Raw genomic sequence first — 54,618 nt, 5'->3', positions numbered from 1 at the left:
GGATACCATCAAGGCGGCGTTCGGGGTCGGCCTGCTGGCCATCGGCATCTGGCTGCTCGAACGGGTGATCCCGGGCGAGGTCGCGATGTTCCTGTGGGCGATCCTGCTGATCGTGACCGCCGTCTACATGGGCGCACTAAGGACCCTGCCGGACAATGCCTCCGGCTGGTACAGCCTGTGGAAGGGCCTGGGTGTGGTGATCCTGATCTACGGCGTGCTGCTGATGCTCGGCGCGGCGACCGGCGGCAAGGACATCTTCCGCCCGCTGGCCACGTTCAACCAGCCCGCGGTGACGGCCACGGGCGAGCAGTCCGGGCCGACCGAGATGGAGTTCACCTACATCGACAGCCTGGAGGACGTGGAGCGCGAAGTCGCACGGGCCCGCGAAAACGGTCAGCCCGTGTTCCTCGACTTCTACGCCGACTGGTGCGTGGACTGCGTGCGTCTGGACCGCACCACCTTCCAGGACCCGCGCGTGCTCCGAGCGATGGGCGACGTGCACCTCCTGAAGGCCGACGTGACCGACAACACCTCCGAGCACCGCGACCTGATGCGTCACTTCAACCTGTTCGGGCCGCCGGCCATGATCTTCTATGACACCGACGGCAACGAGCTGCGCAACTACCGCAATGTCGGCTATCTGAATGCCGACCGCTTCCTGGCACACGTGGAAAGCGCCATCGGGGTGACGCCATGAAAAACCGCATGCACACACTCGCAGGGGTGGTGGTCGCCACGGCCAGCGCCCTGATCCTGACCGCCTGTGGTGACCCGGAACCCGAGATGGACGCCGGGGCAACCTCTGCCACCGAGGTTGCCGCCGAGGAGACCCAGGGCAATCAGCGCATCGACTTCACCCTGCCCGACCTCTCCGGCGAAGAACGCCAGTTCAGTGAGTGGGACGGCGACCTGATCGTGCTGAACTTCTGGGCCACCTGGTGCCCGCCCTGCAAGAAGGAGATGCCGCTGTTCCAGGACACCTTTGATGCCAACCGCGAGGATGGCTTTACCATCGTCGCGGTCGCCGTGGACGAGCAAACAGCCACGCAGCATTTCGTCGACGACTTCGGCATCGAATTCCCGGTACTGATCGGCCAGGACGACGCGGTCGCGATCGGCCGGGAATACGGCAACCGCATCGGCGCCCTGCCCTACACCGTACTGATCGACCGCGAAGGCACCATCCTCGACACCCATCGTGGCGAGGTGGAGCCCGCTGACCTGGATGGATGGCTGGAGGCGCACCTGTAGCAACCCCGGACGCCGGAGCGACGCCCGGCGCCCTGGCGCCACAAGGCTGGTAAGCTTGGCCGCCATGACCGAGCGCGAACGCCTGTGGGAACTCGCCCGCCTGATCCGGCTGGATCGCCCGGTGGGCATCTACCTGCTGCTGTGGCCCACCTTCTGGGCCCTGTGGGTGGCGGCCGAGGGCTGGCCGCCGGCCTACCTGATCTTCATCTTTGCCGCCGGCGTGGTGCTGATGCGCTCGGCGGGCTGCGCGATCAACGACTACGCCGACCGCGACTTCGATGGACACGTGGCGCGCACCCGCGACCGGCCGCTGGCGCTCGGCACCATCACCCCGCGCGAGGCGCTGGGAACCTTCGTGGCCCTCAGCGTGGTCGCCTTCGTCCTGGTGCTGTTCACCAATGTACTGACCATCCTGTATTCCCTGGTGGCGGTGGCACTGGCCGGCACCTACCCGTTCTCCAAGCGTTTCCACCACTTCCCGCAGGTCCATCTCGGCGCCGCCTTTGCCTGGGCCGTGCCGATGGCGTTCACCGCCGTCACCGGCGAGCACCCGCCCGAAGTGGCCTGGCTGTTGTTCGTAACCGTGCTGGCGTGGACGGTGGTGTATGACACCTTCTATGGCATGGTGGATCGCGAAGACGACCTGAAGATCGGGGTGAAATCCACGGCCATCGCCTTCGGCGAACTGGACCGCCTGATTACCGGCGGGCTGCAGGTGCTGGTGTGGCTGGGGCTTTATCTTGTTGGCCAGCACGCCGAGTTCGGTGGCTACTACACCGCCGGGCTCGTGGTGGTCGCGATGCTGATGTTCTACCAGCAGTTCCTGATCTTCGAACGCGAACCCGCCGACTGTCTGCGCGCCTTCAAAAACAACCACTACCTGGGCGCCGTCATCCTTCTGGCGATGATTGCCGACCACCACCTGGGGGCCTGAATCCCGAGCGCGCACACCCTCAGGCGCGCGCGAGGACCAGTCCCTCCACCCGTGCGGCACCCTCGCGGCGCAGCACTTCGGCCAGTGCGGCCAGCGTCGCGCCCGTGGTCGCCACGTCATCCACCACCAGCACATGCTGCCCGGCGAGGCTCGAACCGTCCCAGGCAAACGCACCGTGGACATTGCGCCGCCGCGCCTTGCGACCCAGCGCCTGCTGCGACCCGGTCGCGCGGATGCGCCGCAGTCCGCGGGTATCCAGCGGGACATCCAGCACCCCCGCCACACGCCGCGCCAGGTAGTCCGACTGATTGAAACCCCGCTCGCGCAGCCGCCTGCCATGCAGCGGCACGGGGAGCACCCGATCGGGCAGATCGCCGTTCTCGCCCACCAGACGGCCCGCCACCTGCTCCGCCAGGGCCGCGAGGATGCGTTCGGCCCGTGCATTGGCGCCGTGCTTGTAGGCCAGGATCAGCTGATCCAGCGGCCAGGCATAGGCCCAGCCGGCATGCAGTGCATCCAGGACCGGCGCTCGGCGGATGCAAGCCGGGCACACGCCGGCGACCGGCAGGGGCAACGCACAGGTGGGGCAGGGGTGCTCGAGCGGCGCAAGATCCGCCCGGCAATCCGCGCAGATCGCCGGACCGGGGGCCAGGCACAGTCCGCACTGACCGGGGTACAGGGCCTCCCCCAGCCAGTCGACACAGGCCGCAGCCCGGGCCCTCAAGCGCGCGGCCGGAGACCGCCTGGAAACGGGTCGCAATGAAGGGTCCGGGGCCATAATGGTATGCTCTGCTTTTTGCATGCAGGGTAGACCATGGCCACCAAGACCGTCTCCGGACGCAGCTCGCGGCGCGCCGCGTCGATGTTCGATATCGGCAACCTGATCAGCGTGTCGATTGCCGGCATCCCGCTGTTCCTGGTGAGCAGCGAGGGCGTCGGGGTCGGTTTCATCATCGCCGCGATCATGGGCATCGTGCCGCTGGTACTGTGGTTTGGCGGCTCGATGCTGGTCTACGCCCTGAACAAGCACCACCCCGATCCCCGCGTCGGCCACTTCACGCAGTGGGCCGCCTATCGCTACTACGCCCTGATGGGCCTGCTGATCGGGGTCGCCACCTTCTTTCCGCCGGATCTGAACTACTACCGCGCCTACTGGGCGATCGCCGCCGCCATCCTGTTGCCGTGGACGATCTACGCCCTGTTCAATATCTATCGCGAGCCCTGGACGGACGTCGAGATCCCCGCCGAAGCCGACAAGGAACATCATCTATGAGCACGCCCCGCCACGACTGGAACACCGACGAGGTCGAGGCCCTGCTCGACCTGCCGCTGAATGACCTGATCTTCCGCGCGCAGACCGTCCACCGCGAGCACTTCGACCCGAACGCGGTCCAGGTGAGCACGCTGCTGTCGATCAAGACCGGGGCCTGCCCCGAGGACTGCGCCTACTGCCCGCAAAGCGCGCACCACGAGGTCGAGATCGAGCGCGAACGCCTGCTGCCGCTGGACGAGGTGCTGGAGGCGGCCCGCAACGCTCGCGCCCAGGGCGCGACCCGCTTCTGCATGGGCGCGGCCTGGCGCAACCCCACCGACAAGAACCTGGAGCGCGTGATCGAGATGGTCCGCGCAGTCAAGGACGAAGGCCTCGAGACCTGCATGACCCTCGGCATGCTGAAGGCCGAGCAGGCCAAACGCTTGTCCGAGGCGGGACTGGACTACTACAACCACAACCTCGACACCTCGCCGGAGTTCTACGGTCACATCATCAGCACGCGCACCTACGACGATCGCCTCGAAACCCTGGAGCACGTACGCGAGGCGGGCATGAACGTCTGTTGCGGCGGCATCCTCGGCATGGGCGAGTCGCGCCGCGATCGCGCCCGGCTGCTGCAGCAGATGGCCAACCTGCCAAAACACCCGGAGTCGGTGCCGATCAACCAGCTGATCCAGGTCGAGGGCACGCCACTGCACGGCATCGAGCACCTCGACCCGCTGGAGTTCGTGCGTACCATCGCGGCCACCCGCATCCTGATGCCGGCCTCCTACGTGCGCCTGTCCGCCGGGCGCACCGAGATGTCCGACGAGATGCAGGCCCTGTGCTTCCTCGCCGGTGCCAACTCGCTGTTCTACGGCGACACCCTGCTGACCACGCCAAACCCCGGCGAGAACCACGACCTCGCGCTGTTCGAGCGCCTGGGCCTGCGCCCGGAGACCGGCCCGGAATCCCCCGCGCAATCGGACCAGCCGGCGTCCGCGTCGGCCTGAGCCAGACCGGCGGTGAGCGGCGGCTTCCCCGACCATTTCTCGGCGGTGGCTAACGCTTACGCCCGCCACCGCCCGGACTACCCGGCCGAGCTGTTTGACTGGCTGGCGGCGCACACCCCGCACCACGAGCGCGCCTGGGACTGTGCCAGCGGCAACGGCCAGGCCGCGCGGGGCCTGGCGCCCCACTTCTCGCACGTCTTCGCCACGGACGCCGCCCCATCGCTGCTGGCCACACTGCCGGATCACTCCTGGATCGACCGCGTCGCCTGTGCCGCCGAGGCCTGTGCTCTGGCCGATGGCTCGGTCGACCTCGCCTGTGTCGCCCAGGCCGCGCACTGGTTCCGCCACACCGAGTTCCACGACGAGGTCGCCCGCGTCCTGCGCCCGGACGGACTCCTGGCGATCTGGGGCTACGGCGTGCTGCGGGCCGAGGACCCGGCATTGGACCACCTGCTGATCGACTTTCACGATGCCACCTTGGCCCCCTGGTGGCCGGAAGAGCGCCAGCACATCCGCAACCACTACCGCGACCTGCCGTTTCCCTGGCCCGAGATCGAGGCGCCCGAGTTTCGCATCACGCGCGAATGGGACCGCGCCACCCTGCTGGGCTATCTCGGTACCTGGTCCGCGATCCGCCGCGCCCGCGCCGCCGGCCAGGACCCGCTGGCCGCGCTGGCACCGGCCCTGCAAGCCCTGTGGTCCAACCCGAGCATGCCGGCACGGGTGCACTGGCCGATCTTCCTGCGTGCGGGCCTGCGCCCATGAGCGACTCACTCGATCACTACCTGGAGCAACGCCTGAGCACTGTGCGCGACGCCGGGCTATGGCGCCGCACCCGCATCCTCGACGGCCCACAGCGGCCCGAACAGGTTATCGACGGCCACCGCGTGATTGCCTTCTGCTCGAACGACTACCTGGGCCTGGCCGGTGACCCGGCGGTCGCCGCCGCCGCTCACGCGGCGCTCGACCAGTACGGTGTCGGCGCTGGTGCTGCCCACCTGATCAATGGCCACACCCGCGCCCACGACGAACTGGAACAGGCCCTGGCCCGCTTCACCGGGCGCGCTCGGGCACTCGTCTTCTCCACCGGCTACATGGCCAACCTGGCCCTGGTCCAGGCCCTGGTCGGGCGCCACGACACCGTCTTCGAGGACCGCCTGAACCACGCCTCGCTGATCGATGCCGTGCGCCTGTCGGGCGCGCGCAGCCAGCGCTACCGCCACGCCGAGCCCGAACACCTGCGCGAGCGCCTGGAGAAGGCGCCCGCGACCGGCCAGCGCCTGATCATCACCGACGGCGTGTTCTCCATGGACGGCGATATCGCCCCGCTTCCGGAACTCGCCGCCCTGGCGCGCGAATACAATGCCTGGCTGATGGTGGACGACGCCCACGGCCTGTCAGTGCTGGGCGACACCGGCGGCGGCAGCTGCCAGTACTTCGGTCTCGGCAGCGACGACGTACCGATCCTGATGGGCACCCTGGGCAAGGGCTTCGGCACCGCCGGGGCCTTCGTGGCCGGCTCCGAACGGCTGATCGAGACCCTGATCCAGACCGCGCGCCCCTACATCTACACCACCGCGATGCCGGCCGCCCTGGCCGCCGCCACCCTGGCCTCGGTGCATATCGCCGCGTTCGCCCACGACCGCCGTGCGCACCTTCAAAACCTGTTGCGACGCTTGGGCGACGGGCTGGATCGCCTCGGCCTGCCACACCCACCGCCCCTCACACCCATCCAGCCTATCACCCTGGGCACCGCCACTCGCGCGAGCGCCGTCGCCGAGCGACTGTTCGAGGCCGGCTTCCTGGTCCCCGCGATCCGCCCCCCGACAGTCCCGGAAGGCGAGGCCCGCCTGCGCATCACCCTGTCCGCCGCCCACACCCAAACGCAGGTCGACGCACTGCTGCAGGCGCTGGAACGCGCCCTCGATCAGACCTAGACGTGACTCTGCGCAAACCCCACAACCGCGACCTCGACAACGGCAGCTGCAGCTTCGAGATGACCATCGACGGCCAGAGCCACACCGGCACTGCCTGCCCAGACGAACCCGGCCACAGGGACATCCGCGGGTAGACCCAGTTGCGGACTATCCACCAACCGTCATTGCGAGGAGCAAAGCGACGAAGCAATCGCCATCCGGATGCCCCCGGGCAGAATATTGGCAGATTGCTTCGTCGCCTTCGGCTCCTCGCAATGACGACTTGGTCGTCTCACCGCGTTGCAACGCAGACGTGCGACTGGGTCAGCCTCCCCCTACAGCTCGCCGCGTTCGGCGAGGGAGACGGCCTCGTCGGCGATGATCACGTGATCGAGGACGCGGATGTCGACCAGCCCCAGGGCGTCGGTCAGGCGGCGGGTGATGGCGACATCCGAACGCGACGGCTCGGCCACGCCCGAGGGGTGGTTATGGGCCAGGATCACAGCCGCCGCGTTGTGGTGCAGCGCGCGCCGCACAACCTCGCGCGGGTGCACGGAGGCACCGTCGATGGTGCCGCGAAAGAGCTCCTCAAAGGCGATCACGCGGTGGCGGTTATCGAGGAACAGCACGCCGAAGACCTCGAAGGGATAGTCGCGCAGACGCGCCGCCAGGAACTGCCGGGTGGTCGCGGGCGAGGTCAGTGCATCGCCGCGCTCCAGATCGGCCGCCAGGTGGCGGCGCCCCATCTCCAGCACGGCCTGGAGCTGGGCGTACTTGGCATCCCCCAGCCCCGGGGCGGCGCAAAACCCCGCCTGATCCGCCTGTAATAAAGGCCGCAGCCCGCCGAAGCGGCTGAGCAGGTCCCGCGCGACATCCACCGCGCTCTTGCCGGCCACGCCGGTGCGCAGAAAGATTGCCAGCAACTCCGCATCCGAAAGCGCGGCCGCGCCGCGTTCGATCAGCCTCTCCCGCGGGCGCTCGGCCGCGGGCCAGTCGGTAATCGCCATCACCACCTCCCTGTGGTTGCGTTACATGCGTTCGCTTTTTTCGGTTTGGGCCCTGGACTAGTCCTCGAAGCGGGAGATGTCGCGCACCGCGCCGTAGGCGGCGGAGGTCGTCATCAGGGCGTAGGCGCGCAAGGCCTGGGTGACGGCCCGCTCCCGCGACTCGGGCTTCCAGGCCTTCGCGCCACGGGCCTCCATGGCCTCGCGCCGTGCGGCCAGCGTGGCGTCGTCGACGTCGATGCGGATCTCGCGACCGGGGATGTCGATCACGATGGTGTCGCCTTCCTCGATCAGGCCGATCGCACCACCCTGCGCCGCCTCCGGCGAGACGTGACCGATCGACAGCCCGGAGGTGCCGCCGGAGAAGCGCCCGTCGGTGACCAGCGCACATTCCTTGCCCAGGCCCTTGGACTTGAGATACGACGTCGGGTAGAGCATTTCCTGCATGCCCGGGCCGCCCTTGGGGCCCTCGTAGCGGATGATCACCACGTCGCCCGCCTGGATCTGGTCACCAAGAATGGCCTCCACCGTCGCGTCCTGGCTCTCGAACACACGAGCCGGACCCGAGAATGTCAGGATGCTGTCGTCCACCCCGGCAGTCTTCACGATGCAGCCATCCGGGGCCATGTTGCCGTAGAGCACGGCCAGGCCACCGTCCTTCGAGTAGGCATGCTCGATGTCGCGGATGCAGCCGTTCTCGCGGTCGATGTCCAGGCTGTCCCAGGTCTTGTCCTGGCTGAACGCGACCTGGGTAGGCACACCGCCCGGGGCGGCCTGGTAAAGCGTCTCGGCCTCGGCGGCGTGGCGCATCACGTCCCACTGTTCCAGGGCCTGGCCCATGGTGTCGGCATGCACGGTGGGAATGTCACGGTGGAGCAGCCCGCCGCGGTCCAGCTCCGCGAGGATGCCGACCACGCCACCGGCGCGGTGGACATCTTCCATGTGGTAGAGCTGGGTGGCCGGGGCGACCTTGCACAGATTCGGCACCTTGCGCGACAGGCGGTCAATGTCGGCCATGGTGAAGTCGACCTCGCCCTCGCGCGCGGCCGCCAGCAGGTGCAGCACCGTGTTGGTGGAGCCGCCCATCGCGATATCCAGGCTCATCGCGTTCTCGAACGCCTCGAAGGTGGCGATGGAACGCGGCAAAGCAGATTCATCGTCCTGCTCGTAGTAACGCTTGGCCAGTTCGACCACGCGCCGGCCGGCCTGCTCGAACAGGCTCTTGCGCCCGGCGTGGGTGGCCAGCAGCGAGCCGTTGCCCGGCAGCGACAGCCCCAGCGCCTCGGTCAGGCAGTTCATCGAATTGGCGGTGAACATGCCGGAGCAGGACCCGCAGGTCGGGCAGGCGGAGCGCTCGATGGCCTCCACTTCTTCATCACTGGCACTGGAGTCGGCGGCCTTGACCATCGCGTCCACCAGGTCCAGGTGGATCACCTTGTCGCTGCCCGGGGCCTGCACCTTGCCGGCCTCCATCGGACCGCCGGAGACGAACACCACCGGGATGTTCAGGCGCATCGCGGCCATCAGCATGCCAGGGGTGATCTTGTCGCAGTTGGAGATGCAGACCAGGGCATCGGCGCAGTGCGCGTTGACCATGTACTCGACCGAGTCGGCGATGATCTCGCGCGAGGGCAGCGAATAAAGCATCCCGCCGTGGCCCATCGCGATCCCGTCGTCCACCGCGATGGTGTTGAACTCCTTGGCCACGCCGCCGGCCTTTTCCACCTCGCCGGCCACCAGCTGGCCCAGGTCCTTCAGATGCACGTGCCCGGGCACGAACTGGGTGAAGGAGTTGGCAATGGCGATGATCGGCTTGCCGAAGTCGCCATCCTTCATGCCGGTGGCGCGCCACAGGGCGCGGGCACCCGCCATGTTGCGGCCGTGGGTAGTGGTGCGGGAACGATAGGCGGGCATGTATATTCTCGTGAACGATTACGGTGAACGCAGATCGTACATAATGAGTCGTTCAAACCCCAGTACCCCGGAGCACCTGCAATGAAAATCGAAGTCGAGAACATCAAGTGTGGCGGCTGCGCCAGCTCCATCCGCAAGGGCCTGCTGCAGGTCGAGGGCGTCACCGACGCCGAGGTGGACGTGGAAGGCGGTGCGGTTGATATCGAGGCGCCCGACAGCGCCCGCGAGGCGGTCGCCGCCAAGCTCGCCAGCATGGGCTACCCCGAGGTCGGCTCGGTCTCCGGCCTGCGCTCCGCCAGCGCCAAGGCCAAGTCGTTTGCCAGCTGCGCCGTGGGGCGCATGAGCGGCGAATAGGCTTGATCAATACGTCGCGGGGGCGCGCGCAGCCCGGCCTTGTCGGGCTGGTGCTGCTGTTCGTCCTGGGCACGGGGCTGGCGCAGGCCGAAAGCGGGCTGCCGACCGCCGAACTGCAACTCGGCGAACACGCCCTGACGATCGAGATCGCCGCGACCGACCGTAGCCGCCGGATCGGACTGATGCACCGCGACCACCTGCCCGCCGACCACGGCATGCTGTTCATCTGGCCACGACCGGCGCACTACGGCATGTGGATGCAAAACACCCGCATCCCGCTGGACGTGGCCTTCATCGATGCCGACTTCACCATTACCAACATCGCCAGCATGACGCCCCACTCCACCCGGATACACGAAGCGAAACGGCCGGTGCGCTACGCCCTGGAGGTCAATGCCGGGTGGTTCAAGGAGCACGGCATCGCGCCCGGCGCCTCCGTCCCGGACCTCGAACGCCTCGTGGGCGAGACCGACTAGGGAAACACTGATCAATGTTTCCCTAACACCCCTTCCCGCAGGATCGGGCCAGCAGGCCTGACTGATCCCACGTGTACATTGATCCGTGATTCCCTAGACTGTCTGCTCAAGGACATCACCAGGAAACGGACACGCCCGTGACCGCCACATCCAACCCAGCCGTCCGCAATCACGCGCCCTCACGCCGAGCCCCGCAGCCCGGGGAGCTCGCCTGGTTCCGTGATGCGGTGCCGTACATCGCCGCCCACCGCGGGCGCACCATGGTGATCGCGCTCGCAGGCGAGGCCGCTCAGGCGCCGGAGTTTCCGGCACTGATGCGCGATATCGCCAAGCTCAATGCCCTGGGTATCCGGGTCGTTCTGGTCTACGGGGCGCGCCCGCAAATCGAGGCCCGGATGAGCGAGCGCGGACTGACCCCGGCCTACGCCAACGGGTTGCGCGTAACGGATGGCGCAGCGCTGGAAGCCGTGCTGGATGCGGTCGGTCGGCTGCGCCTGCAGATCGAGGGCCTGCTCTCGCGCAGCCTCGGCCAGCCGGGTACCGGCAACGCACGCCTGCGCGTGGCCAGTGGCAACTTCGTCACCGCACGGCCACTGGGCGTACGCGACGGCGTGGACTTCCACTACACCGGCGAGGTGCGCGGGGTGGACACCACCGCACTCGCGGCCCTGCTGGACCGCGAGCAGGTGGCCCTGGTCTCCCCGCTCGGCTACTCCCCCACCGGCGAGGTGTTCAACCTCTCCGGCGAGGATGTCGCCACCCAGGTCGCGATCGCGCTGAATGCCGACAAGCTGATCTTTCTCACCGAGGCCGGGGTGTTGCGCGATCCCGAACACGGCGTGCTGGACCAGCTCACCGTGCCGGCCGCCCAGAAGCTGCTGGAGACCGCCACCGACCTGCCGCAGGAACTGGCCAACCATCTGAAGAGCGCGCTCGACGCCTGTCGCCAGCGCGAGATCCGGGTGCACCTGATCGACCGTCGGGACGACGGTGGGCTCCTGACCGAGCTGTTCACCCGTCTGGGAATCGGCACACTGGTCTCGCGCGAGCCACTGGAACGGCTGCGCCCGGCCACACTCGACGATGTCGGCGGCATCCATGCACTACTGGAACCACTGGAGGCCGAGGGCATCCTGGTGCATCGCGCGCGGGAGCACCTGGAGCTGGAGATCGACCGCTTCCAGGTGCTGGAGGCCGACGGCCTGATCATCGGGACCGCCGCGCTCTACCCGTTCGAGGCGGATGCCGCGGAGATCGCCTGCCTGGCCCTGCACGCGGATTACCGCGGGAGCGGCCGCGGCGACCGTTTGCTGCAGGCGATGGAACACCTGGCGCAGGAACAGGGAATCCGGCGGGTATTCGTGCTCACCACACGCACCGCCCAGTGGTTCCAGGAACGCGGTTACACGCCAGGCAAGGTGGACGATCTGCCCGTCAGCCGGCAGACCCGCTACAACCAGGCGCGCAACTCGCGGGTGTTTACCCGCGCGCTGGCCGGCGAGTAACCCGGACCAGACAGGCCCTATTCATAGCGGGCCTCGTCGCGCTCATGGGCCTCCTGGGCCACCACGCTCAGCGTGGCAACCGGGCGCGCCTCAAGCCGAGCGATGCCGATCGGTTCACCGGTCTCCTCGCAATAGCCGTATTCGCCCTGCTCGATGCGCGCCAGCGCCGCGTCAATCTTGTTCAGGAGCTTGCGGTACCGATCCCGGGTTCGCAGCTCCAGGCCGGCATCGGTCTCGTGGCTGGCGCGGTCATTCGGGTCCGGCTCCTGCCAGCTCTCGCTGCGCAGGTGCTCCAGGGTCTGTTCCGATTCCTCGATCAGCTCGGCACGCCAGGCCTCGAGCTTGGCGCGAAAGTAGTCCAGTTGACGCGGATTCATGTAGGGTTCGTCCTCGGACGGACGGTACCCGGAATCCGGGCTGGTCTTGGCTTCTTGGCTCATCTTGGACCCCTCGCCAGGCCCCCTCTCGCCCCATGCGGGAAGGCCCCGGCGCATTGCACGGTACACCCGATCGAGTATAGGGCAATAACCCTGCCGGGCGGCAAACACGAAAGCGCGCCCGAACGCACACAACCGGCACCATACGGAAGACGACACCGGCCGCATGCAGCACATCCTTCAGATCAGCGACACCCACCTCGGCCGGGAGCCGGGCCCCATTCGACCGGGTTATCCCGACAGCGACCGCCAGCTCGCCCGCGTGCTCGAGGCCCTGCGCCGGAACGAGGCCCGGCCGGACCTGCTATGGCTCACGGGCGACCTGGCCGAAGATCCGGATCCGGCGGCCTACACTCGACTCCTCGCAATGCTCGACGAACACGTGAAAGGCTGGCCGCTCGCCGGCCTGGCGGGCAACCACGATGACTGGACCCTGCTGCACCGCGCCTTCACGGGCGCCGGACATGCCCTGGACGGCCACCGGCTGCTCGGCGACTGGCTGCTGGTCGGGATCAATTCGGCGGTTGCGGGGCAGGCGTCCGGGCGCATCGAGCCGGCCGAGTTGTCGCGCCTGGATCAAGTACTGACCGCACACCCTGATCACTGGGGCATGGTCGCCGTTCACCACCCGGTCGTGCCCGTCGGAAGCGCATGGATGGACCGGATCGGCCTGACCAATCCCGACGACCTGTTCGCGATCCTGGATCACCACCCGCGCGTACGCGCCTGTCTGTTCGGCCACATCCATCAGGATTTCCGCGCCGAGCGCCAGGGCGTCGAACTGCTGGGCTGCCCCTCCACCTGCGTCCAGTTCGCCCCCGGCTCCGAACAGTTCGCGCTGGATACCGAACATGCCGGCTACCGCGTACTGGCACTGCATGCCGATGGCCGCATCGACACCCGCGTCGAGCGTCTATCCGGCGAATTTCCCGAGGCCCGTGCATGATCCCGGACGATCGCCGCAGCGAGCAGCTCCAGGCCTGGCTGAAGGACCAGCCGGGCAAGTTTACCGACCTGGCACTCCTGCGTGCAGATGCCAGTTTTCGGCGCTATTTTCGCCTGTGCCGCGACGACCAACCGATGGTGCTGATGGATGCGCCACCCGAGCGCGAGGCCACCGAGCCGTTCGTGGAGATTGCGCGACTGCTGGAATCGCTGGGGCTACGCCCGCCGCGCATCCTTGCGCACGATCCAGCCACCGGCTTCGTGCTGCTCGAGGACCTCGGCGACCGAACCTTCACCCGGGCCCTCGCCGAGGGGGCCGCGGAAGGCCCGTTGTACGACCGCGCCATCGACACCCTGATCCAGCTGCATCGCGCCTGGCCAGCGCAGGCCGCGAAGGCCCCGGACGTCCCCGCCTACGACACCCCGCGCCTGCTGGACGAGGCCGCGCTGTTTGCCGACTGGTACTGGCCGGAACAACACGGCACCCCGATGAGCGCCTCCCTGCGCAACGGATTTCTCGCAGCCTGGCGGGAGGCGCTGGAAGGCCTGCCCGTCCTGCCCGGGACACTGGTGCTACGCGACTTCCACGTGGACAACCTGATGCTGCCACCCGGCGAGGATGGCGATTGTGCCGTCCTGGATTTCCAGGATGCCGTGATCGGCAGCCCCGCCTACGATGTCGTCTCGCTGCTGGAAGACGCCCGGCGCGAGGTGTCACCCGCCACCGTGGAGCGGGCATTGAAGCGTTATGCCGCGGGAACGGCCTGGGACCCCGAGATCTTCATGCAGCACTACCGCGTCCTCGGCGTCCAGCGCAGCACCAAGATCCTCGGGATCTTCGTACGCCTGGCACGCCGGGATGCCAAACCGCGCTACCTGGAACACCTGCCGCGCCTGCATCGACTCCTTGCGCAGGGGCTGTCACAGCCGGCGCTGGCACCGGTGGCCGATTGGTTCCGCACCCACATGCCCGAACGGATGCGGGAGGATTAAGCCGTGCACGCAATGATCCTGGCCGCCGGGCGCGGCGAACGCATGCGCCCGCTGACCGACCACTGCCCCAAGCCGCTGCTGCCGGTCGGTGGCCGGCCGCTGATCGGCTACACGCTGGATCGTCTGGCGACCGCCGGGTACCGCGAGGTAGTCATCAACCTCGCGCATCTGGGCGAACAGATCCGCGCCACCCTGGGTGAACGCCAGTCAGGCCTCGCCATTCGCTACTCACCGGAGCCCGAGGGTGCCCTGGAGACCGCGGGCGGGATCCGCCAGGCCCTTCCCCTTCTGGGGGAGGAGCCGTTTCTAGTGGTCAATGGCGATGTCTGGTGCGACCACCCGCTGACACCCCCGACGACAATGAACACGGCCACCGACCGACCGCTCGCGCACCTCGTACTGGTCGCCAACCCCGACCATCACACGCAGGGCGATTTCGCCCTGGACGGGGAGCGGGTGGCCCTGGCGGGGAACGAGTTGCTGACCTTCAGCGGCATCGGCTGGTACGACCCGGCGCTGTTCCGTGATCTGCCACCGGGGCGCCAGGCCCTCGGACCCTTGCTGCGTCAAGCCATCGAGGCCGGCCGGGTCACCGGCGAACACTACACCGGCGCCTGGCGCGACATCGGCACACCGGAGCGCCTGGCGGCGCTGGACACCGAGCTTGGGGGGCGCTGATCACCCAACGCAGGGGGGGGGATGCGGCCGGTCCGGTCAGGGCTTGATGTAGGTGTAACCGGAGCGTTGCAGGCGGGTCAGTTCCACGATGCCACTGGGAACCACGTCCCTGTCCGATACCTCATGCAGATCGCTGCGTTCGAGCCCGCGCGATTCCAGCGAGTTGCCACACACCAAAAAGCGCACATCCTGCAGCTTAAGGGTATTCACGGTACTGCGCAGGTCCGGATCGGTACGGGCGTGCTGCAGCAGACTGATGCCGCTGCCATGAGTCAACACCTTGATCTTGAGCGAAACATCATCGGGGCTACCGTCGATATGATTCTGCAGGTTGCGCAGGGCGTTCAGGTGAAGCTCCAGGTCATCGGTGTTGATGTGATAGACCACCCGCAGCGGCTCTTCGGCCGCCGGCGCCTTGGCGACGGCGCCCATCAATACAGCAGTCGCGCCGCCTGCCGCCAGCATCAACAAGAGCGCCCCGGCCAGGAACCAGCCGGGGCGCAGCACTTGTGGGTCGACTTGCATCGAGACTCCGGCCGTGCCGAATCAGACCTTGATGTAGATCCAGCCTTCCGCCTGACGGCGGGCCGCCTCGGCGACGCCGGAATCGATCAGTTCAGCCTGTGGCAGGATATCCACCTTCTGGCCTTCCTCGCGCGCCAGGCGGTTGAGGGTCTGGGCACAGGCGGTAAAGCGCAGCGTGGGGTACGCCTCCGCCATGCTCGCGACGCGTTCCGGATAGGGTGCGCTGTCGGTTCGCAGCATGCCCATCGCGTTGTTGTGCACCACCACCTGCACGTTCAGGTCGCGCCCGACCGTGGCCGCCTCGCGATACATGCTCTCGATGTCGTCCAGCAACTCGGCCATCGCACGGGTATCCGCCTCGTTGATGTGCAGCAGAATCTGATCGGTTTCGGTTGCCGAAAACACCTGCTGCGGGGCCGCGGCCCCGCCGGGCGCGTTATCGCTGGCAGCCATTTGCGCCAGGGCCCCGGACTCCTGGCCGGCCGCAGCAGCATGGTCGCCCCCGAAGAAACCGGCATCGCGAGTGATCTCGTATCCACCCAGCGAACCCACGACCAGCGCGAGCACGCCGGCCGCCACCGACGGGAACCAGGCCGAACGTCCACCACGCGATAACCGGCAACGGCCACCGGTGGTGCCGGCCGCGCGTCCGGCCGGGACGTCTTCGTAGGCCATGTTCACCAGCTCCTTGAGCTGGTGCATGTCGCAGACTTCGCGACTCAGATGCTCACTGGAGGCGATCGTCTTCAACGTAAACAGACGATCCTCCGGCGAGAACTCGCCGTCCACGAAGGCATTGAGAATCTCCTCGCTGGGTCGATTCTTTGCACTCAGTCGTTCATTCGACATGCCGATTCCTCACTACCTTGAGATAGGGTGTATCGGCCGCTGTCCCCGTGTCGGCCTGCTGCTCCAGCAGCACCTTCTTCAACTGCGCCCGAGCCCGGCTCAGGCGACTCATCACGGTGCCGATCGGTACGTCCAGCACCTCCGAGACCTCGGAGTAGGCAAAACCCTCCAGGTCCACCAGCGCGACCACCTGCCGGTGATCGGTACTCAGTTCGGCCATGGCCCGGTGAACATCCGCGACCATGCGATTGCGCTCGGTCTGCTGCTCCGGGCAGTCCTCGCAGGACAGCTCCATGCTGTCCACATCCACCGTGTCCTTCTGCCGCCGGCCCCAGTCGCGGTAACAGTTGGTCATGATGCGGAACACCCAGGCCTTCAGGGCGTTCTCGTCCTGCAACGACTTCAGCCGGGTCAGGGCCTTCATCATTGCCTCCTGCACCAGGTCATCCGCCAGCGCGGCATCGTGACACCACGCGAATGCCATGCGGTACATCTGTGGCCGCAGGTCGCACACCTTCTGACGCAGCCTGCGCTGCGCGAACCAGGTCGCCATGTTGTCGATTCCTCCATCCGCAGGCCGTACATGCGGCCTTGCTTGTTCTTGTACCCTGTAGGACGCTACGGGGCGCGAGGCTATTCCGGCCCCTCCACCGCAGACGCCGCACATCCCGGGCTTCGTCGATCAGGATACCCAATGCCATTCGATCCGCAACAACTGGAGCGCGCTTTCGCCTTTGACCCCGATACCGTGCGGGATCTGCGCGAACGCTGGGCGCGCCTGATCACCGATGCCGTCTGGGGCGAGCTCAAGACCGGCACCATCGGCGCCGTCCCGCGCCTGCGCAAGCGCCTGCTGGAACTGGGCGAGAACCTGCGCTCCATGCTGTCGGACCGCGCCTGGATCCCGCACGAGCGCGAACGCGTCAAGGGTGCGATGGCCGCCAGCCTCAACCTGCGTGACAGCCTGCAGCAGACCGACCGCGCTGCCAAGCTGCTCAATGGCGGGGCGGACTTCGAAGCCTTCGAGGCCGACTATCTCGCCTTCCGCAAGAGCCTGCTGACCTTCATCGAGCAACACGAACAGATCTGGGGCGATCTTCTGGAGAGCCTCTATGACGACGCACCGGACGACGACCGGGACGAGGACTAGGCCTTGGGCCGCGAGATCCGCGAGGAGCACTTCGGCGCGGCAGACTTTGACCGCTTCCACCAGGCCCTCGCGGACGAGACGGCCCAGCTGCTGGACTGGCTGCGCACGCAACCGCCCGAGGACCCCGCCCCACCCCCGCGGCTGGGCTTCGAGATCGAAGCCTGGCTATGCGACACCCAGGGGCGACCGCTACCGGTCAATGACGCCTTCCTCGCCGCGATGGACAGCCCGCTGGCCACCCTTGAACTGGCGCAGTTCAATGTCGAACTGAACAGCGGCGTCTTCCGCGCCGGTCCCGGCTGCTTCAGCGCAATCCTCGACGAATTGAACGAGACCCTGCGCCGCGCGCGCCGGGCGGCCCGCCACGCCGGGGCGGAACTGCTGATGGCCGGCAGCCTGCCCACCCTGGAACCGGACGACCTCGGGATCCACCACATGTCGCAGCAGGCCCGCTACCGGGCCCTGAACAGCGCGATCCTGGAACAACGCGCCCAGCGCCCGCTGCAGGTGGATATCGTCGGTCACGAGCACCTGCAGCACCGCCACGCGGACGTGATGCTGGAGGCCGCGGCGACCTCCTTCCAGGTGCATATCGAGACCCGCCCCGAGGTCGCCCACCGCGCCTACAACGCCTCTCTGGTCGCCGCGGCACCGGTGCTGGCCGCCGCCGGCAATACGCCCTACATCTTCGGCCACGACCTGTGGGCCGAGAGCCGCATCCCGTTGTTCGAGCAGTCGGTGGAGGTCGGCGGGTTCGCCAACTCGGCGCGTGGCCCGATCCGCCGCGTGACCTTCGGCACCGGCTATCTGCACGCATCCATCGGCGAGTTGTTCACCGAAAACCTCGAGCACTTCCCGGTGTTGTTGCCGGTAGCCCTCGACGAGCCGGCCGATCAACTGGCCCACCTCGCCTTCCACAACGGCACGATCTGGCGCTGGAACCGGCCGATCGTCGGCTGCGACGCGGATGGCCGACGCAGCCTGCGCCTGGAGTTTCGCTGCCTCCCGGCCGGCCCGTCGCTGATCGACATGCTGGCCAACACCGCCTTCACCCTGGGCCTGATCGAGTACCTGGTGGCCGAATCGCCCAACGGAACGCTGGAGACCCCGTTTTCTGAGGCCCGCGACAACTTCTACAATGCCGCCCGCTACGGGCTGGATGCTCGCCTGCGCTGGGGCCATCGCGACCCCGTCCCGGCGCCACGCCTGATCACGCGGGAGCTGCTCCCCCGGGCGGCCGAGGGTCTGGAGCGCCTGGGCATCGACCGCAGCGAACGCGACAACCTGCTTGGCATCATCGCTGCGCGCGTCGCCAGCCGCCAGACCGGCACGCACTGGCAACGCGACTGGGTCGCGCGCCACGGCCGCGACTGGCCGGGCCTGGTCCACGCCTACCGCGGCTGGCAGAACACCGGCGCGCCGGTTCACACCTGGGGACTTTGAGGAAACCCGTGACTCTCTCGATCAACGAATACTTCGAACTACCCGACGGCTTCCTCGAGGCCACGCCCGCCACCCTGCACCAGTACGTGCCCGGGCCGGCGCTGATCCACCTGGAAGGCCAGCGCGAGCCTGCGGTGGCCGTGGTCCTTCTGCTGCACGGAAACGAGCCGGTGGGCCTGCACGCGGTGCAGCAACTCCTGCGCCACTACACCGGGCGCCCGCTGCCGCGCGCGCTGACCCTGGTCGTGGGCAACCCGCAGGCCGCAGCGCTCAACCAGCGCCACCTGGACGACCAGCCGGACTTCAACCGCATCTGGCCGGGGACCGAGCAGGGCGGCTCTCGCGAGGCCGACGTCTTCGCCGAACTCTGCCGGCGCCTGGAAGGACGCGGCCTGTTCGCCGCAATCGACCTGCACAACAACACCGGGCGCAATCCCCATTACGCCTGCATCAACCGTCTGGAGGCGCCGTTTCTCAATCTGGCCGCGCTGTTCGGACGCACGGTGGTCTACTTCACCCGGCCGCGCGGGGTCGCCTCCATGGCACTGGCGCGTATCGCACCGGCCGTCACAGTGGAATGCGGCCACCCCGAGGACGCGGCCGGCGTGGACCACGCGCGCGAGATGATCGATGCAGTGCTGCACCTGGACCACTTCGCCCAGGAGCCGCCGCGGACGGGCGCCATCGAGATCTTCCACACCGTGGCCCAGGTACGGGTGCGCCCCGGACTACAGGTCGGACTGGACGCGCAGCACGACGTCCGCCTGGAACCCGACCTGGACGGCCTGAATTTCCAGCTACTGCCCGCCGGCTCGCGCCTGGTGAATGTGCACGCGGACGCCCAGGACCCGCTGATCGCGATCGCCGAGGACGGTTCGGAGGTGACCGGGGAATATCTGGAGCGGGCCGGTCAGGAGATCCGCCTGAAGCGCCAGGCGATGCCGTCCATGCTCACGCTGGACACCCGCGTGATCGCCCAGGACTGCCTGTGCTACCTGATGGAGCCGCTGACGCTCTGATCCCGCCGCTGTTCGCGACGGATTCGAATCCGGCTCAGGCGTCGCGTTCGACGCGCTCGAGGACCTGGGCGACGTGATCGCCCTTGCGGTAATTCGGGAGGTCGCGCTGCATGTCCGCCAGCGCCTTGTCACGCTCCAGCGCACTGTCATACCAGCGATAGGATTCCCAGTCCGCCCCCAGCAGGTGCGGCATGGAAAGGGTGCTGCCTTCCGGCAGGCGAATGCGGATTCCGTAACGTTTCATGGCGTTCATCCGAGGTTGGTCCCAGTGAGCCGGGCCGGCCGGCGCGCAGTCTAGCCGAGCCCCGAACAGGCGGCAATAAAGCCCTCCGGCGCGCCTATTGGCCCCGGCCGACCACAAAATCGAAATAGTGATCCGGAAAGGGCTCGTCCGCCAGGGTGAAATGCCACCACTCCTGCTCGTAGGGCTCGAAGCCCGCCTCTACCATCAGCCGCTGCAGAAGCATGCGGTTGGCCCGCTGCTGTGCGGAAACACCGTCATCCCCGGGCCAGGAGCGCGGACTGAACCGGTCAAATCCGGTGCCCATCTCCAGCGCCTCGCCGGAATCGCGATCAATCAAGGTCAGATCGACCGTCGAGCCACGCGAGTGACTCGACCGGGCCGCGATATAGCCATGCTCGAACAACTCGTCCTTGGCAACTTCCGGGTAATACCGTGCCTGCATGCGGGTATCGCCGAGGTCCTCAGCCCAGCGCACGAAGTGCGCGACGGCCCGCGCGGGCCGATAGCAGTCGAATACCTTGAGACCAAGCCCGAACGCCGCGAGACGTTCCTGCACCCGGGCGAGGGCATGGGCGGCCGGGGACGTCAGGATGCAAACGGGGGACTCGTAACCATCGATCCGTTCGCCCACGAAGTTGTCGTCGCCAAAGTACCGGATCTCCTCGACCAGGTCCGTTACCACGTCACCCGCCGCAACAAACCCTGCCGGGCGCCCATCATCCGCGACCGTGGCCCCACTTGCCGCCATTGCGACCAGCAGCCCAAGCCCCGCCAGAATCGTCCGCTTGCTGCGCATACCGCCCCCTTGCCCACGCCTTCGTCACTGCCAGGATACGCAAAGCCAAAACCGGTAGCAGCGCCCAACACCAAAAAGGGCTGCCGGAAGGCAGCCCTTTTGGAGAATTCGGTGGTGGCTACGCCCTGATTCGAACAGGGGACCCCATCATTATGAGTGCGCACCCTCAGATCGTTTTTCAGCGCGCCGAATGGGTCTAAAACGGCTCTATGAAGCCACTCCGAAGGCCATGGAGACCGGCCGATTCGAAACCAATTGGTGTCGATTCTGGTCCCTGGAGGCACAGAAAACTGTACCGGCCTGGCCCAGAATCTGTGCCAGTCTGGCGCTGAACCACCCTCAGATCATCCGCCGCGGCATCCACGAGGACCTTCCTGACCAGCGTTTCGGGCGCCGTTTCGCGCCCGCGAAACAACCTCGGCTGCCGGGACCGTCCGACGACTTATTGTCGATTCTGGTGCATGAGCACTGAGAGTCAAGCGGCGCTCGAGTCGGTGTTCGATGGCTCGGTTTGCTCGACGCCATCGATGAACTGAACCCCGCGCTCGAGCTTGTCGAGCCACTCGTAACCCCGAAGTCGGCGCCAGCGCTTCTGGGCGCTCTGGCCGAGCTTGAACGTCAGGCTCAGGATGGTGTTGCGGGTAAAGCAACTGCGGGTTTTGGCGGTGCGCAGGCGCACGGAGGCGCACGTCGATTCGATCGGGTGGGTCGTCCGGATCGATTGCCAGTGCGCGGCCGGGAAGTCGTAGAACGCCAGCAAGGCCTCGCGGTCCTTGCGCAGCGTCTCGACGGCGGACAGCTCAGGGTCGGCTAGAGACAGCTATCGGCAGGCGCGGCCGAAACCCGCGACCCACCTTAGGAATCGCAGTGTCCGGAAGCTGAACGACTACGGGCGTTCACGGCTGTGGCCCGGACATCAAACCCGGCCCACCCTGCTCGCTACCAAACCCACGGTCCGACAGACTACGAGATGCCGCAGAGATGTTCGAGAGCCGCGCGCTGCGCGGCATGCTTGGCTGCGTTCTCGTTCGCAAGCTTTTTCAGGTTGAAGAGTTTCCAGCGGACGGCTGGAAGGGTTTGTGCCTGCGGCAGGCCGATCGCTCTGAAATCAGGTTCGCCGTCATGCAGGCTCAGTAGGAATTGCGCTGTGTTGCCGCGCAGGCGACCGCAGATATCGGCGATAAGCCGGACTCTGGTCGCTTCGAGCTCGTCGAGGGTGATCGGGCTGGTCGTCATGCCGACGAATTCCCTGGCATAGGGTTCGTTCAGATCGCTCAGTCCAGGCGCGAGCAGTTCATGCACCGGACGCGGCGAGCTGGCGACATAGACCAGGAAGGTACGGAACAGCGCGTCGGTCAGCCCTTCGTGTTCGTAGAGCAGCTTGATATCGAACAGGTCGCGGGGGTGTTGGCGATCGACCGCCGCATGGAGTTTGCCGCCGAACAAATCCTCAAATGACACGACCTGGACAGCGGCATAGCCGAATTCATCTTCGACCGTTGGGGATACTGCGCGGCGTTCAGGATCGTGCACGACGCCGCGCGTGACGGGTGAGATTTCGATTTTGACTTCGGCGCCGTCGAGCCGTACTCGGATACGGGTGGCGCCGCCACCGCCGCCTTCGATACGTTGCGCCCGGAGACGCGGAATGCCGGCGTTGGCCGCGTCCATGATCCTGCCGAGCGTCGCGTTGATCTCCCTCAGACTTTCCGCTCGGTCTCTGACCGGCAGGTAGGTCAGGTCAATATCTACCGACAGGCGCGGCATGTCGCGGTAGAACAGGTTGATGGCAGTGCCGCCCTTGAGCGCGAACACGGGTTCCGCCGCGATGAAGGGCAGCAGGCGCACCAAAAGCGCTACCTGTGCACTATAGGCGTCACGGGCCATCGGCATCTTCCGTTGGGGTATCGACGAATTCCGGCGGGACCACGATGCGGTAGCGCGGATGGATCTTGCCGCCCGTTATCAGGGCGCGGTCACCCGTACCGAGGTTGAAGTCGTCGGGGTTAATGCGCTCGCGCCAGGCATGTTTGTGGCGGTCGGCGAAGACGAAGAATAGACGTCTGAGCTTGATCTTGCGGCAGCTCTGCAGCAGCGCCGTAAGCTGGCGAGGCCGCATCGTCGCCAGCCCCTCGAACATCATGTCAAGATTATGGAAACTCTCTTGCGTGGGCAGCTCGTCAAGTGCTTCGAGGATCGCGCGCTCCGGCGAGGATATTCGGAGCGCCCAGCCCCAGGGCAGAGTTGGGGCATTGCCGTTTTTGTATTCCGTCAGACCAAGCGACGGGTCATCGAACAGGGACAGGGGGCGGCTTATGAGTGGTGCGTCGAGGGTGAGGCGCGAAAGCCAGGTTGGTGTGTCACTGCCGTAGAGCCACACGGGCGGATGCGCACCCAGCGGGAGATAGTGCCGGTAGCCCTGGAGGTCAAGGGCGGACATGCCGCCGACATGGACGTGATAACCCATGATTTTTTGGAGAGATAGGACGCAACTCTTCCAGTCCGGAGGGACTGACTGCGGCGAGGGGCGACGGAAAACACCGCGCTCCAACCGCTCCAGCCAGCCGCTATCTACATATTTCCGGGTGAGGAACCGGCTGACGCCGTGGTTCTCCAGCCAGCGCGCATCCACCATAAAGCCGGCGGGAACAGCTTCTAATACACTCTTTAGCTTGTCCGATCTTTGCGCACCCATAGTGCACATTATAGCGAAATCTCGAAGACTGCAGCAAGACTACTTCGGGATTTCAAAATTCAGGGTGCTATAAGTGCACTAATTAGGATAATTCGAAAGCGCTATGTCACGCGTTTTGTCTCTGACAAGGTTTCGTAGGTTCGCGCAGCATTCGGCGAAATCGGGTCCTGCTGCGGATTCCGGCCCATCGTGACCGCCCATTCCGATTGATCGTGACCGCGGATTCCGGGGAAGTGGACACCGCCCCCCTTCGACGCGAAAGTGTCGTCCGCATCTAACGACAATTACTCTGGCCGGCCAAAATAGTTGACGTCAGATACGTCCACGAACACGAAGGGTGCGACCTGTGTCAGCGGGCGCGCCGTTTCAAGGTAGGCCGAGTTCATGGCTTGAGGACCAGCGGATCATCGCCGGCCCCGGATACCCAAGGCCGATCACTGCCGGTTGGGAGCTCGGCCGGATCCAGCTTGGCCGCCCAAGGGAGCGAGAACTCTCGTCCCAACTGCAGAGCCAGGCGGACAGTCTTGATGCTCTTCGTCTCGCGCAGGAGCTCGCGAAGGACATCGGCACGCAGACGATAGGCCCCCTCGACGATCTCGCGAGCCTCCTGCAGCGGTTGCCGAACACCGACTTCACTGAGGAGCTCGAGGAGGGCCCGCTCCGGCGCGGCGACATCGGGTGCCCTCGCCCGACGCTCGAAGGGGCCGACATGCAGCATGGCATCAGGTGTTTCATTGAATAGGCGTTTCCGGTGATATACCGCCGTAAACCGCTCGGAAAACCAGTCCGGCAGCCGCCCAGCAGCCCAGCCATACAACCACAGCGTGGGTTGGTGCAGGACGTAGTGCCGCATGCCGTACCACTCCAGGGCGGATTTGCCACCCACGTGGAGGCCCGGAAGCTTTCGCTGCAACAAGACGAGACTGGCTTCCAACTCCAGGTCCTCACCCGGGCGGCAATAGACGCCCCGCGCGAGGCGTTCCAGCCACCCCGACCGGACGTAATAGACCGCCAAGTCGGCCGAAATGCCCAGCTCATTGAGGTCGGTCGTGGTCAGCGGCGTTCCCGGAGGCACTCTGGTATAGAGCGCCTTTAGATGGGATCGGGTTGTCGTAGTCACACTACGACTAAACCACATAAAGCCATCCGGTATCAACCAATAAAACGCCCGTAATCGTAGCGTGGCTACGATAAATAATCATTTCTCAAACGAGCGCAATGCTGAACACGAACCATCCAGAAGAAGCCTGAACGGCCAGAACAAGCACACCGCCTACCGATCCGCAGTGCAGCCGCGCACCACTGAGGCGCCCTTACCACCCGATTCAGCGAACGTTTGGAATGAACCGAAAGCTTCAGGGGGACATCGAGGGGGATGTGTCGCTTTAACTCAGCTCACGGATGGGGGCGGCTGGTTCATGATCACATTCTGAAAACCGTAGAGGTTACTCGCAGCCACGCAAAGAGGGGGCGCGTTTATCCGAAAGACTTCCGCTTCCGTCGCACGTCAGGGAGTCGCATCCGGCAACGCATAACTTGTGCTGCGACCACCACCAGGATTCTTTTTCAGCGCGCCGCGGTCGAGGAGGTCCGCGATGTCGCGTTGGGCGGTGTCCTGCGAGCACTTCGCCATGCGGGCCCAGCGCGAGGACGTCATTCCGCCCTCGAAACCATCCAGAAGGCGATTGAGTACCTTGATCTGACGCGCGTTAAGCGGCTCCGTCGCGAACCGCTCCCAGAACTGCGCCTTGTACAGCACGGTTTGGAGGGAGCCCTCCGCGTTGTCGAGCGCCCGCAGCAGACACCCCAGGAACCATTCCAACCATGGGGTGACGTCCAGCCCACCCTGCTTCTGGGTCTGCTCGAGCATCCCGTAATAGTCGGCCCGCTCGCGCAGAATCTGCCCGGACATGCTGTAGAAGCGTTGCGGCGACCCGTCCGCCCGCGTCAACGCCATATCCGCGATGGCCCGCGCAATACGGCCGTTGCCGTCCGCGAACGGATGGATTGTCACGAACCAAAGATGGGCCAGCGCCGCGACCAGCAACGGATCCGCATTGCCGGGTGCCTTGAACCAAGCAAGGAAAGCATCCATTTCCGCCGGGACACGCACGGCCGGTGGGCCGGAAAAATGCACCTTCTCCCGTCCCACTGGCCCCGACACCACCTCCATTGGCCCGTCCCCGTCATCGCGCCACTGCGCCACAGGGATCCGAACCATGCCACTGCGCCCTGTGGGAAACAGAGCCGCATGCCAGTCGTACAGTCGGTCCACCGTCAACTCACGATCAAAGTCCCTCGTCGCATCCAGCATCAGTTCCACCATGCCTTCGACATCCCGGGCCGACGCGACTAAACCGCCCGCTTCCAAGCCAAGGCGACGCGCGAGCGAGGAGCGAACCTGGTCCAGCGGCAACCGCTCCCCCTCGATCGCTCCCGAGTCCACGATGTCCGACGACAGCATGCGCAGCCAGGCCTCCTCGCGAAGCGCAAAGCCCACGCCCTGCATCCGCCCGAGCAACCGTCCCTGCTCGCGCGCCGCGGCCGCAAGCGGCTGAGCGATGCGGTCCGCATCCCAGTGCCACTTCGGCCAGTCGGGGTGTTCCCAGATGTATCGCACCACATTCTCCGCATTCAGTGCGGACATTATGCGGGTTTTTCTCCGCATTGCCCACGTCCTGCATCCGCCCGAGCAACCGTCCCTGCTCGCGCGCCGCGGCCGCCGCGTGACAATAGGCGAAAAAGGTATAAGTTCAGATCATGGATGGGTTCCGGTACGACGCTGTGGGAAGACCCGAATCTGCTGGAAGTCCAGGCCAGGTCTGAGGGGGAACCACGGTTCCTGTTGATCGGGAAGATCGGCGGCAGGCATTGGTCCGCTGTCGTCACGTACAGGGAGGGCCATATCCGCCTGATCTCCGTCAGGCGCTCGCGCAAGAAAGAGGTGGACTCTATGAAAGCCGAAGACTTCGACAAAAAGTTCGACGAAGGGCAAGAAGCCATCGTTGGCGATCTCGACCTTGGTTCGGCGCGGCGCGTGAATCAGGACCACAAGCGTATCAACGTCGATTTTCCCGCCTGGGTGGTGGATTCGCTGGATCGGGAGGCAACGCGCATCGGTGTAACGCGCCAGTCCATCATCAAGGTGTGGCTGGTCGAGCGCCTACAGGCGGAAGCGGCGCACAAGCCGCTGAATGACGATGCCGCCGGTAGCACGCATTAGGCCGTTATGGCCCTGCCGCTGCCTTGATCCGGTCCACGTCCTCGAACGCGGCCGGGGTGGCCTCGGTCAGCTTGTCGCCCAGCTCCGCAAGCGCGGCCTTGAACGCCTCGTAGCGGTTGTCCTCGATCTCCGGGTGCGGTTCGGCGGCCCGGCCATTTCGGTTGATCTCGAACTGCTGCTCATAACTCGCCGTCGGTGAGAAACCCTTGGGTTCATTGATCGACAGGAACACCCCATCGGTGGTCGTGTCGGCCTTTCAGGAAAAAATAAGCGATCGCTTCCTCTGAAAGGCCAACACTAAACGGTCGCTTCTTTTTGGCCGGCGCGACAAGGAGTCTTCCCACACGAAGCGGGGAAGAATACGATTTCCATCGAGAGACTTAATCTCACCCCGGAGGGCCCCATGAAACAATCGGCAAACGCGGAGCAGCGGCAGGTGGTACTCACCCGGGCCGTCGCGCGGGCCGCCGAACGGCTCGGGATGAAACAGTCGGAACTGGCGAGGGCCCTGGGGCTGAGTCCCGCCACGATCAGCCGCATGTACGCCGGCGGTTACTTCTTGGACGAACACACCAAGCACTGGGAGCTTGCGGCCCTGCTGGTCCGCCTCTACCGCGGGCTCGATGCCATTACGGCCGGCGACGAGCGCTCCCTTCGGGCCTGGATGCACAACCCCAATACCGAACTGCACGATGTTCCGGGTCACCTCGTGGGCAACGTGATGGGGCTAGCGCGCGTAGTCGAGTATGTGGACGCACATCGCGCTCGCATCTGAAGCCGGGCCCGCGGCTGGCGAGTGGTGCGGCAGCGAAAGCAACTGCATCCGCGCCGGCCGCGACGAATCCTTCACCTTTCCGGCCTTACCCTTCAATTGAGACGCGGAGACCCGTCAATAAGCCGTTGACGGACGTCCGATGAAACACCGTCTGCACGAATGACACCGGACCGGATGGTCACATTCACGCGTGCGCTCATGATCTGCAGGCCGTCCACGACAACGACCAGCTCCCTCCCATGCGATTTCGCAGTAACCTCTTCCAGGCGGGCCGCTGACGAGGGGGCAAGCTGGATCCACATCACCCCCTGGTGCTCTTCGATCGCCTGGATCTCGGTCGTCTCGACGACAAAGGTCACCGCATTACCGGCCGCTGCAGCGCCGACCATCAGCAATAGACCAACAAGTACCCATGCCTTCCAGGTCGCGCCGGCGCGAGGCGTGTAGCGCCAACGGATCAAAGGCCCAGGTCCCGAAACAACTCGTCGGCCGACCCGGACCGCTTCCCCTTGCCATTTCCCAGCTCGGACATCGCGGCCTCGGTGGTGGCATTCGGAATCGGGACAGAAAACGGCAACCGCCCTTCCTCCGCAATGCTCAGCATCAATAGGCGGATGGCATCGGACACGGACAGGCCCATCGCCTCCAGAGCCGCCGTCGCGCGCTCTTTCGTTTCACGGTCGATACGGGCTCGAACCACGGAATCGCTACACATGGCGTCCTCCTCAGGGGCTTCTCGCGCCTCTAGGGCTGGGCCAGCTCATCCGCGTGAGCGCCATGGGGATCAAGGCCCTTCAGCAGATCCGCTTCCGAGAAGGGAAGATTCACCTTGCGTGGAGCCTTATGAACGGCCTCGATCATGATCTTTCCGGCCTTCACCTCGATATGAATCGGGCTGGATACCTCAAGGTTGGCTTGCGCCAAAACCTTGCTGGAAAGTCGCACGGCAGCGCTATTCCCCCAGCGTTTGATTTCACTTTGCATGGCACCCTCGCATGATGGTTTAACGCCGCTCCAAATAGACCGACATGCGGCTGTCAGAGATGGTCGATCACTCCATCGTACGGCTCTCGCGAACGAATGACGCAGCATTCGGCGTAAAGACGACCGAGATCCCTTGCCCACCCTGCCCAAAGAGCTGCGGCATGGACAAGCGAGAGAGGGTTTTCCGCGGTCACCACCTCGTTGTCCTGGGGCTCACCCATCGCCTTGAGAAAGGCAATCGCGGCGGTATGCGTATTCCGGCCCATCGTGACCGCCCATTCCGATTGATCGTGACCGCGGATTCCGGCGCCAGGGCCAAAATCGGTCACGTTCCGACCGGAATACGCACGGAGACGTCCAGTTTCAATGGACCGAATTTACGGGAAGGCGACAGTCGACAGCTGCACGACGGGCGATCAGGGTGCGACGAGTGCCAGGCGCCTCTGGAGCTCGGCGGCATTGTCGGAGGCAATCCTGCGAAACATGGAGCTGATGCGGGTGTCATCCGCCACGGTTTGCCAGTAAGCGATGGCGGCGTGGCAGGCGGCGACCCACACGCCATGTTCACGGGGCAATGGCATGGCTGGATCGAATGTCACTCGTGGGAGTTCGCCACCTGGGAGTGGCGCGTACGCCATCGGGAGCATGTCGTAGACCGGGCACAAGGTGAGCCGCCCGTCCTCCGGTCGAAAGGCGAGATTGCCCAGATGCATGTCGCTATTGGAGATCAGGCGGCCGAACCAGGTGATGTAACGGATAGCCGTGACGGCCTCGGGTGCCAGCAGGCGCTTGTTGGCGAGTCCTTCGGCTAGGGTGTCCCATGCCGTGGGTGTATGGCCGAGCAAGGCCGCGTTCACGGTCTCCAGCGTCACCACCGGGCTGCGGCCGAACAAGCCGTGGCGATCGAAGCGTTCGACTTCCAGAAACGTTCGGCCCTGATGCTGAAGGATGCGGCCCGGAGGGGTTTGCACGCCAGGGAGCGCGGAGGCCGTCTGGAGTGCCAAGTGCTCCGCCACCAGCAGATCGGACCAGCGCTGCACGGTCGTGGAATCATCGGCCCCCGAGAACTTGACGATGACATGCGGCGTATTGCTGTCTCGCAGATCCCGGAGGGCGGTGAACTTCGGGAATTCACCCGCAGCGCTGGAGCCCGCGAGGCCCAGCGAGATGGCCTCCTCCGCCGCCTTCACGTACATGCGTTCGATATCGTCCGCCTTGAGGATCAGCGGCGGATCCAGGCGGGCCTTCTGCCAGGCCTGGAACGCGGCATCGCCGACAATCAGGTTGCCCGGGAGATCAGACCCCACGCGACTCAGAACCCACAGGATATCGTCGTCACTCCAGGTATCGGGATTGGGCGACACCACAAGGGTGTCCTGGAAGCGATGTGCCAGCTGGCGTCCGAGATAGCCCTGGGGGCGTATGTCGTACAGAGGATATGGCAGCCCGTCCCACCACCCATCGGGGGTCTGGTCGTCATCCTCCAAAGGCCAATCCGAACCACCGAAGTCGGCATGGCAGCCCTGCGGCTGGACAGGCGAGAGTTCCGTGAGTTCGTGCGGCTGGCCGGCCTCGTCAATCGCACGGATGGGGAGGGGCGAGAAATCGCCCCGCAGGGCTCGGCGCAGAGCGTAGCGAGTGCGCCGAGCCCGGCCGGCCGCAAGGACGGGCTCAGTCGTCTCCTGCAGCAGGCGGTGCAGGGTGGGAACCGACAGGCCCAATTCGCGGGCAAGATCAGCCGCGCGCGCCGGGGCGAATTTCGCAAGCGCCAAGCCGAGCTGCTGGTGCGCCGCTTGTCGTTTGCTCCTCATCCGAACCCGCCCAATTGAAATGATTATTGAGAAGATACTAACCCATTAAGGGTTTGATATATATAGCTTCAAAAGCCCGCCGAAGCATGTACTGAAACAATCCCATGGCCGAAGCGAGCCCTGGCCAGGAGGGGTCCCGACCTGCTGCGTTTGTGACAGGATTTGTAACAAAGGCGGGGCGATACAATCCCGGGGCTCCAGACTCGACCTCGGAAACACACCATGACCGACTGCCCCACCCTGTCGATGTACTCCGCCCTGCAGCAGGCCTTCGATCATTTCAACGAACGGCTGTTCGACAACGAACTGCCGCCCTGCCTGATCACGCTACGAAGCTCCCGCCGGCAACGGGGCTACCACCACGCCGAGCGCTTCATCTCCGGCGACGGCACGATCATCCACGAGCTGGGTGTTCATCCGGGGTACTTCACCCTGAATCCGTTGGAAGTTGCGCTCTCCACCCTAGTACACGAGATGGTGCATCACTGGCAGGAGTGCTTTGGCCGACCGAGCCGGTCGAACCACCACAACCGGGAGTGGGTCGGCAAGATGGAAGCGATCGGTCTGGTGCCGAGCGATACCGGCCTGCCGGATGGCAAACAGACCGGACGCCGAGTCACGCACTACATACAGCCGGCCGGGCCCTTCGCCCGAGCCTGCTCGGACCTGCTGGCCACCGGGTTCGAGCTACCCTGGTTCGACCGGCATGCCCCCACCGATCCGGAATCGGTTGCCCAAGTGCAGGAGGCCCTGGCCGAACAGGGCCTGGCCGTGGCCAGCGCCCCCGCGCCGGCCGAAACGATCCCCCTGCCCGACAATGCCGAAAAACCCGCGGTGTTCGCGCCACCCGCGCCGCGCCCGGATCCCCGTGTCCGCATGAACTGTCCGACCTGCGACGCGCGAGTCTGGGCGCGACCGGAAACCGAGGTCGTCTGTGGTTCCTGCATGGAGCCCATGAGCCATGCCTCCGAAGACGCAGGTTGACCCTGCCAACATCAGATCAACGCGCGGGCATGCCGAGAATGGCCGCGACCACCCGCTCCTCCGCAGAGCTTTGAAGCGGGAGGCTGGCAAACGCCTCCAGTACCTCGGGGCCAAGCTCCGACTCCGCCTCAATGAGTTCCTTGCGCAGATCCCGCAGGCGAAGGAACCCCCGGCGCTGCTGGGTCAGGCGGCGATACCAGTAGGGACGGATGAGCTCCAGCCAGCGATTGGCAAGCGCCTCCCAATCCGGTTCTCCGCCCGTCAGCGTTTCCGGCTTGCGCTCCAGTAGATTGCGCAGAGCGAGATAGGCGTCAAGGCGCGCTTGCTCCCTCTGGCGGGCCGCCTCCTCTAGTTATGCGTGGACCTAATCCGGGGAAGTCGACAGATCCACTCGGCGGAATTATCGGCGGGTCTACCCCGAACCTATCGTCTCATCAAGGCCAGCAACCTCGGAGCGAGATGCCCTGACATCGCGAGCTGTGCCCTTGCGAAGGAACGGGTCTGGCATGGACTGGATTCGCCGGCCTGCTCCAAAAGCGAGACGACCCCCTCCAGTTTCTCTTTGCCCCCAGCATAGTTCTCCAACAGCTTGTCACCGATCGTCGTGCCGAAATGAATTTCCAGCATCTCGATTGCTTTTGCGTGCTGTTCCTCCCATAGCCATCGCGCAGCAGCATGACTCTCCGGACCCGAGCTCTTTACCCAACAGGCCACTTCTTCTTTTAAGTCCGGGGTGAGCCCACCAAGGAAGCGCTTCCACCACGCGAACGCGTTAGGCAGCCCGCGACAATGGCTCAGTATTTCTCTTTGGATGGGAACGGACATCAGAGGGAACACCGGGGTAAGGATTGCCAACTGCCGCTCGTTCAGAGCCTCAAGAAATACTGCGAGGTCGGCCGTTTCGAGTAGAGAGTCCTTGAACACGGAAGGCCCAATGAGCCAAAAATGGAGCTCCCCCGGCTTCTTATCATCTCGCGGGATGGCCCGAAAAAGGGAGATCAAGGCCTGCGTGGAATCCTTCTCTCCCCGGACTTTTTCAGACAAGGCATCCTGAGCCCAGTCCGCGGACATCACGGTTCCCCACCACTCCCATAACACCAAACAATTGTCCCGCATGGCCCGCGAAAGCAAGCCAGGATGGAAGATGGCAGGAGCGTCAATGAGCGCGGTCGGTAGCCGATCCACAATCACGCACGCAAGGCGCACCAAGTGTCGTTGCGCCAGTGGAAGGTCACCAATGCCGGCGCTCGCATCAGGGGTTCGGATGACTCCGTGCAGTGCAAGACTGGGCGAATCCAGCCAACCCGGGAAGCATTCTTGCCAGTCAAGCGGGAGCGCGTATGTGGGGGGCTTCGTGTAAAGACTCCACGCCCAGCACGCCGCGTCCCACCAATCCGTGTTGCCCGAAGCGGACGACAAGGATTGCCCAACCGTAACGCCACCCCCGAACAGCCTTGCCAGCACGAGGTCCCGGAGATCGATCATGGCCTGCGAGGGCTGCTCTGTCTCCCATTGGCCACGTCCCATGGCCGAGAAGAGCGCCTCTGCGGCGCCGATGTTCGCCGCATCATCCACCGCGTCCTCAACAACACAGAGGGCACATGCCGTGATCTCTTCTTCGCCGAGAGACGCCAGCGCATCCAGAACAAGCGCGGATCGCTCCGGGTCAAAGCACAAAGTACCCCATTCGCGAGGATCCCCATTCGTGATCAACCGCCGCAGTTCTTCTGTGACAAAAGCGTGGACGGCCACGTGCGGGATCAACTTCACCGCACCCACCGCATTCGTCTCGACCCAGTCCGCTTCGTTCAGATGGGACGCGGTTCCGGTTGACTCCGCGGGATCCGATGCAGAGGGCGGTTCTTGAGGAGCTGGTTCATCTCGTAAGGAGACAGGCACCTCATTGCCCTGGTGCGGCGAGATCGCTTTACCTACGCGGTCAGCCAATCGTTTCCAGTCCCTCGCCTCAATCCACGACGACCACGGCACATTGGACGAAAAGAACCAGGTCTTCACATAGACAGGGAACAGTTCCCGCTGGGCCTGTCCCGTGCCGTCCCTCAGCAACGAAAGCAATTGCTGCGCCGCGCCGCGCTCCCCAACAATCGGCAACTGTTTCGACCCGACGCGATACGCCAGCCCGGCAACCTCGACTAGGGCTCGCGGAGTTGCCACCACCTCAGGATTCGGCAAATCGCGTATCCATCGCCGCAGCGGACCACTATCCCATTCCCGTCCGGACTGGGCGTTAAGCCGCGAAGCCATCCAGGCGACCAGCCGTTTTTTCCAGTCGTGCATCAATCGGAACTCGTACCCCCTCACACGGTGATCATTGAAGGTCGCGAGCAGCCGCTCCAAACCTGGGCGACCTAAAAACTCTTCTGGCAGGGGAAATGGAGCCACGATCAGGATGGCCCCTCGAGGAGCACGCCGCTCCAATGCCCCCCGATCGCTCGACCCTTTGGAGTCCGAAACCTTAAGACAGAGGGGCGTCGGATCCAGCAAACGATCTTTCGCGTCGCAGACGGATGTTGCGGCCATGCACTCGAACGAACCCGCCACGTTGAGTCGCTGCCAGAACAGGTCTAGACCGGTTCCCCCTGGGAAAAATACCCAGGACACACCGCGCGGCACGCCGTGTCCGGCGAGAACACCCGACCGCACGTCCAGCCAAGAATCCAACTCATCGCTACAGTCCCGATTTTCGTGGCTGAAATACCCCACGCGGCATGCTTCCTCGCGGCGCAAATCCAGAGGCCGCATCTCCGGAAACCCTTCAAACCGATAAGCGGCCAATAGGTCGGCCTCCGGATGGATCCCGAGCTCACTCTTGGGGCACCCGAGCAAATCCGCCAGCTTGTCGGCGAACATGCTGTTCCGCTCCCACCATCCCGTCTTTCCGTGGTTCAGTTCACTTAACTTCGCGCCCACCGACCGGGGCTTCCTGGGCTCCTCCGGAACCGCCTCGCAAAGCGCTTCTCCCAAGCTTTTCAGGGATTTGTATTTGGCCGCCCGTAGCAATTCCTCAAGGCCCGTCATAGCCCGCCTGCCGTTTGGAATGGGCCAGCATAAGGCCATCCGCCTCGGCATCGCCATAGCGCACCGGTGCACTTCGTTGCACGTTCATTGCTCCGCGAGCGGGCCCGCCTCAATCTGGCTGGGCGATAAACGCAAAAACCAAGGAGATCACAATGACCATGCAAATTCGATTCGTCGGCCCCCTGGGAAAAGTTACCGGCTCATGCGCTTGGATGCGGGACGAAGTCCGCCGATGGAACTTCCTCGTGGACTGCGGCATGCAGCAAGGTGAGCCCACCGCGGAGCAGTGGAATGCCGGCAACGAATGGCCCTTTGACCCCAAAGAACTCGGGTTCGTCATACTGACCCACGCCCATGTGGACCATTGCGGACTGATCCCCGAACTCTACAAACGCGGGTTCAAAGGACGCGTCTACTGCACCCAAGAAACCAAGGAGCTGGCGAAATTGCTCCTGTGCGACGCAGCGAACCTACCGGGCACTCCGTTCGAGCCGGACGATTTGGATCGCATCCAGTTCCACACGCCAAACGGAGAAACGAAGTTCGGCCACTACCACCCCGTTGCGGACGACCTGTTTATCCGGTTTTTCCGAAGCGGGCATATCCTGGGAGCCGTCAGCGCGACGGTAGTCTGGGGCGACCCGAAATCCGAGCAGACCAGCATCGTATTCTCAGGCGATATCGGCCCGGGCACTGAAGACCGAGAAGCCCCGCCCTTTACACGGCACCTGATGCACCCAAACCCGGCTGATTTTGCGGTGGTTGAATCCACCTACGGAGACCGCGTCCGTTCTCCCAACGACATGGACCCTGCCAAGCGCAGAGACCGCCTCGCGGCGGCGATGGATCGCGCAATGGAGCAGGGCGGCACGCTCGCAATCCCTGCATTCAGCACGGGACGCACACAAGATGTCCTTTTCGACATCCACTTCGTAGTGGCCAGTGATCCAGCGCGTTACACAGGGATGTCCTTCATCCTGGATTCGCCCCTCGCGAAAAGCATCAACGACCTCACCGTGGAGGCCCTCGGGAAAGTGGAGCCCCAGGGAAACAACGGCAAGGTTCGCCCTCTTTGGCTTGGCAAGCAGGTGTTCCGGGATCTTGGACTCGACAAAGACGATCCGGACCATTTTGATCACGCCCACCAGCTCTGCAACCAGGCGCTCTCCACGGCGCCGGAAGCGCATGCCCCCACCGACCCACCGGGCAACGCAATCTCCGCGCAATGGCGCCCCCTCTTTAAGTCAGCAAAGAAAGACGGAAGCGAAATCGTGACTGTTCAGGCGGGTCCACGCGTCGTCGTGATGAGCTCGGGCATGTGCGACGGTGGCCCTGCTGTCCGCTGGCTTCCAGCACTACTCACATCAGCCGACAATGAAATCGCCCTGACGGGCTACTGCGCTCCCGGATCCATCGGCAACAGCCTGCAAGAACTCGCGCCTATCCCAAATTCTGAAAGGCGTAAACTTCGAGACAAACTCTGCTGGAAGCAGCCCGGCCCTTCGCTTCCGCGGCGCGAAATCAAGGCATCCATATCCACTCTATCGGGATACTCCGCCCATGCTGACCAAGCGGAGTTGGTCGACTGGGTGGTCCACGACTTCCCTCGAGGCAGCGGAAAGCGCCAAACGATGGCCACCAAGGTCTTCATCCAGCATGGGGACGACCGAGCCCGAAAAGCTCTATCCAAGGCCATCCTAAGCAAAGCCGACGAGCATGGCCTTTCGATCGAGACTGATAGGCCCGAGGATTCCTCCGGCTGGATACCTCTGGGCCCTCAGCGCTAGCATGGTCAGCCATCCTCTATCAAGGACATCCCCTTGCGCCACACGCGCAGGGGGATGATCGCTTACCCCATCAGGTGCCCAACGGAATCGCGACCACAGGATCACCTGAGCAAGCCCGTCCTAAGCGGATGCGCAAGCATTGGCTCAATGAGCCGCAGGCGTATCGCCTGCGAAACGGTAGAAAGCCTTTACGGCCCAACCAAACCTCACCATTACTTACAGACGAGGTCCGTAATCTCAAAATCACTTACGCCGAAGCAAACCCTACCCGAATGAGGTTCGCCAAAATGGATGCGACCCGGCGTGGCCACTTGGGCACGCTGTCCCTCGCGCCTCACTCCGTTGGAGAAAACCGCAACAAAATTAGACGCCAATTCACGCATGTAACGCTGGTTATTGATCCGGCCACCCTGGCCCTTAAGTCGAAACTGAACCCTCACACATCGATTCTTTCTCACCTCGCCCCCGCTCACAGTCCCAGAGACGAAACCGCCAGGGTCTACGTTACCGGTCACAAAACCGCCCTCTAATTTCTCCCGCTCGTACGTTGAATAATCAAGGATCTCCATCGAAGAGCACTCGTTACCCACCGTTCGCCCTGTTGGCCCGCGCTGAGTCGCTGCCCGACGCTCCCGTTCTTCCAGCCTTTCGCGCAAATCCTGCTCAGCCCGAAGTCGCCGCTCATTGGATCCATCGAGCACATTTGCATCTGGATTCAGCCTAAGCGTCCCACTAGGAGTTCCTGCACAGGGCCTATCGGACAACGTTGTCCCGCCATCCGCATCGGTGCAACGGTAAATATCGCGCGCTTCACCTGTGGACACCATCACCAACAAGACGATGACCACGAGAACTAGTTTCGGAATTCGGTTCACATCATCACCTCGATACTATCCGCGCGCCTGCGCGACGAAACCATGCGGGCAGAGGATTACGCCACACGGGCCCCACTAAGTTTTCCCGCCGACCCCAGGTCCTGCTCATGCCCCCTCCATCATCAGGCGTCAGCGTGCCGCCGAACACAATGGACATATCGTGACCGCGCGGATCTCCGCCAGCCCAAGACCAATCACGAGCAAGCCGTCACCGATGAAGGCTTCGTAGCTTTCGTGCTGGTGCCCATGCACGAGACGAGACACTCCAAGGCAGGAAGCAACGCGGTCGAGTTCCTCAAAACCGTGCCGATGGGTTGAAGGTGCTTCGTGGGAAAAAAGGATATCAGCACTCTCCTGTGCCAAGCGGTCCACATCCTCCGACCAGATGGCCCCGAGCACTCGTAGTGGAGTGCCTTCACGCCAAGTGTCCGGTACACCCGACTTCTTAACGGGGCCAAGCGATGCTTCGTAGACTTCTCGAGACTGGAAGCGGGGAGGCTCAGGCGGGTACCATATCTTGCCCTGAAAATGACCACCAAGCCCCGCCAGACGCATACCACCCATCGTCACCACAACACCATCCAAATTTACAGCGCGGCCGCTGGCCATCATGTAGTCGTAGTAGTCCGGTCGGTCATAGTCATGGTTGCCGGGGATGAAGGCGACCTCCATCGAATCCGGCAGTTCCGAGATAGCGTCGGTTAGTGGCTGATCTAGGGTCAGGTCGCCCAGAAAGATCACAGCACTGGCTGTGGGATGTTGCTCAGCGATTTGCCTGCATAGTTCGGCGACCCTTCCGTGCGGGTCGCCTACCACCACTAAATACGGATCGGACATAGATAAAGCCACCCAAGAATGAGGTAATGCCCTTTATGCTAGCGGACCGGGGTGGCAGGCGGGTTGCTGTCGCCCGTGAACGCGGGCACTTACGAGAAGGCCCATACTTGGGCCGCGAGTGTCGTCGAAGAAACTCAACGACGCAGGACTCATGAATAGCCTGCAAAAAGTTGCCTTCCAATATGCTCTCGAAGCCCCCACCCGCGAAACCAGTCAAGATCTGCTAGAAGATCATCTCGACGAGCAACGCCGTCCGCCGGAGTCCGCGAGGACGCGTGATCTCGGTGCAGAGCAGGGGTAAAAGGCAAGGTCTGACCCCATGCCGCGCACAGAACACCGCTGCGCACCCATAGCGAGACACCAGCCCCAGCCGCCTCGATTCACGTCCCTTACCCCGCCCCGGGTCGGACCACGATACCCGGTGCGAGACGTCGAGGTCAGGCTCCATACCGCGCATCATTTTGCCCGGGCAAACTTGCAGCCCTGGACCTTTCTGAGTCGTGCGGCCTCGCCTTTTCCCCCTGCGGAGTTTGCCCGGGCAAACAAACCGAACGGATCTCTTTCATGCAGGGTTTGCCTGGCCAAAGAGGACTCCAAAGCCAAAGGAGGCCGAGATGCGCAAGAGCCGGTTTACGGAGAGGCCGACCGCCCGATCGAGACACTGACAGGCATCGACCCGGGCACCGCTTGAGGGGCTATACGCCCCACAACCGGCCGTCGAACGGCCATCCAGTCTGACGGCCGTACGCCGCCTCATGAAGCCTTAGTTTCCGCCCGGCGCCGAAACTTGGCTGCCAACGGCATCCACAGAACCCACGGCCCCGGGTCCGAACAGGTCGCGCATGCCACCGAGTGATGAAAGCAGGGCGGTTCCCTCCATCGGCACAAAGACGCGATCCCCATCTTTCGCGAGATCCGGCAACATGCCGATGTAGCGCTGGGCGATCAGGTAATTGACGCCGGCCTTCGGGCCCTCGGGGTGATCGCCCAGACTCGCGATAATGAGCTGAATGGCCTCCTTCTCGCCCTCGGCGCGCAGGACCGATTCCTGTTTATCGCCCTCGGCCCGGGCAATCGCTGCGTCCCGGTCACCCTCAGCGCGACGGATCTCCGCTTCCTTGTAACCCTCAGCCTCACGAACCGTGGCTCGGCGAGTGCGCTCGGCGACCATCTGCTGGTTCATCGCCTGGACAATGTCTTCCGGCATGGAAATATCCCGGATCTCCACGCGATTCACCTTGAGCCCCCACTTCTGTCCAGCCTCGTCCATCACAACCGCCATTTGCTTGTTGATGGTTTCCCGGTTTTCGAAGATATCGTCCAAGTCCATCTTGCCGATCTCAGAGCGAAGCGTGGTCTGGGCGAGCGTCTGGATGGCAAGCACGAGGTTTTCCGCGCCATACACGGCGGATTGCGGATCCATGATCTGGTAATAAATCACCCCATCGATGGTGACGCCCACGTTGTCCTTGGTGACCACCGATTGATCGGGAAAATCGAGCAGTATTTCCCGCATATCGATCTTCGTATCGGTTCGAACAATCTTTTCGGTTCCCTTGAACTGGAGGATCGTGATCGGCCGAGGCTGATCGATAAACGGGATGACCAGATTAAGGCCGGGGTTCAGAACCCGGTGGAACTTACCCAGACGCTCGATCACAACTGCCCGGCGCTGGGGCACCATGGTAATCCCCATACTGAGGAAAATGCCGACGAGAATCGCCAGAACAATAAAGGTTACGAGTCCTTCCATTTCAGAGACTTCCTTTGCGCGTCAGTGCGCTACTGCGAGTGTGGGGTCACCACGGCGGTGATCCCTTCGAAACGGACCACGCGCACGCGATCCCCGATAGCCAGTGACTCGTCACCGGTTTCCGGACGGGCTGGATAGAAATCCCCGAGGAAGGTCACACCAAAACGCCCCCCTTGCTCCTCGACGATCAGGATCTCCCGCCCCACGCGGATATCCTGGGTCCGGAGATTGCCGTCATCCCCGCGAACCCAGTGCCGGCCGATCCAGAACACGAAGGCCGCCATCACGATCATCCCGGCCACGCCCCCGACCACCTGGCCGGACAGATCCGCGCCGAAGGCCGCGGCCACGGCCGCTCCAAAGGCCCCGCCGGCGACGATCAGGGTAATCCCGCCGCCACCGGACATGAGCCCACCCAGGAGCAGCAGGTCCAGGATCAGGATCACCAGTGCGACGACCAGCCAGATTTGCCAGAGGTCGACGCCCCCAAGCCCCGTCAGCAACTCCATTTCACTCGCCCTCCTTTTTATGGCCGAGGCAAACCGCGCGCCCTATCAGTCCACCAACTGCAGTACACGCTCACGATATTCTTCTTCGGATAAGACGCCCCGATCCCGAAGGCGGCGCAGTGCTTCGAGATCCGCCTCCAGCTCGCTGGAGGATTGAGTTTCCGAGGGCCCTTCGGCGATGGCCCGGTGCAGACGTTCGTCGTCCAATGCCTCGTCGATCGTCTCCCACAGAGTCCGCGTCAGGAGTTCTTCCAGCTTCTCGATGGACGCAAAAATGCCGCCGCCTGCGCCCCCCTCGACATTGCTTGACCGAACGGAATTTTCATACGCGATGTGGCGAGAGCCACGTTCGACCAAGGTGACATCCAGTCTCGAATGCGCCTCTCGGCGCATCATCTGATTCGAATCCAGTTGCTCGATGTCGACTTCCAGGATGAACGCTCCCTCACCCTCTTCCGCGAGCATTCCCCGCTGTTCAAGTCCCGTATTGAACTGGCTGCGGACCACCTCGGACACCGGCTCTTCGGTCTCGAGCGTCTGCAGGGGATTCCCGAAACCGCCCCGAATGGCCCCCAGCCAGTTCGAGCCGTGTTGCCGGCTGTCCGTAACGGAACCCATCTCGACATTCGCCGAACCGACGCTAACCGTGTCACTGCTCTGGGCAGGATCCAGGCTGACTGGCGTCGTGGTGCACCCGACCAGGAACATGCCGCCCAACATCAGCCCTGCCAGTTTTCCGCTGATCACTATCTCTTCCCCTGTTTCGTTCAGGCCCTAGCCTGTTGCCTGCGACTTGATGGAGAGGCCGAGTCACGACTCGTCCGTCCCCCGAAATAAAGCTCGGTCGCGTGCGCCTCGCTGAACAGGTCATGCCCTCGCACACATCGGGTCTGCGTCGCCCAGACGGTGAAGGCCCCGTCGTGGGTTTTGTCGCCGCACACCTCTTCCAGGCCCGTCACGACGTCATCGCATCGCACACAGCGAAGTTCTCCCGCGATCGCCGAAACCATTTGCGTGAACCGGCCGCGCAGTTCGGACCGAAACGCGTCCGGGAGATCGGTGATGGCATCGACACGATCGTCCGCGGCCTGCAGCCATAACCGAAAGGCCCGACGAGGCCCGTCCGGTCTTGCCGCGACCACAGGCGGGTCACGTTCTTCCAGCCAGTGCTCCAGGTCGCGGGCGGAAACAATCCATTCACAGCCGCCGGCTGACTGCCCCTGCTGGGGTGACAGAAGCCGAACGCGGCGGGTGCACCGCGGAAGCTCCAGCAACAGATTGCCCACGGTCCATGCCCGAATGTCCTCGCGCGTTGCCAGGCGCTTGCGACCGGACAAGCACGCCCAGCTGTTGCGCAATGCACGGAAGGCCCTCATGCGGGATCCTTCGTGCGGTAGGCCAGACGGGCGGATTCCAATTCCTGGGCAATGGCGTCGCGCAGTGACGGGGGCCCAACGACCTCGACGCCTGCACCCAGCCCCAGCAGCCACCACTTGAGCCGGGCGGTGTCGCGCACGGTGGCCGTCACACGCGAGGTGCCGTCGGGACCCCGCTCAATGAGCTGGTCTTCAGCCAGGCGCGCCTCGTGGAGGTGGTAGGCAAGATCCCCATTGACGCGCATTTCCAGGGGGATGGCATCACCCTCGGGATAGTCGAAGGCGCCGTCGCGGATGATCTGGTCGAGGTCGAATCCGCCCTCGGGATCGCGGGCGGGCTGATCGGTCAGGGCCGCGGCCTCGATACGGTGGGCCGCCAGATGCACGACATCCTGGTGCGGTTCCATCGTGGCCAGAAAGTAGATAACCGGTTCGCGAAACACGAGTCCCAGCGGATGGATCCGGTGGTCCTTGACCTGTCCCTTCGAGCGGGAACGGTAGGTGATATCGAGGCAGCGGCGTTCCAGCAGGCCCTGCTGCAGGACCGCGAACACCCCGTCCGGCATCTCGGGCGGGTTCAGCGGCGGTCCGTTGGACAGGATGCGAACCCGCTCGGGCCACAGGCTCAGACCGGAGGCCTCGCCGGCGGAATCCAGTACTTCCCGGGCGCGGGCAACCTGTGGCTTGAGTCGCGCCCGGGCCGAAGGCGGCAGCAGTTGGGCGGAGTGTGCATGCAGGATCTGCAGCGTCAGGGCCGTTTCCGGATCCATCGCCGGGACATCCTGCAGCGGCGCCTCGTCGGACCAGTACCAGCCGTAGGGGCGTTCGCGGTCGTCGCAGACCAACGGCAGGAACGAGGAGAGATTCTCAACATCGCGTTCGACCGTGCGCAGCGACACCTCGATCCCGCGATAGGCGAGCCGCTCCTTGAGATCCGGGGCGCTAAGCCGCCTCGGGCGCCGCGGGATCATTCCCAGCAACAACATCCGGCGCTGCAACGTCGCGCGCATTCCTTGCCCTTCCGGCATCCCTTCTCCCTTGTCGCGCGGCCCGTTAAATGGCGGCGCATTTGCCCCTACCATATCCCACACCGTCCTCATGGCAAACCGGACCCCTGCCCTGTCGTTCCTCCCAGTACATCACATCGGGGCGTCAGGTCATGTCGCACAAAAGCGCCAGACTGTCCGAATCATCACCGGAGCAGGAGATCGCCATGAGATGGATCGTGATCGGAATCGCATGCCTGTTGGCAGGGTGCGCCGCGACGGTGCCTGCCGGATTCGGGAAGCCCTCCATCTATGACGCCGACGGGAACCGCAAGGGCTACATCACCGAAGGCGCCCTGGGCCAACGGCAGGTCCGCGATACTCGAGGCGTGCTGCTCTACGAGATCCGTGACTGATGCGGTAACGCGCGTTCCGCATGCAGTACGAGGCCCCCTTTCGAGGGAGGAGTACGGACTTTCTAAATTTGCTATGCGTCAAAAGCTGTCGCCCTCCTGTGTGAAGCTGGAATGCCACTGACACCAGGAGCTCCACATGCCCATGAGCCATCGCCGTCGACTTCGCAAACATCGGATGCGCTCCAGCCGCCTATCCCGCGCGGGGGCACTGAGCGGCATCCGCATGCTGTGGATTCTACGGGTCCTCGCAGCGGCCTTGCCGCAGGACGCAAGCGGCAAGCTGGACAAGTTGTTGAACCGCCACTCGCTGGAGGGACTGGGCATACTCCTCGACGACGAAGAACGGGAACACGACGAGCTCGCTCTGGAGCGGGCAGTGCAGGAACGGCTTCAAGCATTCGAATCCGACGCACCGCGCCTGCGAGATCACCCGATCGCGCAGAACGTCCGGATCCTTGGCGAACCGCTGGGCCTGAACAGCACGGAACGCGAGATCCTGGAGCTCCTCACCGTCAATGCCTCCAACCGCGAATTTTCCACGCTGCTGCCCGAAGTTCGCGAGGCCTGTGACCTGTCCCCGGAGGGGGTGCTGGCGTTTGCCCTGCGGCGGCCCGAACGCGAGATCCGCGCTGCCCTCGCATCACGCGAGACCCTGGTTCGTTCCGGTCTCGTCGAGCTGGACACGTGCGGCACGTTGTTGGGCAACGATCTTGGGTTCGATTTGCTGCGCGGTCTCGCTTCCGAACTTTCCGGCACGATGGACTCCCCGGATCGCATCTTCACGGGGTTCTTCCGCGACATGCCGGCTCCCGAGGAGGACCAACTTCCCCTACCGCACCTTCAATCGGACATTGAACGGCTCAAGGCGCTTCTTCTCCAGGCCATTGCGGACGGCGTCCAGGGCGTCAACATCCTGCTGTACGGACCCCCGGGCACCGGGAAGACCCAGATCGCGCGGCGCATCGCCCAGGAGACCGAGCTACACACACGGGAAGTGAACCATGAAGACGCCGAAGGTGCCCCCATGGAACCCCACCACCGGCAACGGGCCTACCAGCTCTGTCAGTACCTGCTGCGCCGCGCTGATGATGCCCTGATCGTCTTCGACGAAATCGAGGATGTGTTCGGGCGCGACCCGTTCGCGGCGCTGTTCGGCGGCGGCCGTCGCCCGAAAATCGGCGGCAAGGCCTGGACCAACCAGATGCTGGAGGAGAACGCCGTACCGGCGATCTGGATCACCAACCATCCTGATCAACTGGATCCGGCTTATCTGCGTCGCTTCGATTACGCGCTTGAGGTGGGCCACCCGCCCCGTTCAGTCCGCCGCGCACTCCTGGCGCGCGCCTGCGAAGGCCTCGACGTGACCGAAGCCTGGCTGGACCACACGGCCGGGACCGAGGCCCTGACCCCCGCCGAGATCCGCCGCGCCGCACGTGTGGCACGGCTCCTGCGCAATGGCCGGGATGCGCCGGAATCGATCATGGCCGATCACCTGAACCAGCAGGCCGAACTCCAGGGGCGCCCGCCACTAACCACGCCCCGCGGACTTGATGCACTGGACTATGGCCTCGAATACCTCAATACCGACACCCCGGTCGAGACGGTTATCGAAGACCTGATCGCGGGTGGGCAAGGCACCCTACTGGCCTATGGCCCGCCAGGCACCGGCAAGACGGCACTGGCTCATCACCTGGCCGAACAAGCCGACCGCCCGTTGCGCAAGCGCACCGCCTCGGAACTGATCTCGCCGTACGTGGGGATGACCGAGAAGAACCTGGCCCGGGCCTTTCGGGAAGCTCGCAAGGAACGTGCGGTGTTGTTGCTGGACGAGGCCGACAGCTTCCTGACGGATCGGTCGCAGGCCCGCCAGTCCTGGGAGACCACACGAACCAACGAACTGCTGGTCCAGATCGAGGCCTTCGAGGGCATCCTCGTATGCGCCACCAACTTCCTCGAGGCCCTGGACCCGGCCGCCCTGCGTCGCTTCGACCACAAGCTGGAACTGCGCGCATTGAATCAACAGCAGCGCGCACAGCTCTTCGATCAGCTTGTCTCGCGACTGCAGCCAAGCGATGCAGACGATCGCGCCGCACTCGATACCGCTCACGCGGTCGTGCGCCGACTCGACGGCCTCACTCCCGGCGACTTCGCGACAGTGGTGCGAGGCCACTCGCGCCGGGGCACGCCTCGCGCAGGCCTCACCTTGCAGGCACTGGCCAACGGCCTGGTCGGCGAGCATCGCATCAAGCCTGGTACGGGCGCACGCCGCGCAGGCTTCGCCTGACCCAAGACCGCCAACACGTAGTCGCACGGATTGCAGAGGCCAAGGAGCGCCACATGGATGACATTCAAGAGTCGACACAAGCTGGCACTATTGCCGCCCTGAAGGCAGAAAGGGATCAACTCCTCACGCTCCTGAAGGCACTACCCGACATCTCCTTCGTGCTCGACGAAGACGGCCTGTACGTGAAGGTCATCGGCGGGGCCAATGAGGCGATGTACGCGAGCGGCAAGTCGCTGGAAGGCTATACGCTCGCAGATGCCCTTCCTCCAGCGGTCGCCGAGGCATGCTTGACCCACGTGCAGCAAGCCCTCCACACCGGGGAGATGCAAACGCTGGAATATCAACTACGCGTTGCTGATGTGACACTGCTTCCTCCATCCGTTCGGGATACCGATCACCACCAGACCGAACAGTGGTTCGAGGGCCGGGCCTTGCCGCTGCCGAGCTACGATCACCCAAAGCCAGTGGTTCTCTGGGTCGCCGTCAATATCACGCCCCGCAAACAACTCGAGCAATACTGGCGCGAGATCGCCTACACCGACCCCCTGACCGGCATCGCCAACCGGCGGGCCCTCTTCGAGCAGGCCAAGCATGAAATCGAACGGGCTCACCGCCACCACCGCCCGCTTTCGCTGCTCATCCTGGACATCGACCACTTCAAGACGATCAACAGCCGGTACGGTCACGCCCAGGGTGATGAGGCCCTGCGCCAGTTCACACAGGGCTGTTTGGACCTGCTTCGCGACACCGATCTCATGGGTCGCATCGGGGGCGAGGAATTCGTGATTCTCCTACCCGAAACCGACCAGGTGGGTGTAGAGCGACTCGGTACCCGCGTAGTCGAGGTGATACCGACCCTCGACGTACCGGGAATGCCGCCCGAGCACAGGATGACCGTTTCGGTTGGGGCCGCCACACACGTAGAAAACGAGGGGTTCGAAGGCCTTCTGCAACGTGCCGACAACGCTTTGTCCGCGGCCAAATCGTGCGGTCGTAACCGACTAAAAATGGGGGGCACATAGCCCGTAGCGCCGGCGCACCTGGTACAGCCAGAGGCTGCGGTCTCGGGCAAACTTCTGCAGGAACTCCTGCTTGTGGCAGCGATGCGTGACATGCCACACCTGCCTCCGGCAAGTGATCGCGATTGGCTCGCGGCATGGCTTCCCTCGCTGGAATGGCCATTTGAAGACAAGTTGTTACGTTAAACCCTCACTTGGGCCTTATTCCAGCGTTTTTCTCCGCGTTTTCCGTGCGTTAGCCTGGTCCGACCCCACTATAGACCGGTTTTTCTGGTCCCGCGCACAGACGGGCTCGAGCCCGGACTCAAGACCTGTCAGCGACCGGATCAAACGATGTCACGGTGAACCCGAGACCGCGGGCGGGGTTGCCAGCCAACACTGGGCCGGCAAACCGAATCCCTTTTACCGTCTTCCGTCAGACGTTCCAATACCGGATCGGATTCTGAACGTGCTTTAACTCGCCCTGCACGATGCGCCTACCCCGTTGCCCCACAAAACGCTCCCAGTCTTCTGCCTCCGCGGGTTTCCCCACAAACCCGTATCGGCCTTGAAAATCCTCTCTCGGTACTATTAGATCCGGGAAATTCTCCTTCTTCGCTTCCAGCCATTCGTCATTCGTGAAAGCCCCCACTACAACACCACGAACCACCGCCAGCACATGCTTGGCTTTCGATGCACGTCGTGCGTCAATCCGCCACGCATAGCGCACTTGATCATATATATGCTCTACTGATGAGCGGTTCTCAATTGCATTGATATTAATCAATACTAGCCGATCTTCCGGAAGAACCGCGAGTTCTGGTAGGTCATATTTATCGACTACCTCTTGCGCATTCATAGGCCCACGATCGCCGCTCCCCGCTCCACCTTGCACATTCGTCAGCCCTGGGTACGCATCAATCACCGCCGCTTCCACCTCACTTACCGCTTCGAGCGTCGGCATATCATGCCGATGGATTATATGGATTACATCAAGGCCCGCATTTCTAATGGCCTCAATCGTACTTCGCTTTGGGTCCATTTCCCCGCTTTCATCATCCCCCGATAGAATTTCCCCTTTGGCGTGCTGAAAAACGCGATTCCCCTGCCCACGCCCGACATAGAATGTTTCGCCATTTCTCGGATCCACAAGACGGTACACGTAATAACCAATCGCCTGACACACAAAATCTGAAAACATTGAAACGCGCTCCTTTCCTAATTCTCGAACAAATATACCGAACTAACGGATCGATCTGCAGGCAGTCTAGGCTCGGCAGGATATCCTCCGGAACCGCGGTTGCAGCTACACTCTCAACCCCCTCCCTCCAACTTGACTCGCCTTAAGTGTCGCGCGCTCACGCGTCGTTTTCTGTCGCCTGGCCGTTGCATCTTAGGATCGCGGCGGAAACCGGCGGAACGGGGATGACACTATATTAGTTTTTTACTTATCTTTTGCCGCCTCATGGACGTACTACCCAAGGAGCATCACCTCCGTGGACCCTGATTCCTCTCCAATCTCCCGCGCCGCCCATGAAGCCGTGTACAGGGAACGGCCCCAGCTCCTCACCCTGTTTCGGGTGCTGCCGGACATCTCGTTCGTACTCGACGAGCATGGTGTCTATCTCGACGTGATCGGCGGATACGTCGATTCAACCGACGGTGCCAAAAACGTCACGGGCGAAACACCGCTGGTCCTCGACCCACTGCACCGACAGACCTCGAGCCTGCGTAAAGGACTCGCCTTTGGCCCTGAGGCCAACGGACGGCTCAACCGCCAACACCTCCCAGCCATGATCGGCGAGTGCAGCGGCATCTCGCCCACTGCCCGCCCCGACGTCCAGGGCAAAAGCCGGACTCTCGGGCAGGAGGCCACACCAGGCTGCGTGCACCTCCTCGAACGCCAGTGCCTGGTACTCGGCGAAGAACCCGTCGGCGTGGTAGGAGTAGAAATCGCTCATCTAGTGCCCCAACGAAACGCGGAAGGATGGAGAGTGGATGCTCCCGTCATGTCGAAGAGCCTACGGGCCGGTCGCCAGCCGGATCGGCTGGCCCGGGAATCCCAAGGTCCACACTTCAACGCCCTGTATTCGAGGTTTCGGAAAGGCGCGGTCCATCGCACATTTCCGGTGGCATGGGGCGCGAGTGCGTCAGGTCAGTAAGGCTGCCATATCCTGTCGGTGTAGACCGCTGACGTGCACATAGCGCTCGGTCATCTGGATGGAACTATGCCCCAGCCAATCCTGCAACACGTGCACGGTCGCGCCATTCTCTAACGCGCTCGTAGCGAAGCGATGCCTGAGTGAATGAAACGTTGAGCCGTTATCCAAACCTGCCCGCTGTTTCATCCTTCTGAATACGTGCTGCACTTGATGCATGGGTTTAGCGGAATTCTTTCCTGGGAACAACCATCCATCGTCCGATCGATTCTGATGGAGCTGCTCCAAGACCGGAAACAAGCGTTTGCTAATCGGGACGCTGCGAGCCTTGCCGCTCTTGGTCGTTGATACAAGCTTCCCGTCCACGACGGTTTGACGAACCTGTATGGAACAGCTTTTCAGATCCACATCGTCCCAAGCTAGGCCAAGCACCTCAGATGCGCGAAGACCCGCAAACCGTGCCAATGCAACCATGGCGCGATCCCGTACGTCCGGATGGGTCCCAGGATCCAGCAGCTTTTCCACATCTCGCTCGGAGAATACGTCGACGTGATCGGGACGGGGCCGGAGTGGCCTCAGTTCACGCGTCGGGTTCGGAATCGCAGGATCAGACTGGCGCGCATGCTCGAAGACGTTGGATAACAGGCTAATAATCCGCTTCACGGTTGCCCGTCCTAGCCCTTGGTTGGACAGGTCCGAACGGAAGGACTCGACGTCCCCGGGGGAAATATCTCCGATCGGCTGATCACCGAAGTGAGGAATCAGGTAATTATCCATCCGCCCACGGTTGTGCCGATAATCCTGATGGCTAACCGCACTCCAACGTAGAAAATCCTCAGCCGAAACGTCGAAAGGGCACTTCTGCAAGCCGTAGCCTGCCGACGCCTTGGGAGACTCCAGGGTTGCCTTGGCACGAACCCGCTTTAGTTCGTCACGAGCCTGGCTGAGGGTCACGCCATCCTTTTCCCGGCCCAGCGAGCCCTTGTACCGCCTACCCTGCATCCGGAAGTCATACCGCCAGGTACCTGTGCCTTCCGCCAGCTTGCGCCAGATAACCTCCCCATCAGTCATTTCCTGACCGGGCAAAAGAGCGCGCTTTTCAGCGTCCGTGAATCGTACGTTTCTGTTTTTCTTGGACATAAATACCTCCATGGTTGAGCCAATAGAGGTATTTATGAGGGGGAATCCAGGGGGAGAACCGTGGCGTACGCTAGCGTATGTCAGCGTATTTCAACGACTTACCGGTACCCAAAAATGAAAAAGCCGAATCAACGAATAGCGGTTAAGCTATTGATTCGGCTGCAAATTCTGGTGGCCGGGGACGGAATCGAACCGCCGACACGGGGATTTTCAATCCCCTGCTCTACCGACTGAGCTACCCGGCCATACTTCGGGGGAATCGTCCTGTGGACGAAGGGCGGTATTAAAGCCGTCCGGCGGCCCCACGTCAAGCGCGCGGGGCTGCCAGATCGATACGAGCCGCGGAAAACTGCGACTCAGGAGGCGTTCGGGTCGACAAAACCTTCCGGCTTTTCCGAGCCGTCGCCGAACAGGAACTTCTCCATTTCCTCTTCGAGGAACTTGCGCGCCTTGGGGTCGACCGGGGTCAGGCGGTATTCGTTGATCAGCATGGTCTGGTGGCTCAGCCAGGCCTGCCAGGCCTCCTTGGACACGTTCAGGTAGATCTTTTTGCCCATCTCGCCGGGATAGGGCGGGAAGTCGAGCCCGTCCGCCTCTTTGCCGAGCTTCACGCAGTTAACGGTTCGTGCCATTGCCGGGATCCTTGTCGTCGTGCAGATAACGCTGGATGGGGGCCGGGATGCCGACCGCCCGTGATGTGCCGGGTTTATACCAAATCACCCTGCTCCCTTCCATGATCCCACACGCGCCAGCCGGGAGGTCGAAGGGCCGAATGCGCAGATCCAGGCGGTAGTGGCTGAAGCTGTGCTGGAGCCCGTGATCGGCACCGGACGGGGTGGCACCGGGCCACTGGACGAGCACCCAGTCTTCCAGGGCCTCGGCGGTTTCGGCCTCGGGCAGGCTGTAGAGCCCGCCCCAGATGCCGTCCTGTTCGCGCTGGATCAAGGCGATACCCTCCGGTGCCCGCAGACAGGCGGCCCAGCGCGTGCGTGTGGGCAGATCGCGGCGCGGCCGGGGCGAAGGCAGCGTGCCGGTCAGGCCCTGCTGCGCGGCGCCGCAGTCCACGTGCACCGGGCAGGCCTCACAGGCGGGGCGGCTGCGAGAACAGAGCAGGGCGCCCAGGTCCATGATTGCCTGGGTGTAATCCGCGCAGCGTGCAGCAGGGGTGCGCGCCTCGGCCTCGGCCCACAGTTCGCGCTGGACGGCGGTACTGCCCGGCCAGCCGTGGATCGCCGCGTGACGGGCCAGTACGCGCTTGGCATTGCCATCCAGAATGGCCTCGGGCACGTCGTGCGCCTGGGCGATGATGGCCGCGGCGGTGGAGCGCCCGATGCCCGGCAGTTGTTCCAGGCCCTCGCGATCGGCGGGGAACACGCCCCCGTGTTCCTCGACCACCACCTGTGCGGCGCGGTGCAGGTTGCGCGCACGGGCGTAATAGCCAAGCCCCGACCACTGGTGCAGCACGGCGTCCTGCGGGGCCGCGGCAAGGCTTTGCACGTCGGGGAACTGCTCCATGAAGCGCAGGAAGTAGGGGACGACGGTCTCCACCCGGGTCTGCTGCAGCATGATCTCGGAGACCCACACCCGGTAGGGCGTGCGCGGATGCTGCCACGGCAGGTCCGTACGGCCGTGGCGATCGAACCAGGCGAGCAGCCGCTCGGCGAAGGCGTTCATGGGCGAATCGACCATGGCGGCACCCGCACCGGGGGCGGGCACCGCGGGTGATCAGCGACTGCGGAAGCGATCCAGGAGCCGGTCGGACTCCTGCTCGATGCGCTCGCGGGCGCGTTCCTCTTCCTCGTCCAGGCGTTCGCGGACACGATCCTCTTCCTCTTGCACGCGTTCGCGGACCTCGTCCTCGTAGCGGTCCCGCAGGGCATCCTCCAGGTCGAGACGGAAGCTCGGGTCGGTGAACGTGCCGCTGATGCGGATCGGCAGCATCACGCCGCGCAGATCGTCGAGTTCCCGGCCGCCCTGGCCCTCCAGCGTACCCACCACGGTGGTATTCACGCGGTAGTCGAGGGTGTCGTCGTTCAGGTCGGCCTGGCCTTCGCCGCTCACCCGCAGCAAGGGCGAGCTGGCCGCCAGGTCCTCGTTGCGCACGATGCCGTCGCGAATGGTGAAGCTGCCGGTCAGTTCGCTGAAATCGGTCTGGTTGGGCTCTTCCTCTTCCAGCTGCTCGCCGCGCAGGCGCGCCTCGGCCCGGCGGATGATCTGGGCCACGTTGATGCCGCGAACCGCGCCATCCTCGAAGCGCATGTTGCCGGAGCCGTTCAGGGCACCCTTCAGCTCGCTCAGGAGCTCGCCCCGGGTGGCGATGTCCAGCTCGAGGTTGCCGGTACCCATCAGGCGCGCATCGTCGCCCTGGAAGTCTTCCAGCAGGGCCCCGATATCCAGCGCCTGCAGGTCGGCTGCCAGCTCGTAGCGCGGGGCATCGTGGCGCGCATCCAGGCGCAGGCGGCTGCTCAGCTCGCCGTCGTAGGCCTCGGCATTCAGGGGCTGGATATTCCAGTCACCGGCCTCGGCGCGGATCTGCAGCTCGATGTTGCGCAGGACCATGCCCATCACGTCGAGGCGGCCCAGCGCCGCGCTGCCATCCATATCGACGCTGCGCAGGGCCTCCAGCGGCAACTCGATGGCGATATCCTCGTCGGCTTCGCCATTGCCATTGCCGTTTTCCGTGCGCGCCTCTTCCACTTCCGGCGGCAGGTAGCGGTCGAGATTCAGGCGCTCGCCGGAGACATCGAAGGTGATCAGCGGGCGTTCGCCGCGGCCATCCCAGCCCGCGGAACCGCTCAGCATGGCGTCATCCACGGTGATCAGGAACGGGTCCATGTTCAACGCCTGGAAGCTGCCGTGGGCGGACAGGTCCAGGGCAACCCGGGCCAGGGCATCCGGATCGCTGGTTTTGGGGGCGTCCATTCCCAGGTCCGTCAACACGTCCTTGAGGTTGAAGGTGTTGGTGCGCATCTCGCTACGGATCTGCGGCTGCTCGCCATCCAGCTCGGACAGCTCGGCAAACCCGGTCATGCGCACGCCGGCGACACCCAGCGTCAGACGCTCCAGGCGCAGGGACATCGCGTCGGCCATTTCCAGGGCGACATCGGTTTCCAGGGTCATGCCCACGGCGCGCGGCAAGCCACCACCGTCGAGGCCCAGGGTGGCGTTCAGACGACGCACGGAGTAGCGCTCGTTGAGCAGGTCGACGTTCATCAGCCCGCCGAGGTCGAGCGCGAGCTCCACGGGTTCGGCCAGATCGCCGCCCTCGGCGCGCACGACCGCTTCCAGATCCAGCCGCGTCTCGACGCCCGGGCGGAAGCGCCCAATCTGCAGCTCGAACGGGTCCAGGGTGGCCTGCATGCCGGTCTCGCGATCATCCCAGTGCACCCGGGTATTGGTCAGGGAGATTCCGGCCACGTCGATGCGCTGCAGGGCCAGCCGCGTCTCGGTCGTGGTGCGCTCGTCGTCATCCGCACCCACGGCCTCGTCGCGGGCGGCGCCCGCGTGATCCAGCAGGTCGTCCCAGTTGTTGCGGCCCTGCTCGTCGCGTGCCAGGTTCAGGCGCACACCGTCGGCCTGCACGCGCTGGACCTCCAGCTCGCGGCGCAGCAGCGGCATCACCGCCACCGCGACATCCACCACGTCGACCTCGGCGAACGGCTCGTCGCCAAAGCCCTCGGCATTGCCAAAACGCACCTCTTCCAGACGCAGCCCAAGGCTGGGGAACAGGGTCAGGCCGATCGGCCCGGAGAGGGTCAGCTCGCGACCGGTCGCTTCCTGCACCTCCGCTTCGATGCGCTCCTTGTAGTCATTGGCATCGAAGGTGATCAGCAGGTAGGCGGCCACGATGATGGCCAGCAGGATCAGTACGGCGATCAGGCCCAGCAGGCGCTTGATCCATTTCATTCGGAATCTCCTTTCGGTTCGGCCCGCCAGGTGCCACTGCGGCCCCCGCGTTTCTCGAGCAGGCGAACACCATCAATTTGCATGCCGCGGTCCACGGCCTTGCACATGTCGTAGACCGTCAGCAGCGCGGTGGACACGGCGGTCAGCGCCTCCATCTCCACCCCGGTCCGGGCGTGCACCTCGCAGGTGGCCTGCACGCGCACGGCGGTGTCTTCCGTCTCCAGCTCCAGGGCCACCCGGGTCAGTCCGATCGGGTGGCAAAGCGGGATCAGGTCGCCGGTCTTCTTGGCCCCCATGATGCCAGCCACGCGGGCAATACCCAGGACGTCCCCTTTCGCATGGCGGCCTTCGCGGATGCGCTGCAGGGTGTCCGCCTGCATGTGGATCCGGCCCTCGGCGATCGCCACGCGATGGGTGACGGACTTTTCGCCAACATCGACCATGTGCGCATGGCCTTCGGCATCGAAGTGAGTGAATTCGTTCATGCCGGCTATAATGCTTGACTCGCAGTTATCTTTACAGGGGCCGGAATGACCGTAAGCGTTCACTATTTCGCGCGATTGCGCGAGGAACTGGGCCGCCAGGGCGAAGAAGTGGCCCTGCCCGGAGACAGCCTGACCGTCGGCGAGCTGTGGCGGCACCTGCACCAGGATGCCCCCCCGGAACGCCTGATGGCCGCGGTCAACCAGGAGCAGGCAAGCCTGGAGACCCCGGTGCGCGATGGCGACGAGGTCGCCTACTTCCCGCCGGTGACCGGGGGCTAGGGTGGCGGTCGAGATCTATACCGGCGATTTCGATCCCTGGGAGGTCGTCCGCCAGGCCGAACAGGCCATCCCGGCGAACGCCCGCGGCGCGGCCAGCGTGTTCGTCGGCCGCATGCGCGACTTCAACGAGGACGAGGACGTGACCGGCCTGTTCCTGGAGCACTATCCGGGGATGACCGAGCGCGAGCTGGAGCGCATCGTCGCCGAGGCCGAGGCGCGCTGGCCGCTGCTGGGCTGCCATGTGGCCCACCGCGTCGGCGATGTGCGTCCCGGCGATGCCCTGGTGCTGGTGGCCACCTGGTCCGCCCACCGCATCGCCGCCCGCGACGCCTGCAGCGACATCCTCGAACGCCTGAAGCACGAGGCCCCGTTCTGGAAACGCGAGACCCTGGCCGACGGCACCGACCGCTGGGTGGAGAAAAACACCCCGGGTTTCTGAACCCCGCCGCCCTGTTCGCACCCCTTGTAGGAGATTCTATGTCTCTCCACAAGGGATCTTAGGTTGGTAATCGGTCTGATTTTTCATCAAGGCGAAGGCGACGCGGGCCAGCTTTCGAGCCAAGGCGTTCAGTGCCTGGGTCGTCGCCAGGCCACGGTCCAGGCAGCGCTGGTAGTAGTC

The 54,618-nt window shown here is 64.2% G+C and carries 61 protein-coding genes, 1 tRNA gene and 4 pseudogenes (1 of these 66 only partly in view); 28 read left to right on the top strand and 38 right to left on the bottom strand.

The genetic code is table 11. From position 1 onward, the window contains the following. The 3 genes from dsbD to ubiA all read left to right on the top strand — a co-directional run. Positions 1–697, top strand: the 3' portion of a protein-coding gene (gene dsbD, locus F618_RS0101730) for a protein-disulfide reductase DsbD (RefSeq protein WP_019567604.1). The gene continues 1,622 nt to the left of window position 1, outside the view; the window shows 697 of its 2,319 coding nt (coding positions 1,623–2,319); its start codon lies beyond the left edge, outside the window; its stop codon occupies positions 695–697. Then, entirely contained in the window at positions 694–1,251 is a 558-nt protein-coding gene (locus tag F618_RS0101725; protein WP_038071018.1) for a TlpA disulfide reductase family protein, read from the top strand. Before dsbD ends, F618_RS0101725 begins: the two co-directional genes overlap by 4 nt. 64 nt (positions 1,252–1,315) lie before the next feature. Then, positions 1,316–2,185 carry a 4-hydroxybenzoate octaprenyltransferase gene (gene ubiA / locus F618_RS0101720; protein WP_026331115.1) on the top strand — a complete coding sequence of 290 codons (870 nt, stop codon included), beginning with the start codon at positions 1,316–1,318 and terminating at the stop codon, positions 2,183–2,185. A gap of 19 nt (positions 2,186–2,204) precedes the next feature. Here the strand turns inward: ubiA and F618_RS0101715 are convergent, their stop codons facing one another. Continuing rightward, positions 2,205–2,759, bottom strand: a complete 555-nt coding sequence (locus F618_RS0101715; RefSeq protein WP_019567601.1) for a ComF family protein — start codon at positions 2,757–2,759, stop codon at positions 2,205–2,207. 240 nt (positions 2,760–2,999) lie between these two features. On the opposite strand from F618_RS0101715, the gene F618_RS0101710 reads away from it, so the two are divergent. The 5 genes from F618_RS0101710 to F618_RS16525 are packed head-to-tail and all read left to right on the top strand — an operon-like array spanning position 3,000 to position 6,521. After that, entirely contained in the window at positions 3,000–3,458 is a 459-nt protein-coding gene (locus F618_RS0101710) for a hypothetical protein (protein WP_019563796.1), read from the top strand. After that, positions 3,455–4,450, top strand: a complete 996-nt coding sequence (bioB, locus tag F618_RS0101705; RefSeq protein ID WP_018937323.1) for a biotin synthase BioB — start codon at positions 3,455–3,457, stop codon at positions 4,448–4,450. The genes F618_RS0101710 and bioB overlap by 4 nt, the downstream gene beginning before the upstream one ends. Before the next feature lie 12 nt (positions 4,451–4,462). After that, positions 4,463–5,215, top strand: a complete 753-nt coding sequence (locus F618_RS0101700; protein WP_019567600.1) for a class I SAM-dependent methyltransferase — start codon at positions 4,463–4,465, stop codon at positions 5,213–5,215. Then, complete coding sequence (gene bioF / locus F618_RS0101695; protein ID WP_019567599.1) at positions 5,212–6,387, top strand: 8-amino-7-oxononanoate synthase; 1,176 nt, start codon at positions 5,212–5,214, stop codon at positions 6,385–6,387. Before F618_RS0101700 ends, bioF begins: the two co-directional genes overlap by 4 nt. 2 nt (positions 6,388–6,389) lie before the next feature. Further along, positions 6,390–6,521 (top strand): hypothetical protein, encoded by a 132-nt coding sequence (locus F618_RS16525; protein WP_019567598.1) that lies wholly within the window; start codon positions 6,390–6,392, stop codon positions 6,519–6,521. A 180-nt stretch (positions 6,522–6,701) separates the two neighbouring features. Here the strand turns inward: F618_RS16525 and radC are convergent, their stop codons facing one another. Both radC and ilvD read right to left on the bottom strand, forming a co-directional pair. Then, positions 6,702–7,373 (bottom strand): DNA repair protein RadC, encoded by a 672-nt coding sequence (gene radC, locus F618_RS0101685; protein WP_018145196.1) that lies wholly within the window; start codon positions 7,371–7,373, stop codon positions 6,702–6,704. Positions 7,374–7,430: 57 nt separating this feature from the next. Next, complete coding sequence (ilvD, locus tag F618_RS0101680) at positions 7,431–9,284, bottom strand: dihydroxy-acid dehydratase (RefSeq protein WP_019563792.1); 1,854 nt, start codon at positions 9,282–9,284, stop codon at positions 7,431–7,433. An 81-nt stretch (positions 9,285–9,365) separates the two neighbouring features. Here ilvD and F618_RS0101675 point away from each other — a divergent pair, with 81 nt between their 5' ends. The 3 genes from F618_RS0101675 to argA all read left to right on the top strand — a co-directional run bounded on the left by F618_RS0101675 (position 9,366) and on the right by argA (position 11,619). After that, complete coding sequence (locus F618_RS0101675) at positions 9,366–9,638, top strand: heavy-metal-associated domain-containing protein (protein ID WP_018145194.1); 273 nt, start codon at positions 9,366–9,368, stop codon at positions 9,636–9,638. Between the two features lie 2 nt (positions 9,639–9,640). Then, positions 9,641–10,114, top strand: coding sequence for a DUF192 domain-containing protein (locus F618_RS0101670; protein WP_019567597.1), 474 nt, complete (start codon positions 9,641–9,643; stop codon positions 10,112–10,114). A 137-nt stretch (positions 10,115–10,251) separates the two neighbouring features. Next, the gene (argA, locus tag F618_RS0101665) at positions 10,252–11,619 is read left to right on the top strand and encodes an amino-acid N-acetyltransferase (protein WP_019567596.1); all 1,368 of its coding nucleotides are present in this window, start codon (positions 10,252–10,254) and stop codon (positions 11,617–11,619) included. Positions 11,620–11,636: 17 nt separating this feature from the next. Here the strand turns inward: argA and dksA are convergent, their stop codons facing one another. After that, the gene (gene dksA / locus F618_RS0101660; protein WP_019567595.1) at positions 11,637–12,059 is read right to left on the bottom strand and encodes an RNA polymerase-binding protein DksA; all 423 of its coding nucleotides are present in this window, start codon (positions 12,057–12,059) and stop codon (positions 11,637–11,639) included. A 163-nt stretch (positions 12,060–12,222) separates the two neighbouring features. Here dksA and F618_RS0101655 point away from each other — a divergent pair, with 163 nt between their 5' ends. From F618_RS0101655 to murU, 3 genes are read left to right on the top strand one after another with little or no spacing between them, the layout of a single operon-like run. After that, positions 12,223–13,002, top strand: a complete 780-nt coding sequence (locus F618_RS0101655) for a metallophosphoesterase (protein WP_018168976.1) — start codon at positions 12,223–12,225, stop codon at positions 13,000–13,002. Further along, positions 12,999–13,994 carry an aminoglycoside phosphotransferase family protein gene (locus F618_RS0101650; protein WP_019567594.1) on the top strand — a complete coding sequence of 332 codons (996 nt, stop codon included), beginning with the start codon at positions 12,999–13,001 and terminating at the stop codon, positions 13,992–13,994. Before F618_RS0101655 ends, F618_RS0101650 begins: the two co-directional genes overlap by 4 nt. A 3-nt stretch (positions 13,995–13,997) precedes the next feature. Next, entirely contained in the window at positions 13,998–14,672 is a 675-nt protein-coding gene (gene murU / locus F618_RS0101645; RefSeq protein ID WP_026331114.1) for an N-acetylmuramate alpha-1-phosphate uridylyltransferase MurU, read from the top strand. Positions 14,673–14,708: 36 nt separating this feature from the next. On the opposite strand, the gene F618_RS0101640 is transcribed toward murU, so the two are convergent. From F618_RS0101640 to F618_RS0101630, 3 genes are read right to left on the bottom strand one after another with little or no spacing between them, the layout of a single operon-like run. Continuing rightward, positions 14,709–15,197: a DsrE family protein gene (locus F618_RS0101640; RefSeq protein ID WP_019567592.1), complete on the bottom strand. Its 489-nt coding sequence runs from the start codon at positions 15,195–15,197 to the stop codon at positions 14,709–14,711. Between the two features lie 21 nt (positions 15,198–15,218). After that, entirely contained in the window at positions 15,219–16,046 is an 828-nt protein-coding gene (locus F618_RS0101635) for a hypothetical protein (protein ID WP_018175649.1), read from the bottom strand. Further along, positions 16,036–16,599 carry an RNA polymerase sigma factor gene (locus tag F618_RS0101630; protein ID WP_018175650.1) on the bottom strand — a complete coding sequence of 188 codons (564 nt, stop codon included), beginning with the start codon at positions 16,597–16,599 and terminating at the stop codon, positions 16,036–16,038. Before F618_RS0101630 ends, F618_RS0101635 begins: the two co-directional genes overlap by 11 nt. A 141-nt stretch (positions 16,600–16,740) precedes the next feature. Here F618_RS0101630 and F618_RS0101625 point away from each other — a divergent pair, with 141 nt between their 5' ends. Genes F618_RS0101625 through F618_RS0101615 form a run of 3 tightly spaced genes read left to right on the top strand, consistent with a single transcriptional unit; the run spans position 16,741 to position 19,658 of the window. Next, positions 16,741–17,196, top strand: a complete 456-nt coding sequence (locus F618_RS0101625; protein ID WP_019567591.1) for a hypothetical protein — start codon at positions 16,741–16,743, stop codon at positions 17,194–17,196. Between the two features lie 3 nt (positions 17,197–17,199). Then, entirely contained in the window at positions 17,200–18,639 is a 1,440-nt protein-coding gene (locus tag F618_RS0101620) for a glutamate-cysteine ligase family protein (protein WP_018948106.1), read from the top strand. Positions 18,640–18,647: 8 nt separating this feature from the next. Then, positions 18,648–19,658: a M14 family metallopeptidase gene (locus F618_RS0101615; RefSeq protein ID WP_018951674.1), complete on the top strand. Its 1,011-nt coding sequence runs from the start codon at positions 18,648–18,650 to the stop codon at positions 19,656–19,658. A 34-nt stretch (positions 19,659–19,692) separates the two neighbouring features. On the opposite strand, the gene F618_RS0101610 is transcribed toward F618_RS0101615, so the two are convergent. The 7 genes and pseudogenes from F618_RS0101610 to F618_RS0101580 all read right to left on the bottom strand — a co-directional run bounded on the left by F618_RS0101610 (position 19,693) and on the right by F618_RS0101580 (position 26,013). Continuing rightward, positions 19,693–19,902, bottom strand: coding sequence for a hypothetical protein (locus F618_RS0101610; protein ID WP_018168968.1), 210 nt, complete (start codon positions 19,900–19,902; stop codon positions 19,693–19,695). A 94-nt stretch (positions 19,903–19,996) separates the two neighbouring features. Then, positions 19,997–20,698 carry a M15 family metallopeptidase gene (locus tag F618_RS0101605; protein ID WP_019567590.1) on the bottom strand — a complete coding sequence of 234 codons (702 nt, stop codon included), beginning with the start codon at positions 20,696–20,698 and terminating at the stop codon, positions 19,997–19,999. 475 nt (positions 20,699–21,173) lie between these two features. Continuing rightward, positions 21,174–21,491: pseudogene (locus F618_RS0101600) on the bottom strand (transposase); the annotation flags it as partial. A gap of 170 nt (positions 21,492–21,661) precedes the next feature. After that, positions 21,662–22,585: a nucleotidyl transferase AbiEii/AbiGii toxin family protein gene (locus F618_RS0101595; protein WP_019567588.1), complete on the bottom strand. Its 924-nt coding sequence runs from the start codon at positions 22,583–22,585 to the stop codon at positions 21,662–21,664. Beyond that, entirely contained in the window at positions 22,575–23,402 is an 828-nt protein-coding gene (locus F618_RS0101590) for a type IV toxin-antitoxin system AbiEi family antitoxin domain-containing protein (RefSeq protein ID WP_155997978.1), read from the bottom strand. The genes F618_RS0101595 and F618_RS0101590 overlap by 11 nt, the downstream gene beginning before the upstream one ends. A 373-nt stretch (positions 23,403–23,775) precedes the next feature. After that, entirely contained in the window at positions 23,776–24,531 is a 756-nt protein-coding gene (locus F618_RS0101585) for a type IV toxin-antitoxin system AbiEi family antitoxin domain-containing protein (RefSeq protein ID WP_019567585.1), read from the bottom strand. Between the two features lie 369 nt (positions 24,532–24,900). Further along, positions 24,901–26,013, bottom strand: coding sequence for a Fic family protein (locus F618_RS0101580; RefSeq protein WP_026331112.1), 1,113 nt, complete (start codon positions 26,011–26,013; stop codon positions 24,901–24,903). Positions 26,014–26,175: 162 nt separating this feature from the next. On the opposite strand from F618_RS0101580, the pseudogene F618_RS16140 reads away from it, so the two are divergent. Continuing rightward, positions 26,176–26,343 (top strand): annotated as a pseudogene (locus F618_RS16140) (BrnT family toxin); the annotation flags it as partial. Between the two features lie 3 nt (positions 26,344–26,346). Then, positions 26,347–26,616 (top strand): type II toxin-antitoxin system BrnA family antitoxin, encoded by a 270-nt coding sequence (gene brnA, locus F618_RS16135; protein WP_019567583.1) that lies wholly within the window; start codon positions 26,347–26,349, stop codon positions 26,614–26,616. Between the two features lie 4 nt (positions 26,617–26,620). Here the strand turns inward: brnA and F618_RS0101570 are convergent, their stop codons facing one another. Next, positions 26,621–26,848, bottom strand: coding sequence for a hypothetical protein (locus F618_RS0101570; protein ID WP_019567582.1), 228 nt, complete (start codon positions 26,846–26,848; stop codon positions 26,621–26,623). Between the two features lie 171 nt (positions 26,849–27,019). On the opposite strand from F618_RS0101570, the gene F618_RS0101565 reads away from it, so the two are divergent. Continuing rightward, the gene (locus F618_RS0101565) at positions 27,020–27,391 is read left to right on the top strand and encodes an antitoxin Xre-like helix-turn-helix domain-containing protein (protein WP_018937339.1); all 372 of its coding nucleotides are present in this window, start codon (positions 27,020–27,022) and stop codon (positions 27,389–27,391) included. 92 nt (positions 27,392–27,483) lie between these two features. Here the strand turns inward: F618_RS0101565 and F618_RS0101560 are convergent, their stop codons facing one another. From F618_RS0101560 to yjjJ, 5 genes are all read right to left on the bottom strand, one after another. Then, positions 27,484–27,852 (bottom strand): hypothetical protein, encoded by a 369-nt coding sequence (locus F618_RS0101560; protein WP_231362656.1) that lies wholly within the window; start codon positions 27,850–27,852, stop codon positions 27,484–27,486. Further along, on the bottom strand, positions 27,849–28,106 hold the full coding sequence (locus F618_RS0101555; protein ID WP_019567581.1) for a type II toxin-antitoxin system RelB/DinJ family antitoxin: 258 nt from the start codon (positions 28,104–28,106) through the stop codon (positions 27,849–27,851). Before F618_RS0101555 ends, F618_RS0101560 begins: the two co-directional genes overlap by 4 nt. Before the next feature lie 29 nt (positions 28,107–28,135). Next, the gene (locus F618_RS0101550; protein ID WP_231362655.1) at positions 28,136–28,375 is read right to left on the bottom strand and encodes a MazF family transcriptional regulator; all 240 of its coding nucleotides are present in this window, start codon (positions 28,373–28,375) and stop codon (positions 28,136–28,138) included. 53 nt (positions 28,376–28,428) lie between these two features. Then, the gene (locus F618_RS15905) at positions 28,429–28,704 is read right to left on the bottom strand and encodes a hypothetical protein (protein WP_155997974.1); all 276 of its coding nucleotides are present in this window, start codon (positions 28,702–28,704) and stop codon (positions 28,429–28,431) included. An 87-nt stretch (positions 28,705–28,791) separates the two neighbouring features. Beyond that, the gene (gene yjjJ, locus F618_RS14700) at positions 28,792–30,186 is read right to left on the bottom strand and encodes a type II toxin-antitoxin system HipA family toxin YjjJ (protein WP_026331111.1); all 1,395 of its coding nucleotides are present in this window, start codon (positions 30,184–30,186) and stop codon (positions 28,792–28,794) included. A 222-nt stretch (positions 30,187–30,408) separates the two neighbouring features. Here yjjJ and F618_RS0101540 point away from each other — a divergent pair, with 222 nt between their 5' ends. Next, positions 30,409–31,170, top strand: coding sequence for a SprT-like domain-containing protein (locus F618_RS0101540; protein ID WP_019567578.1), 762 nt, complete (start codon positions 30,409–30,411; stop codon positions 31,168–31,170). Positions 31,171–31,186: 16 nt separating this feature from the next. Here F618_RS0101540 and F618_RS16290 read toward each other — a convergent pair. After that, a pseudogene (locus F618_RS16290) lies at positions 31,187–31,519 on the bottom strand (hypothetical protein); the annotation flags it as partial. 74 nt (positions 31,520–31,593) lie between these two features. Next, positions 31,594–34,041 (bottom strand): hypothetical protein, encoded by a 2,448-nt coding sequence (locus F618_RS0101530; RefSeq protein ID WP_155997972.1) that lies wholly within the window; start codon positions 34,039–34,041, stop codon positions 31,594–31,596. 320 nt (positions 34,042–34,361) lie between these two features. Here F618_RS0101530 and F618_RS0101525 point away from each other — a divergent pair, with 320 nt between their 5' ends. After that, positions 34,362–35,996 (top strand): MBL fold metallo-hydrolase, encoded by a 1,635-nt coding sequence (locus tag F618_RS0101525; RefSeq protein ID WP_019567575.1) that lies wholly within the window; start codon positions 34,362–34,364, stop codon positions 35,994–35,996. 212 nt (positions 35,997–36,208) lie between these two features. Here the strand turns inward: F618_RS0101525 and F618_RS16545 are convergent, their stop codons facing one another. Together F618_RS16545 and F618_RS0101520 are read right to left on the bottom strand one after the other, a co-directional pair. Then, positions 36,209–36,823, bottom strand: a complete 615-nt coding sequence (locus tag F618_RS16545; protein ID WP_369772985.1) for a DUF4124 domain-containing protein — start codon at positions 36,821–36,823, stop codon at positions 36,209–36,211. A gap of 177 nt (positions 36,824–37,000) precedes the next feature. After that, complete coding sequence (locus F618_RS0101520) at positions 37,001–37,708, bottom strand: metallophosphoesterase (protein ID WP_081620844.1); 708 nt, start codon at positions 37,706–37,708, stop codon at positions 37,001–37,003. Positions 37,709–37,859: 151 nt separating this feature from the next. Here F618_RS0101520 and F618_RS15900 point away from each other — a divergent pair, with 151 nt between their 5' ends. Then, positions 37,860–38,009, top strand: a complete 150-nt coding sequence (locus F618_RS15900) for a hypothetical protein (protein WP_155997968.1) — start codon at positions 37,860–37,862, stop codon at positions 38,007–38,009. 462 nt (positions 38,010–38,471) lie between these two features. Here F618_RS15900 and F618_RS0101515 read toward each other — a convergent pair whose 3' ends face one another. From F618_RS0101515 to F618_RS0101495, 5 genes are read right to left on the bottom strand one after another with little or no spacing between them, the layout of a single operon-like run. Beyond that, positions 38,472–39,461 (bottom strand): SPFH domain-containing protein, encoded by a 990-nt coding sequence (locus F618_RS0101515; protein ID WP_018937346.1) that lies wholly within the window; start codon positions 39,459–39,461, stop codon positions 38,472–38,474. 29 nt (positions 39,462–39,490) lie between these two features. Next, complete coding sequence (locus F618_RS0101510) at positions 39,491–39,970, bottom strand: NfeD family protein (protein WP_018937347.1); 480 nt, start codon at positions 39,968–39,970, stop codon at positions 39,491–39,493. Between the two features lie 45 nt (positions 39,971–40,015). After that, positions 40,016–40,717 (bottom strand): YajG family lipoprotein, encoded by a 702-nt coding sequence (locus tag F618_RS0101505; protein ID WP_019567573.1) that lies wholly within the window; start codon positions 40,715–40,717, stop codon positions 40,016–40,018. Positions 40,718–40,737: 20 nt separating this feature from the next. Further along, positions 40,738–41,346 (bottom strand): hypothetical protein, encoded by a 609-nt coding sequence (locus F618_RS0101500; RefSeq protein ID WP_019567572.1) that lies wholly within the window; start codon positions 41,344–41,346, stop codon positions 40,738–40,740. Then, on the bottom strand, positions 41,343–42,374 hold the full coding sequence (locus tag F618_RS0101495; protein ID WP_026331110.1) for a YafY family protein: 1,032 nt from the start codon (positions 42,372–42,374) through the stop codon (positions 41,343–41,345). The genes F618_RS0101500 and F618_RS0101495 overlap by 4 nt, the downstream gene beginning before the upstream one ends. 185 nt (positions 42,375–42,559) lie before the next feature. Between F618_RS0101495 and F618_RS0101490 the strand changes: the two genes are divergently transcribed. The 3 genes from F618_RS0101490 to F618_RS0101480 all read left to right on the top strand — a co-directional run bounded on the left by F618_RS0101490 (position 42,560) and on the right by F618_RS0101480 (position 46,054). Continuing rightward, entirely contained in the window at positions 42,560–42,748 is a 189-nt protein-coding gene (locus F618_RS0101490) for a hypothetical protein (protein WP_019567570.1), read from the top strand. A gap of 223 nt (positions 42,749–42,971) precedes the next feature. Further along, positions 42,972–45,032, top strand: coding sequence for an ATP-binding protein (locus F618_RS0101485; protein ID WP_026331109.1), 2,061 nt, complete (start codon positions 42,972–42,974; stop codon positions 45,030–45,032). Positions 45,033–45,085: 53 nt separating this feature from the next. After that, on the top strand, positions 45,086–46,054 hold the full coding sequence (locus F618_RS0101480; RefSeq protein WP_019567568.1) for a sensor domain-containing diguanylate cyclase: 969 nt from the start codon (positions 45,086–45,088) through the stop codon (positions 46,052–46,054). A 412-nt stretch (positions 46,055–46,466) separates the two neighbouring features. Here the strand turns inward: F618_RS0101480 and F618_RS15245 are convergent, their stop codons facing one another. From F618_RS15245 to moaC, 8 genes are all read right to left on the bottom strand, one after another. Beyond that, entirely contained in the window at positions 46,467–47,231 is a 765-nt protein-coding gene (locus F618_RS15245) for a hypothetical protein (RefSeq protein WP_081620843.1), read from the bottom strand. A 451-nt stretch (positions 47,232–47,682) separates the two neighbouring features. Beyond that, positions 47,683–47,991: a class I SAM-dependent methyltransferase gene (locus tag F618_RS14690; protein ID WP_019567567.1), complete on the bottom strand. Its 309-nt coding sequence runs from the start codon at positions 47,989–47,991 to the stop codon at positions 47,683–47,685. A 189-nt stretch (positions 47,992–48,180) separates the two neighbouring features. Continuing rightward, positions 48,181–49,329: an integrase family protein gene (locus F618_RS0101470; protein ID WP_019567566.1), complete on the bottom strand. Its 1,149-nt coding sequence runs from the start codon at positions 49,327–49,329 to the stop codon at positions 48,181–48,183. Positions 49,330–49,498: 169 nt separating this feature from the next. Further along, a tRNA-Phe gene (locus tag F618_RS0101465) sits at positions 49,499–49,574 on the bottom strand. A 111-nt stretch (positions 49,575–49,685) separates the two neighbouring features. Beyond that, positions 49,686–49,961 carry an oxidative damage protection protein gene (locus F618_RS0101460; protein WP_038032041.1) on the bottom strand — a complete coding sequence of 92 codons (276 nt, stop codon included), beginning with the start codon at positions 49,959–49,961 and terminating at the stop codon, positions 49,686–49,688. After that, positions 49,945–51,003 carry an A/G-specific adenine glycosylase gene (mutY, locus tag F618_RS0101455; protein WP_026331108.1) on the bottom strand — a complete coding sequence of 353 codons (1,059 nt, stop codon included), beginning with the start codon at positions 51,001–51,003 and terminating at the stop codon, positions 49,945–49,947. The genes F618_RS0101460 and mutY overlap by 17 nt, the downstream gene beginning before the upstream one ends. A gap of 51 nt (positions 51,004–51,054) precedes the next feature. Then, positions 51,055–53,235, bottom strand: coding sequence for an AsmA family protein (locus tag F618_RS0101450; RefSeq protein ID WP_019563032.1), 2,181 nt, complete (start codon positions 53,233–53,235; stop codon positions 51,055–51,057). After that, positions 53,232–53,720, bottom strand: a complete 489-nt coding sequence (gene moaC, locus F618_RS0101445; protein WP_018938673.1) for a cyclic pyranopterin monophosphate synthase MoaC — start codon at positions 53,718–53,720, stop codon at positions 53,232–53,234. The genes F618_RS0101450 and moaC overlap by 4 nt, the downstream gene beginning before the upstream one ends. A gap of 45 nt (positions 53,721–53,765) precedes the next feature. Here moaC and moaD point away from each other — a divergent pair, with 45 nt between their 5' ends. Continuing rightward, complete coding sequence (moaD, locus tag F618_RS0101440; protein ID WP_019567564.1) at positions 53,766–53,999, top strand: molybdopterin converting factor subunit 1; 234 nt, start codon at positions 53,766–53,768, stop codon at positions 53,997–53,999. A 1-nt stretch (position 54,000) separates the two neighbouring features. Next, entirely contained in the window at positions 54,001–54,438 is a 438-nt protein-coding gene (locus F618_RS0101435) for a molybdenum cofactor biosynthesis protein MoaE (RefSeq protein WP_018649571.1), read from the top strand. Positions 54,439–54,474: 36 nt separating this feature from the next. On the opposite strand, the pseudogene F618_RS16285 reads toward F618_RS0101435, so the two are convergent. After that, positions 54,475–54,618, bottom strand: a pseudogene (locus F618_RS16285) (IS110 family transposase); the annotation flags it as partial.

Origin of the sequence: Thioalkalivibrio sp. ALMg13-2, from assembly GCF_000381185.1 — a bacterium.
Classification (GTDB): Bacteria; Pseudomonadota; Gammaproteobacteria; order Ectothiorhodospirales; family Ectothiorhodospiraceae; genus Thioalkalivibrio; species Thioalkalivibrio versutus.
Note: the sequence above shows the minus strand (reverse complement) of the source record. Positions and strands in the feature narration are given on the sequence as shown.

What these genes read in the sequence shown, in the direction of transcription:
- F618_RS0101635 (WP_018175649.1), bottom strand. Translation starts at nt 16,046, where the DNA reads ATGTCGAATGAACGACTGAGTGCAAAGAATCGACCCAGCGAGGAGATT.
- ilvD (WP_019563792.1), bottom strand. Translation starts at nt 9,284, where the DNA reads ATGCCCGCCTATCGTTCCCGCACCACTACCCACGGCCGCAACATGGCG.
- mutY (WP_026331108.1), bottom strand. Translation starts at nt 51,003, where the DNA reads ATGAACGCCTTCGCCGAGCGGCTGCTCGCCTGGTTCGATCGCCACGGC.
- radC (WP_018145196.1), bottom strand. Translation starts at nt 7,373, where the DNA reads ATGGCGATTACCGACTGGCCCGCGGCCGAGCGCCCGCGGGAGAGGCTG.
- F618_RS14690 (WP_019567567.1), bottom strand. Translation starts at nt 47,991, where the DNA reads ATGAGCGATTTCTACTCCTACCACGCCGACGGGTTCTTCGCCGAGTAC.
- F618_RS15900 (WP_155997968.1), top strand. Translation starts at nt 37,860, where the DNA reads ATGAATAGCCTGCAAAAAGTTGCCTTCCAATATGCTCTCGAAGCCCCC.
- bioB (WP_018937323.1), top strand. Translation starts at nt 3,455, where the DNA reads ATGAGCACGCCCCGCCACGACTGGAACACCGACGAGGTCGAGGCCCTG.
- F618_RS0101525 (WP_019567575.1), top strand. Translation starts at nt 34,362, where the DNA reads ATGACCATGCAAATTCGATTCGTCGGCCCCCTGGGAAAAGTTACCGGC.
- F618_RS0101595 (WP_019567588.1), bottom strand. Translation starts at nt 22,585, where the DNA reads ATGGCCCGTGACGCCTATAGTGCACAGGTAGCGCTTTTGGTGCGCCTG.
- F618_RS0101610 (WP_018168968.1), bottom strand. Translation starts at nt 19,902, where the DNA reads ATGAAACGTTACGGAATCCGCATTCGCCTGCCGGAAGGCAGCACCCTT.
- F618_RS0101565 (WP_018937339.1), top strand. Translation starts at nt 27,020, where the DNA reads ATGAAACAATCGGCAAACGCGGAGCAGCGGCAGGTGGTACTCACCCGG.
- brnA (WP_019567583.1), top strand. Translation starts at nt 26,347, where the DNA reads ATGAAAGCCGAAGACTTCGACAAAAAGTTCGACGAAGGGCAAGAAGCC.
- F618_RS0101495 (WP_026331110.1), bottom strand. Translation starts at nt 42,374, where the DNA reads ATGCCGGAAGGGCAAGGAATGCGCGCGACGTTGCAGCGCCGGATGTTG.
- F618_RS0101470 (WP_019567566.1), bottom strand. Translation starts at nt 49,329, where the DNA reads ATGTCCAAGAAAAACAGAAACGTACGATTCACGGACGCTGAAAAGCGC.
- F618_RS0101500 (WP_019567572.1), bottom strand. Translation starts at nt 41,346, where the DNA reads ATGAGGGCCTTCCGTGCATTGCGCAACAGCTGGGCGTGCTTGTCCGGT.
- F618_RS0101710 (WP_019563796.1), top strand. Translation starts at nt 3,000, where the DNA reads ATGGCCACCAAGACCGTCTCCGGACGCAGCTCGCGGCGCGCCGCGTCG.
- F618_RS0101675 (WP_018145194.1), top strand. Translation starts at nt 9,366, where the DNA reads ATGAAAATCGAAGTCGAGAACATCAAGTGTGGCGGCTGCGCCAGCTCC.
- dksA (WP_019567595.1), bottom strand. Translation starts at nt 12,059, where the DNA reads ATGAGCCAAGAAGCCAAGACCAGCCCGGATTCCGGGTACCGTCCGTCC.
- bioF (WP_019567599.1), top strand. Translation starts at nt 5,212, where the DNA reads ATGAGCGACTCACTCGATCACTACCTGGAGCAACGCCTGAGCACTGTG.
- F618_RS0101590 (WP_155997978.1), bottom strand. Translation starts at nt 23,402, where the DNA reads ATGTGCACTATGGGTGCGCAAAGATCGGACAAGCTAAAGAGTGTATTA.
- F618_RS0101585 (WP_019567585.1), bottom strand. Translation starts at nt 24,531, where the DNA reads ATGTGGTTTAGTCGTAGTGTGACTACGACAACCCGATCCCATCTAAAG.
- F618_RS0101450 (WP_019563032.1), bottom strand. Translation starts at nt 53,235, where the DNA reads ATGAAATGGATCAAGCGCCTGCTGGGCCTGATCGCCGTACTGATCCTG.
- yjjJ (WP_026331111.1), bottom strand. Translation starts at nt 30,186, where the DNA reads ATGAGGAGCAAACGACAAGCGGCGCACCAGCAGCTCGGCTTGGCGCTT.
- moaC (WP_018938673.1), bottom strand. Translation starts at nt 53,720, where the DNA reads ATGAACGAATTCACTCACTTCGATGCCGAAGGCCATGCGCACATGGTC.
- F618_RS0101460 (WP_038032041.1), bottom strand. Translation starts at nt 49,961, where the DNA reads ATGGCACGAACCGTTAACTGCGTGAAGCTCGGCAAAGAGGCGGACGGG.
- F618_RS0101540 (WP_019567578.1), top strand. Translation starts at nt 30,409, where the DNA reads ATGACCGACTGCCCCACCCTGTCGATGTACTCCGCCCTGCAGCAGGCC.
- F618_RS0101550 (WP_231362655.1), bottom strand. Translation starts at nt 28,375, where the DNA reads ATGCAAAGTGAAATCAAACGCTGGGGGAATAGCGCTGCCGTGCGACTT.
- F618_RS16545 (WP_369772985.1), bottom strand. Translation starts at nt 36,823, where the DNA reads ATGGTGTCCACAGGTGAAGCGCGCGATATTTACCGTTGCACCGATGCG.
- F618_RS0101640 (WP_019567592.1), bottom strand. Translation starts at nt 15,197, where the DNA reads ATGCAAGTCGACCCACAAGTGCTGCGCCCCGGCTGGTTCCTGGCCGGG.
- F618_RS0101490 (WP_019567570.1), top strand. Translation starts at nt 42,560, where the DNA reads ATGAGATGGATCGTGATCGGAATCGCATGCCTGTTGGCAGGGTGCGCC.
- F618_RS0101655 (WP_018168976.1), top strand. Translation starts at nt 12,223, where the DNA reads ATGCAGCACATCCTTCAGATCAGCGACACCCACCTCGGCCGGGAGCCG.
- F618_RS0101515 (WP_018937346.1), bottom strand. Translation starts at nt 39,461, where the DNA reads ATGGAAGGACTCGTAACCTTTATTGTTCTGGCGATTCTCGTCGGCATT.
- ubiA (WP_026331115.1), top strand. Translation starts at nt 1,316, where the DNA reads ATGACCGAGCGCGAACGCCTGTGGGAACTCGCCCGCCTGATCCGGCTG.
- F618_RS0101555 (WP_019567581.1), bottom strand. Translation starts at nt 28,106, where the DNA reads ATGTGTAGCGATTCCGTGGTTCGAGCCCGTATCGACCGTGAAACGAAA.
- F618_RS0101725 (WP_038071018.1), top strand. Translation starts at nt 694, where the DNA reads ATGAAAAACCGCATGCACACACTCGCAGGGGTGGTGGTCGCCACGGCC.
- F618_RS0101480 (WP_019567568.1), top strand. Translation starts at nt 45,086, where the DNA reads ATGGATGACATTCAAGAGTCGACACAAGCTGGCACTATTGCCGCCCTG.
- F618_RS0101630 (WP_018175650.1), bottom strand. Translation starts at nt 16,599, where the DNA reads ATGGCGACCTGGTTCGCGCAGCGCAGGCTGCGTCAGAAGGTGTGCGAC.
- F618_RS0101520 (WP_081620844.1), bottom strand. Translation starts at nt 37,708, where the DNA reads ATGTCCGATCCGTATTTAGTGGTGGTAGGCGACCCGCACGGAAGGGTC.
- F618_RS0101650 (WP_019567594.1), top strand. Translation starts at nt 12,999, where the DNA reads ATGATCCCGGACGATCGCCGCAGCGAGCAGCTCCAGGCCTGGCTGAAG.
- F618_RS0101605 (WP_019567590.1), bottom strand. Translation starts at nt 20,698, where the DNA reads ATGCGCAGCAAGCGGACGATTCTGGCGGGGCTTGGGCTGCTGGTCGCA.
- F618_RS0101625 (WP_019567591.1), top strand. Translation starts at nt 16,741, where the DNA reads ATGCCATTCGATCCGCAACAACTGGAGCGCGCTTTCGCCTTTGACCCC.
- F618_RS15245 (WP_081620843.1), bottom strand. Translation starts at nt 47,231, where the DNA reads ATGTTTTCAGATTTTGTGTGTCAGGCGATTGGTTATTACGTGTACCGT.
- F618_RS0101510 (WP_018937347.1), bottom strand. Translation starts at nt 39,970, where the DNA reads ATGGAGTTGCTGACGGGGCTTGGGGGCGTCGACCTCTGGCAAATCTGG.
- moaD (WP_019567564.1), top strand. Translation starts at nt 53,766, where the DNA reads ATGACCGTAAGCGTTCACTATTTCGCGCGATTGCGCGAGGAACTGGGC.
- F618_RS0101530 (WP_155997972.1), bottom strand. Translation starts at nt 34,041, where the DNA reads ATGTTCGCCGACAAGCTGGCGGATTTGCTCGGGTGCCCCAAGAGTGAG.
- F618_RS0101485 (WP_026331109.1), top strand. Translation starts at nt 42,972, where the DNA reads ATGCTGTGGATTCTACGGGTCCTCGCAGCGGCCTTGCCGCAGGACGCA.